The organism is Streptomyces sp. MP131-18 (assembly GCF_001984575.1).
GTDB lineage: Bacteria > Actinomycetota > Actinomycetes > Streptomycetales > Streptomycetaceae > Streptomyces > Streptomyces johnsoniae.
Genome location: NZ_LZNS01000001.1, coordinates 6,864,793 through 6,918,133 on the forward strand (window position 1 = coordinate 6,864,793; position 53,341 = coordinate 6,918,133).

61 protein-coding genes and 3 pseudogenes (3 of these 64 only partly in view) are annotated in these 53,341 nt (G+C 73.1%); 29 read left to right on the forward strand and 35 right to left on the reverse strand.

Going from position 1 to position 53,341, the window contains the following annotated elements:
* Positions 1-777, forward strand: the 3' portion of a protein-coding gene (locus tag STBA_RS30685; protein WP_077062302.1) for a biotin-dependent carboxyltransferase family protein. The gene continues 96 nt to the left of window position 1, outside the view; the window shows 777 of its 873 coding nt (coding positions 97-873); its start codon lies off the left edge, out of view; its stop codon occupies positions 775-777.
* A 61-nt stretch (positions 778-838) separates the two neighbouring features.
* Positions 839-2,491 carry an FAD-binding dehydrogenase gene (locus STBA_RS30690; protein ID WP_077062303.1) on the forward strand — a complete coding sequence of 551 codons (1,653 nt, stop codon included), beginning with the start codon at positions 839-841 and terminating at the stop codon, positions 2,489-2,491.
* 11 nt (positions 2,492-2,502) lie between these two features.
* Here STBA_RS30690 and STBA_RS30695 read toward each other — a convergent pair whose 3' ends face one another.
* Genes STBA_RS30695 through gvpO form a run of 10 tightly spaced genes read right to left on the reverse strand, consistent with a single transcriptional unit; the run spans position 2,503 to position 7,318 of the window.
* Positions 2,503-2,784, reverse strand: a complete 282-nt coding sequence (locus tag STBA_RS30695) for a gas vesicle protein K (protein ID WP_077062304.1) — start codon at positions 2,782-2,784, stop codon at positions 2,503-2,505.
* On the reverse strand, positions 2,781-2,990 hold the full coding sequence (locus STBA_RS30700) for a gas vesicle protein (RefSeq protein ID WP_077062305.1): 210 nt from the start codon (positions 2,988-2,990) through the stop codon (positions 2,781-2,783). The genes STBA_RS30695 and STBA_RS30700 overlap by 4 nt, the downstream gene beginning before the upstream one ends.
* On the reverse strand, positions 2,987-3,820 hold the full coding sequence (locus STBA_RS30705; protein ID WP_077062306.1) for a GvpL/GvpF family gas vesicle protein: 834 nt from the start codon (positions 3,818-3,820) through the stop codon (positions 2,987-2,989). Before STBA_RS30705 ends, STBA_RS30700 begins: the two co-directional genes overlap by 4 nt.
* Positions 3,817-4,143: a gas vesicle protein gene (locus STBA_RS30710; protein WP_107485289.1), complete on the reverse strand. Its 327-nt coding sequence runs from the start codon at positions 4,141-4,143 to the stop codon at positions 3,817-3,819. Before STBA_RS30710 ends, STBA_RS30705 begins: the two co-directional genes overlap by 4 nt.
* Positions 4,144-4,154: 11 nt before the next feature.
* On the reverse strand, positions 4,155-5,054 hold the full coding sequence (locus tag STBA_RS30715; RefSeq protein ID WP_079252242.1) for an SRPBCC family protein: 900 nt from the start codon (positions 5,052-5,054) through the stop codon (positions 4,155-4,157).
* Positions 5,047-5,523: a hypothetical protein gene (locus tag STBA_RS30720; protein ID WP_143659588.1), complete on the reverse strand. Its 477-nt coding sequence runs from the start codon at positions 5,521-5,523 to the stop codon at positions 5,047-5,049. The genes STBA_RS30715 and STBA_RS30720 overlap by 8 nt, the downstream gene beginning before the upstream one ends.
* Complete coding sequence (locus tag STBA_RS30725) at positions 5,520-5,768, reverse strand: gas vesicle protein GvpG (RefSeq protein WP_077062310.1); 249 nt, start codon at positions 5,766-5,768, stop codon at positions 5,520-5,522. The genes STBA_RS30720 and STBA_RS30725 overlap by 4 nt, the downstream gene beginning before the upstream one ends.
* Complete coding sequence (locus STBA_RS30730) at positions 5,768-6,508, reverse strand: GvpL/GvpF family gas vesicle protein (RefSeq protein ID WP_077062311.1); 741 nt, start codon at positions 6,506-6,508, stop codon at positions 5,768-5,770. Before STBA_RS30730 ends, STBA_RS30725 begins: the two co-directional genes overlap by 1 nt.
* On the reverse strand, positions 6,505-6,966 hold the full coding sequence (gene gvpJ / locus STBA_RS30735) for a gas vesicle protein GvpJ (protein ID WP_077062312.1): 462 nt from the start codon (positions 6,964-6,966) through the stop codon (positions 6,505-6,507). Before gvpJ ends, STBA_RS30730 begins: the two co-directional genes overlap by 4 nt.
* A gap of 49 nt (positions 6,967-7,015) precedes the next feature.
* On the reverse strand, positions 7,016-7,318 hold the full coding sequence (gene gvpO, locus STBA_RS30740) for a gas vesicle protein GvpO (protein WP_079252243.1): 303 nt from the start codon (positions 7,316-7,318) through the stop codon (positions 7,016-7,018).
* Between the two features lie 88 nt (positions 7,319-7,406).
* Here gvpO and STBA_RS30745 point away from each other — a divergent pair, with 88 nt between their 5' ends.
* The 3 genes from STBA_RS30745 to STBA_RS30755 all read left to right on the forward strand — a co-directional run bounded on the left by STBA_RS30745 (position 7,407) and on the right by STBA_RS30755 (position 10,274).
* Positions 7,407-8,534 (forward strand): DUF2330 domain-containing protein, encoded by a 1,128-nt coding sequence (locus STBA_RS30745; protein WP_077062313.1) that lies wholly within the window; start codon positions 7,407-7,409, stop codon positions 8,532-8,534.
* A gap of 104 nt (positions 8,535-8,638) precedes the next feature.
* Positions 8,639-9,388 carry an SDR family oxidoreductase gene (locus STBA_RS30750; protein WP_077062314.1) on the forward strand — a complete coding sequence of 250 codons (750 nt, stop codon included), beginning with the start codon at positions 8,639-8,641 and terminating at the stop codon, positions 9,386-9,388.
* Between the two features lie 79 nt (positions 9,389-9,467).
* Positions 9,468-10,274 carry a class I SAM-dependent methyltransferase gene (locus STBA_RS30755; RefSeq protein WP_077062315.1) on the forward strand — a complete coding sequence of 269 codons (807 nt, stop codon included), beginning with the start codon at positions 9,468-9,470 and terminating at the stop codon, positions 10,272-10,274.
* A 1-nt stretch (position 10,275) separates the two neighbouring features.
* Here the strand turns inward: STBA_RS30755 and STBA_RS30760 are convergent, their stop codons facing one another.
* Together STBA_RS30760 and STBA_RS30765 are read right to left on the reverse strand one after the other, a co-directional pair.
* Positions 10,276-11,943, reverse strand: a complete 1,668-nt coding sequence (locus tag STBA_RS30760; RefSeq protein ID WP_079252507.1) for a BCCT family transporter — start codon at positions 11,941-11,943, stop codon at positions 10,276-10,278.
* A 290-nt stretch (positions 11,944-12,233) separates the two neighbouring features.
* The gene (locus tag STBA_RS30765; protein ID WP_077062317.1) at positions 12,234-12,674 is read right to left on the reverse strand and encodes a MarR family transcriptional regulator; all 441 of its coding nucleotides are present in this window, start codon (positions 12,672-12,674) and stop codon (positions 12,234-12,236) included.
* 96 nt (positions 12,675-12,770) lie between these two features.
* Between STBA_RS30765 and STBA_RS30770 the strand changes: the two genes are divergently transcribed.
* From STBA_RS30770 to urtE, 6 genes are all read left to right on the forward strand, one after another.
* Positions 12,771-13,886, forward strand: a complete 1,116-nt coding sequence (locus STBA_RS30770) for a substrate-binding domain-containing protein (RefSeq protein WP_077062318.1) — start codon at positions 12,771-12,773, stop codon at positions 13,884-13,886.
* Between the two features lie 141 nt (positions 13,887-14,027).
* Positions 14,028-15,293 (forward strand): urea ABC transporter substrate-binding protein, encoded by a 1,266-nt coding sequence (gene urtA, locus STBA_RS30775; protein WP_077062319.1) that lies wholly within the window; start codon positions 14,028-14,030, stop codon positions 15,291-15,293.
* A complete protein-coding gene (gene urtB, locus STBA_RS30780) occupies positions 15,290-16,186 on the forward strand; it encodes an urea ABC transporter permease subunit UrtB (protein ID WP_077062320.1) in 897 nt (298 codons plus the stop codon). Before urtA ends, urtB begins: the two co-directional genes overlap by 4 nt.
* The gene (urtC, locus tag STBA_RS30785) at positions 16,183-17,247 is read left to right on the forward strand and encodes an urea ABC transporter permease subunit UrtC (RefSeq protein ID WP_077062321.1); all 1,065 of its coding nucleotides are present in this window, start codon (positions 16,183-16,185) and stop codon (positions 17,245-17,247) included. Before urtB ends, urtC begins: the two co-directional genes overlap by 4 nt.
* A complete protein-coding gene (gene urtD / locus STBA_RS30790; RefSeq protein WP_077062322.1) occupies positions 17,244-18,014 on the forward strand; it encodes an urea ABC transporter ATP-binding protein UrtD in 771 nt (256 codons plus the stop codon). Before urtC ends, urtD begins: the two co-directional genes overlap by 4 nt.
* Positions 18,014-18,706: an urea ABC transporter ATP-binding subunit UrtE gene (gene urtE, locus STBA_RS30795; RefSeq protein ID WP_077062323.1), complete on the forward strand. Its 693-nt coding sequence runs from the start codon at positions 18,014-18,016 to the stop codon at positions 18,704-18,706. The genes urtD and urtE overlap by 1 nt, the downstream gene beginning before the upstream one ends.
* Positions 18,707-18,753: 47 nt before the next feature.
* Here the strand turns inward: urtE and STBA_RS30800 are convergent, their stop codons facing one another.
* Together STBA_RS30800 and STBA_RS30805 are read right to left on the reverse strand one after the other, a co-directional pair.
* On the reverse strand, positions 18,754-20,514 hold the full coding sequence (locus tag STBA_RS30800; protein ID WP_253195122.1) for a VanW family protein: 1,761 nt from the start codon (positions 20,512-20,514) through the stop codon (positions 18,754-18,756).
* A gap of 168 nt (positions 20,515-20,682) precedes the next feature.
* On the reverse strand, positions 20,683-21,147 hold the full coding sequence (locus tag STBA_RS30805) for an ATP-binding protein (protein ID WP_253195124.1): 465 nt from the start codon (positions 21,145-21,147) through the stop codon (positions 20,683-20,685).
* A gap of 208 nt (positions 21,148-21,355) precedes the next feature.
* Between STBA_RS30805 and STBA_RS30810 the strand changes: the two genes are divergently transcribed.
* The 3 genes from STBA_RS30810 to wrbA all read left to right on the forward strand — a co-directional run bounded on the left by STBA_RS30810 (position 21,356) and on the right by wrbA (position 23,261).
* Entirely contained in the window at positions 21,356-22,213 is an 858-nt protein-coding gene (locus tag STBA_RS30810; protein ID WP_077062324.1) for a helix-turn-helix transcriptional regulator, read from the forward strand.
* A gap of 37 nt (positions 22,214-22,250) precedes the next feature.
* Entirely contained in the window at positions 22,251-22,487 is a 237-nt protein-coding gene (locus tag STBA_RS30815) for a DUF397 domain-containing protein (RefSeq protein ID WP_077062325.1), read from the forward strand.
* Between the two features lie 159 nt (positions 22,488-22,646).
* On the forward strand, positions 22,647-23,261 hold the full coding sequence (gene wrbA, locus STBA_RS30820) for an NAD(P)H:quinone oxidoreductase (RefSeq protein ID WP_077062326.1): 615 nt from the start codon (positions 22,647-22,649) through the stop codon (positions 23,259-23,261).
* Between the two features lie 141 nt (positions 23,262-23,402).
* On the opposite strand, the gene STBA_RS30825 is transcribed toward wrbA, so the two are convergent.
* The 3 genes from STBA_RS30825 to STBA_RS30835 form a co-directional block, all read right to left on the reverse strand.
* Positions 23,403-24,920 (reverse strand): MDR family MFS transporter, encoded by a 1,518-nt coding sequence (locus STBA_RS30825; protein ID WP_077063729.1) that lies wholly within the window; start codon positions 24,918-24,920, stop codon positions 23,403-23,405.
* A gap of 162 nt (positions 24,921-25,082) precedes the next feature.
* On the reverse strand, positions 25,083-26,561 hold the full coding sequence (locus tag STBA_RS30830) for a cation:proton antiporter (RefSeq protein WP_077062327.1): 1,479 nt from the start codon (positions 26,559-26,561) through the stop codon (positions 25,083-25,085).
* A gap of 3 nt (positions 26,562-26,564) precedes the next feature.
* Entirely contained in the window at positions 26,565-26,792 is a 228-nt protein-coding gene (locus STBA_RS30835) for a potassium transporter TrkA (RefSeq protein ID WP_077062328.1), read from the reverse strand.
* A gap of 165 nt (positions 26,793-26,957) precedes the next feature.
* Here STBA_RS30835 and STBA_RS30840 point away from each other — a divergent pair, with 165 nt between their 5' ends.
* Both STBA_RS30840 and STBA_RS30845 read left to right on the forward strand, forming a co-directional pair.
* Positions 26,958-29,684, forward strand: a complete 2,727-nt coding sequence (locus tag STBA_RS30840) for an alpha/beta fold hydrolase (RefSeq protein WP_077062329.1) — start codon at positions 26,958-26,960, stop codon at positions 29,682-29,684.
* Complete coding sequence (locus STBA_RS30845; RefSeq protein ID WP_077062330.1) at positions 29,684-30,535, forward strand: ABC transporter permease; 852 nt, start codon at positions 29,684-29,686, stop codon at positions 30,533-30,535. The genes STBA_RS30840 and STBA_RS30845 overlap by 1 nt, the downstream gene beginning before the upstream one ends.
* Positions 30,536-30,564: 29 nt before the next feature.
* Here the strand turns inward: STBA_RS30845 and STBA_RS30850 are convergent, their stop codons facing one another.
* The 7 genes and pseudogenes from STBA_RS30850 to pip all read right to left on the reverse strand — a co-directional run bounded on the left by STBA_RS30850 (position 30,565) and on the right by pip (position 36,188).
* Positions 30,565-30,939 (reverse strand): VOC family protein, encoded by a 375-nt coding sequence (locus STBA_RS30850; RefSeq protein ID WP_079252245.1) that lies wholly within the window; start codon positions 30,937-30,939, stop codon positions 30,565-30,567.
* Between the two features lie 79 nt (positions 30,940-31,018).
* Positions 31,019-31,399 carry a VOC family protein gene (locus STBA_RS30855; RefSeq protein WP_077062331.1) on the reverse strand — a complete coding sequence of 127 codons (381 nt, stop codon included), beginning with the start codon at positions 31,397-31,399 and terminating at the stop codon, positions 31,019-31,021.
* An 81-nt stretch (positions 31,400-31,480) separates the two neighbouring features.
* Positions 31,481-32,677 carry a glycosyltransferase family 4 protein gene (locus STBA_RS30860; RefSeq protein ID WP_077062332.1) on the reverse strand — a complete coding sequence of 399 codons (1,197 nt, stop codon included), beginning with the start codon at positions 32,675-32,677 and terminating at the stop codon, positions 31,481-31,483.
* The gene (locus tag STBA_RS38110) at positions 32,674-33,117 is read right to left on the reverse strand and encodes a hypothetical protein (protein WP_077062333.1); all 444 of its coding nucleotides are present in this window, start codon (positions 33,115-33,117) and stop codon (positions 32,674-32,676) included. Before STBA_RS38110 ends, STBA_RS30860 begins: the two co-directional genes overlap by 4 nt.
* Complete coding sequence (locus STBA_RS30870) at positions 33,114-34,055, reverse strand: sulfotransferase (RefSeq protein ID WP_077062334.1); 942 nt, start codon at positions 34,053-34,055, stop codon at positions 33,114-33,116. The genes STBA_RS38110 and STBA_RS30870 overlap by 4 nt, the downstream gene beginning before the upstream one ends.
* A 312-nt stretch (positions 34,056-34,367) precedes the next feature.
* Positions 34,368-35,132 (reverse strand): annotated as a pseudogene (locus STBA_RS30875) (sporulation protein); the annotation flags it as partial.
* 96 nt (positions 35,133-35,228) lie between these two features.
* On the reverse strand, positions 35,229-36,188 hold the full coding sequence (gene pip, locus STBA_RS30880) for a prolyl aminopeptidase (protein WP_077062336.1): 960 nt from the start codon (positions 36,186-36,188) through the stop codon (positions 35,229-35,231).
* 70 nt (positions 36,189-36,258) lie between these two features.
* Here pip and STBA_RS30885 point away from each other — a divergent pair, with 70 nt between their 5' ends.
* The 5 genes from STBA_RS30885 to STBA_RS30905 all read left to right on the forward strand — a co-directional run bounded on the left by STBA_RS30885 (position 36,259) and on the right by STBA_RS30905 (position 38,919).
* A complete protein-coding gene (locus tag STBA_RS30885; RefSeq protein ID WP_077062337.1) occupies positions 36,259-36,756 on the forward strand; it encodes a MarR family winged helix-turn-helix transcriptional regulator in 498 nt (165 codons plus the stop codon).
* On the forward strand, positions 36,753-37,130 hold the full coding sequence (locus STBA_RS30890; RefSeq protein WP_077062338.1) for a hypothetical protein: 378 nt from the start codon (positions 36,753-36,755) through the stop codon (positions 37,128-37,130). Before STBA_RS30885 ends, STBA_RS30890 begins: the two co-directional genes overlap by 4 nt.
* 94 nt (positions 37,131-37,224) lie before the next feature.
* The gene (locus tag STBA_RS30895) at positions 37,225-37,881 is read left to right on the forward strand and encodes a DUF3105 domain-containing protein (protein WP_077062339.1); all 657 of its coding nucleotides are present in this window, start codon (positions 37,225-37,227) and stop codon (positions 37,879-37,881) included.
* Between the two features lie 53 nt (positions 37,882-37,934).
* Entirely contained in the window at positions 37,935-38,483 is a 549-nt protein-coding gene (locus STBA_RS30900) for a DUF305 domain-containing protein (RefSeq protein WP_253195303.1), read from the forward strand.
* A 124-nt stretch (positions 38,484-38,607) separates the two neighbouring features.
* Positions 38,608-38,919, forward strand: coding sequence for a GNAT family N-acetyltransferase (locus tag STBA_RS30905; protein ID WP_077062341.1), 312 nt, complete (start codon positions 38,608-38,610; stop codon positions 38,917-38,919).
* A gap of 20 nt (positions 38,920-38,939) precedes the next feature.
* On the opposite strand, the gene STBA_RS30910 is transcribed toward STBA_RS30905, so the two are convergent.
* Positions 38,940-39,314, reverse strand: coding sequence for an RNA-binding S4 domain-containing protein (locus STBA_RS30910; RefSeq protein WP_077062342.1), 375 nt, complete (start codon positions 39,312-39,314; stop codon positions 38,940-38,942).
* Positions 39,315-39,429: 115 nt separating this feature from the next.
* Positions 39,430-39,575: pseudogene (locus STBA_RS39105) on the reverse strand (2-hydroxycyclohexanecarboxyl-CoA dehydrogenase); the annotation flags it as partial.
* A 208-nt stretch (positions 39,576-39,783) separates the two neighbouring features.
* On the opposite strand from STBA_RS39105, the gene STBA_RS30915 reads away from it, so the two are divergent.
* Entirely contained in the window at positions 39,784-40,182 is a 399-nt protein-coding gene (locus STBA_RS30915) for a hypothetical protein (RefSeq protein WP_143659589.1), read from the forward strand.
* Positions 40,183-40,201: 19 nt separating this feature from the next.
* Here STBA_RS30915 and STBA_RS30920 read toward each other — a convergent pair whose 3' ends face one another.
* Positions 40,202-40,969, reverse strand: coding sequence for a hypothetical protein (locus STBA_RS30920; protein WP_366510910.1), 768 nt, complete (start codon positions 40,967-40,969; stop codon positions 40,202-40,204).
* A gap of 148 nt (positions 40,970-41,117) precedes the next feature.
* Positions 41,118-41,237, reverse strand: a pseudogene (locus tag STBA_RS30925) (DUF664 domain-containing protein); the annotation flags it as partial.
* A gap of 388 nt (positions 41,238-41,625) precedes the next feature.
* Here STBA_RS30925 and STBA_RS30935 point away from each other — a divergent pair.
* Positions 41,626-42,315 carry a hypothetical protein gene (locus STBA_RS30935; protein ID WP_143659590.1) on the forward strand — a complete coding sequence of 230 codons (690 nt, stop codon included), beginning with the start codon at positions 41,626-41,628 and terminating at the stop codon, positions 42,313-42,315.
* A gap of 248 nt (positions 42,316-42,563) precedes the next feature.
* On the opposite strand, the gene STBA_RS30940 is transcribed toward STBA_RS30935, so the two are convergent.
* Entirely contained in the window at positions 42,564-43,163 is a 600-nt protein-coding gene (locus tag STBA_RS30940; RefSeq protein ID WP_253195126.1) for a GrpB family protein, read from the reverse strand.
* Positions 43,164-43,223: 60 nt separating this feature from the next.
* On the opposite strand from STBA_RS30940, the gene STBA_RS39110 reads away from it, so the two are divergent.
* A complete protein-coding gene (locus STBA_RS39110) occupies positions 43,224-43,982 on the forward strand; it encodes a hypothetical protein (RefSeq protein WP_253195128.1) in 759 nt (252 codons plus the stop codon).
* Here the strand turns inward: STBA_RS39110 and STBA_RS30950 are convergent.
* Positions 43,939-45,372: an NAD(P)/FAD-dependent oxidoreductase gene (locus STBA_RS30950; protein ID WP_077062346.1), complete on the reverse strand. Its 1,434-nt coding sequence runs from the start codon at positions 45,370-45,372 to the stop codon at positions 43,939-43,941. The two genes, STBA_RS39110 and STBA_RS30950, sit on opposite strands and share 44 nt — an antisense overlap.
* A 169-nt stretch (positions 45,373-45,541) precedes the next feature.
* On the opposite strand from STBA_RS30950, the gene STBA_RS30955 reads away from it, so the two are divergent.
* Positions 45,542-45,826 carry a hypothetical protein gene (locus STBA_RS30955; protein WP_143659591.1) on the forward strand — a complete coding sequence of 95 codons (285 nt, stop codon included), beginning with the start codon at positions 45,542-45,544 and terminating at the stop codon, positions 45,824-45,826.
* A gap of 6 nt (positions 45,827-45,832) precedes the next feature.
* Here STBA_RS30955 and STBA_RS30960 read toward each other — a convergent pair whose 3' ends face one another.
* Positions 45,833-46,450, reverse strand: coding sequence for a TetR/AcrR family transcriptional regulator (locus tag STBA_RS30960; RefSeq protein WP_077062348.1), 618 nt, complete (start codon positions 46,448-46,450; stop codon positions 45,833-45,835).
* Between the two features lie 84 nt (positions 46,451-46,534).
* Here STBA_RS30960 and STBA_RS30965 point away from each other — a divergent pair, with 84 nt between their 5' ends.
* Both STBA_RS30965 and STBA_RS30970 read left to right on the forward strand, forming a co-directional pair.
* Complete coding sequence (locus STBA_RS30965; protein WP_107485290.1) at positions 46,535-47,221, forward strand: cysteine hydrolase; 687 nt, start codon at positions 46,535-46,537, stop codon at positions 47,219-47,221.
* Between the two features lie 28 nt (positions 47,222-47,249).
* Entirely contained in the window at positions 47,250-47,954 is a 705-nt protein-coding gene (locus STBA_RS30970) for a UdgX family uracil-DNA binding protein (RefSeq protein WP_077062349.1), read from the forward strand.
* Positions 47,955-47,973: 19 nt separating this feature from the next.
* Here the strand turns inward: STBA_RS30970 and STBA_RS30975 are convergent, their stop codons facing one another.
* From STBA_RS30975 to STBA_RS30985, 3 genes are all read right to left on the reverse strand, one after another.
* On the reverse strand, positions 47,974-48,270 hold the full coding sequence (locus STBA_RS30975) for a hypothetical protein (RefSeq protein WP_077062350.1): 297 nt from the start codon (positions 48,268-48,270) through the stop codon (positions 47,974-47,976).
* A 93-nt stretch (positions 48,271-48,363) separates the two neighbouring features.
* Positions 48,364-49,413 (reverse strand): LacI family DNA-binding transcriptional regulator, encoded by a 1,050-nt coding sequence (locus STBA_RS30980; RefSeq protein WP_077062351.1) that lies wholly within the window; start codon positions 49,411-49,413, stop codon positions 48,364-48,366.
* A gap of 138 nt (positions 49,414-49,551) precedes the next feature.
* Positions 49,552-50,634, reverse strand: a complete 1,083-nt coding sequence (locus STBA_RS30985) for a glycosyl hydrolase (RefSeq protein WP_079252248.1) — start codon at positions 50,632-50,634, stop codon at positions 49,552-49,554.
* Positions 50,635-50,991: 357 nt separating this feature from the next.
* On the opposite strand from STBA_RS30985, the gene STBA_RS30990 reads away from it, so the two are divergent.
* Complete coding sequence (locus STBA_RS30990) at positions 50,992-51,903, forward strand: arginase family protein (protein WP_077062352.1); 912 nt, start codon at positions 50,992-50,994, stop codon at positions 51,901-51,903.
* Between the two features lies 1 nt (position 51,904).
* Positions 51,905-53,341, forward strand: partial view of a hypothetical protein gene (locus STBA_RS30995; protein ID WP_077062353.1) — the 5' portion only. It continues 27 nt past the right edge of the window; the window shows 1,437 of its 1,464 coding nt (coding positions 1-1,437); the start codon lies at positions 51,905-51,907; its stop codon lies off the right edge, out of view.
* Positions 53,335-53,341: the 3' end of a PucR family transcriptional regulator gene (locus STBA_RS31000; protein ID WP_077062354.1), read on the reverse strand. It continues 1,496 nt past the right edge of the window; the window shows 7 of its 1,503 coding nt (coding positions 1,497-1,503); its start codon lies beyond the right edge, outside the window; it ends in the stop codon at positions 53,335-53,337. The two genes, STBA_RS30995 and STBA_RS31000, sit on opposite strands and share 34 nt — an antisense overlap.

Genomic DNA, 53,341 nt, shown 5'->3' on the forward strand with positions numbered 1-53,341 from the left:
GCCGGTGCCCTCGACCTGCCCGCGCACCTGCTGGCCAACCGTCTCGTCGGCAACCCGCCACACGCCGCGACCCTGGAGACGACGCTCACCGGGTGCGCCGTCCGCCCGCACGGCGCCGTGACCGCGGCCGTCACCGGCGCCCCCTGCGGCGTCACCGTGGACGGCCGCCCGGCGCCCTGGGGCGCCGCCTTCCGCGTGCCCGCGGGCGCCGTCCTCGACATCGGCCGCGCGGCCCGCGGCGTGCGCAGCTACCTGGCCCTGGGGGGCGGCGTCGCCGCGGAACGGGTGCTGGGCAGCCGTTCCGCCGACCTGCTCTCCGGGCTCGGCCCCGCGCCGCTGGCCGAGGGGGCGATCCTGCCCATCGGCGCCCCGGTGGCCCCGCCGCCGCCCGCCGACGCGGTGCCGCAGCCGGGCCCGCCGAAGGAGCTGGTGCTGCGCCTGCGGCCGGGGCCGCGCGACGACTGGTTCGCGCCGGCCGCCCTGACCGCCCTGGCGGCCGGCCGCTACCGGGTGGCCTCCGCGAGCAACCGGATCGGGCTGCGCACCGAGGGCCCGCCGCTGAGCCGCATCCGGCGGGCGGAACTGCCCAGCGAGGGACTGGTACTCGGGGCCGTGCAGGTCCCGCCCGACGGCCGCCCCGTCGTCTTCCTCGCCGACCACCCCACCACCGGCGGCTATCCGGTGATCGGCGTCGTGCCGGAACGGGACCTCGCCGCCGCCGCGCAGGCCGTGCCCGGCACCCCGCTGCGGTTCCTGCCGCTGCGCCGCGCCCGTTGACGTGCGCCCCGGCGCGGCCGAGGATCTTCACCACCCATCCGCGTTCAGGGAGGCCAGGACCATGGCGTACGACGCCGACGTCATCGTGATCGGAGCCGGCCTCGCCGGCCTGGCCGCCGCCGCCGAACTGGCCGATGCCGGGCGCCGGGTCATCCTGTTGGAGCAGGAGCCGGAAGCCTCCCTCGGCGGGCAGGCCCACTGGTCCTTCGGCGGTCTCTTCCTCGTCGGCTCGCCCGAGCAACGGCGGCTGCGTATCCGGGACAGCCGCGACCTGGCCTGGCAGGACTGGCTGGGCACCGCGGGCTTCGACCGTCCAGAGGACGACTGGGCGCGCCGGTGGGCCGAGGCGTACGTGGACTTCGCGGCGGGGGAGAAGCGCTCCTGGCTGCGCGGTCAGGGCCTGCGCTTCTTCCCGGTCGTCGGGTGGGCCGAGCGCGGCGGCCACGACGCGGCGGGGCACGGCAACTCGGTGCCGCGCTTCCACATCACCTGGGGAACGGGCCCTGGCGTCGTCGAGCCGTTCGAGCGCAGGGTCCGCGCCGCCGCCGAACGCGGCCTGGTCGACCTGCGTTTCCGGCACCGCGTGACCGGTCTCGCCCGCAGCGCGGGCGCGCTCGACACCGTCACCGGCGAAGTGCTCGCCCCGAGCGCGGCCCGCCGCGGCACCGCGAGCAACCGCCAGGTCAGCGGCGCGTTCGAACTGCGGGCCCAGGCGGTCGTGGTCACCTCAGGCGGCATCGGCGGCAATCACGACCTGGTCCGCGCGCACTGGCCGCGGCGGCTCGGGACCCCGCCCGCGCACCTGCTCAGCGGCGTGCCCGCGCACGTCGACGGCCTGCTGCTCGGCGTCGCGGAACGGGCCGGCGGGCGCCTGGTCAACGGGGACCGGATGTGGCACTACACGGAGGGCATCACCAACTGGAACCCGATCTGGTCGGCGCACGGCATCCGCATCCTGCCGGGCCCCTCGTCCCTGTGGCTCGACGCCACGGGCCGCCGTCTGCCCGTGCCGCTGTTCCCCGGCTTCGACACCCTCGGCACGCTGGAGCACATCACGCGCTCCGGCCACGAGTACACCTGGTTCGTACTCACCCAGAAGATCATCGAGAAGGAGTTCGCGCTCTCCGGCTCGGAGCAGAATCCGGACCTGACCGGCCGCAGCGTCCGCGACGTGCTCGGCCGGGCCCGCGCGGGGGCGCCCGCGCCGGTGCGGGCGTTCATGGAACACGGACCCGACTTCGTCGTGGAACGCGACCTCGACGCCCTCGTGCGCGGGATGAACGCGCTGACCGGCGACGACCTGATCGAGGCGGGCGCCCTGCGCCGCCTCGTCGAGGCCCGTGACCGGGAGCTGGGCAACCGGTTCACCAAGGACCTCCAGATCACCGCGCTGCGGGGCGCTCGCGGCTACCTCGGCGACCGGCTGATCCGCGTCGCCGCGCCGCACCGCATGCTCGACCCGGCGGCCGGGCCGCTGATCGCCGTCCGGCTGCACGTCCTGACCCGCAAGACGCTCGGCGGGCTCCAGACCGACCTGTCCGCGCGCGTCCTCACCCCGGAGGGCGAGCCGCTGCCGGGCCTGTACGCGGCCGGGGAGGCCGCCGGGTTCGGGGGCGGCGGCATGCACGGCTACCGTTCGCTCGAAGGCACGTTCCTCGGGGGCTGCCTCTTCTCCGGCCGCACCGCGGGGCGGGCCGCCGCCCGCGCCCTGTGATGCGGCTTAGCTCAGCGCGGCAGCAGCGGGCCGAGGGGGCCCAGGTCGAGGTTGAGGTCCTCGGGTGCGAGGTCGTGCTGGGCGCACAGCTGATCCATCCGCTCCGACAGGAGCATCAGCGTCAGCCCGATCCGCTCCTCCTGCCGCTCGTCGAGGTCGCCGTGCTCGACCCGGCGCAGCGCTTGGCGCTCCATCAGCTGGCGCAGCAGTTCGATGACGGTGAGCACCAGCCGCATCAGGTCACGTTCCACGGTGTCGCGGTCCATCTCGATCCGCGCTTCTCGTGCGTTCATATGTCCTCTTCCGTGCCGTCCGTGGCCGCCAGGGCCGTCTGTCCGGCGGCCGGTGCGACGGAACTGACCAGCGCCCGCAGGTCGATGCGCACCAGGTCCACGTCGGCGATCCGCAGCGTCAGGTTGCCCGTGAGCACCACACCGCCCGCGAGCAGCCGGTCGAGCAGGTCGACCAGCGCGATCTCGCGCGTTGCAAGTTCGTTCACGTCGCGTTCTCCCGGGCCGGCTCCGGGGCCGAGTCCGGGTCCGGAGCCAGATCGTTCACCTGCGCGAACGAGTACGGCGCCCAGGGCCCGGTCAGGTTGAGCCGCGGGCCGCACAGCTGCCCGGCCAGCCGCCCGACCAGGGCGCAGAACTCCTGTTCGCGCTCCTGCGGTACGAGGTAGGCGCCGTTCAGCAGGTTGCGGCCGGACTCGCCGGACAGCCGCGGGTCCTGGGGGCGGTGCAGGCGGGACTGCTCGGCGACGGCGTCGAGGTCCAGGTGCACCGCCCGTGCGGTCTCCTCCGCGCGCCGCCACGCCTCGTCGTCCGTTGTGCGGCGCCGGGCGCGCTGCCGCAGGTAGTCGCGGCCGGTGGCGGGCGCCGTCTCGGTGCGCTCCGGCGCGTCGGCGAACACCTTCACGCCCCATTCGGCGCGGCCCGCCAGCCGGCTGATCGCTTCGAGGAAGCGCTCCTGGTTGGCCGACAGCAGCCGCCGCACCCCCGCGGTGTCCCGGCAGACCGTGGCGAGGCGCAGCGGCAGCACGCAGCCGGGGTCCGCCGTCAGCGCGTCGATCACACGCTGGTGGCCCCGGGCCGTCGCCTCAAGCCAGGCCAGGTCCTCCAGATGCCGCCGCAGCGGCTCCTCGGCGAAGTCCGCCGCGGGTACCGCGCCCACCACCGCCGTGAGGTCGTCGTGCGGCACCGCGCACAGCGGGGCGCCGTCCACGCCGCGCAGCCCGTCCGGCGGCGGCGGGCCCGCGGCCGGGGTGACCGCGTACACGTACCAGTAGCGCCGTTCCCCGTCGGCGAGCGTCCCCGTTCCGGTGTCTGTCATGGCGTCTCCTCCTGCCGCGTCTCCAGGGCAGCGACGCGGTCGCGCAGCCGTTCGATCTCGCGGTCGGGCTCCCGCGAGCGCGCGCCGGAGGACAGGGACGGGTCGTGCTCCCACCAGTCGATGCCCATTTCCTTCGCCTTGTCGACGGAGGCCACCAGCAGCCGGATCTTGATGGTGAGCAGCTCGATGTCGAGCAGGTTGACCCGGATGTCCCCGGCGATCACCACGCCCTTGTCCAGCACCCGTTCGAGGATGTCCGCCAGGTTGGCGCTGCCGCCGCCGGTCTCGGAGAGGGAGGGCGCGCCGCCGTACGGGCCGCGCATCGCGGGGGAGGTCATGACCGCGCGTCCTTGTCGTTCTCCTCCTCCGTCTGTGCGTCGCGCTCCTCGCGCTCCTCGGCGGCGGCCTCGTCGTGGCCGACGGCCACTTCGCCGTGGTCGATCTCGCCGCGCCAGTCGCCGGTGGCCTCGCCGCGCAGCATCAGGAACCTGCGGAAGTTCTTCAGGTCCAGCCGGGCCCTGCGGCCCTGGGCCCGCCACAGCGCGCCGGTCCGCTCCATCAGGCCCTTGGGGTAGTACTCGATGACCAGCAGCACGCGCGTCAGCGTCTCGCCGAGCCGGTGGAAGGTGACGACGCCCTTCGTGGTGCCCTTGCCGCCCTCCGAGGTCCAGGCGATCCGCTCGTCCGGCACCTGCTCGGTGATGTGGGCCTGCCAGCTCCGCTTCGCGAACGCCACCTTGGCCCGCCAGTTCGTGGTCGTGTCGTCGACCTGGTCGACGCTCTGCACGCCCTTGGCGAAGCCGGAGAACTCCTGGAACTGCGTCCACTGGTCGTACGCCTCGCGCACCGGAACGCCGACGTCGATGTCCTCCACGACCGTCAGGAACTTGCCGCTGCTGCCGTTCTTGCCGCCATCCTTGCCGCCGTTCTTGCTGCCCAGGTGCGGCAGGTGCGGTTTGGGCACCGTGGAGACGACCTTGTCCTTCAGTCCGGTGGCGCCCGCCTCGACGGCCGCGCGCACCGGGCCCTTGCCCTCGGCGGTCTTCTTGCCCGTCGTCATCGCGAGTTTCACGGCTCCCGTGCTCCTGCCCTCTGCTATGTCGGTCAGCTTGGCCGTCGCCCGGCCGAGGCCGTGGCTGGTCCTGACGAGCAGCCGCTCGGCCTGGGCCGTCGCGAAGGCCGCGGCCTCCTGCTTCACGCGGTCACCGGGACTGGGTTTCGCCGTGTCAGTCATCCTTCTCGCCTCCGCCCGACCGCTTGGCCTGCGTGCTCTTCGCGGGCTGCTTGGCGGCCCGCTTCGCCGGCGCGGCCGACGTGGCGGACTTGGCCTTTCCCGCCGAGCCGCCTGCCGAGCCACCCGCCGCCCGGCCGGTCTTCGCCCCGGCTCCGCTCGCGGTCTTCTTCGCGGTGTCCGCGGCCTTGCCACCGGTATCCGCGGCCTGCGAGGCCGCGCCGTTCAGCTGCTCCTGCACCGCCTCGGTCCTGCCGTGCAGGCCGTCGGCCAGGTTGTCCAGCGGGCCGGCGACGAGCGAACGCGCGGTCCCGCGCAGCTGGTCGCCCGCCCGGAGCAGTCTGGGGTTAGTCAAGTCGACTTTTCTGGCCACCGCGATTCCGCCGAGCGCCAGTGCCAGCTTGGCCTTCTTCGTCCGGCCGAGCACGTAACCCGTGGTCACGGCAAGGCCCAGTGCCATTCTGTTCGTCAACGTGTCATCCAATCGTGAGTGGGCTGGAGGCGGTCGAGCAGTTCGTCCTCCCGCCGATCGAACTCCGCCTCGTCGATCGCGCCGTTGATCAGGTCCTCCTCCAGGGCCGCCAGCTCCCGCTGCACCACCGCCGGGTCGTAGAACGTGCGTTCCGCCTCCGCCACGACCTGCCCCAGTACCCAGCCCGCGCCGCGGGCCGGGGCGAGGGGCAGCATCAGCAGCTCCCGCAGCAGCCCGAAGGCCATCAGGCGACCTCGGCCGGTTCGGTCCGCACGAAGCTGTACGGGGGGAGCGGCCCGCTGACCCGCAGGTCGAGCTGCGGGCTCGCCTCCCGCAGCTCCTCGACGGCCGCGAGGAAGCCGGCGGCCTCGTCGCGCCCCACCAGGTAGGAGACGTTGACCACCCGGCCCGTGCCCTCGGGGCCCGGCAGGCTCGCGCCCGCGTGCGGGGCGAGTGCCTCCTCGACGGTGCGCGCGTCCTCGGCCTCCCGGTCCCGCACCGCCTCGGCCACCAGCCGGCCGAGCCGCAGCCTGTCCTGGTAGGTGGCGTCGCCGCCGGTCCTGGTGGTCTCGTTCAGCCGCCGGATCTCGGGGCTCTCGTCGAGGACGCGCCGCAGCACGACGTTCTCGTGGTGCATGGCCTTGACGTTGTACTCGACGCGGTCCGCCACGTGGTCCAGCTGCTCGCGGTACAGCTCGGCGTGGTCGGCCAGGGCCGAACGGACCGCCGCGTCGTCGGGCGACACGCTGCCGAACCGCAGCGGCAGCACCGCGCCGCCCGCCGCGGCCACCGTCAGCACCCGCTGGTGGGCGAACAGATCGCGCCGCTTGGGGCGCAGCCCCGGCGGGCAGTCACTGACGATGGCGGTCATGCCCGCGGAGCGCAGCACGCGCACCGGGCGCGGCGGGTCGCCCACGCCGGCCAGCCCGTCTGGGAGGAGGCGCGGCGTACCGGCCCGCGCGATGCCGTATACGTAGGTGGTCATTCCGCGTCCTTTTCCCGCCGGGACGACGTGCTCGAACGGCGGGTGCGGCGCGGCTCCTTCTCGGCCTCCTCGCCCTCGCTCTCGCCGTCCTTGCCCTGCCGGAACGCGTCGGAGATGGTCTCTGCGGCGCCCGCCAGGGCGCCCTTGGTCTTGCCGCGTGCCCCCGATTCGGTCACGGACCCGACCAGTTCTGGCACGCCCGGGTCCTTCTTCGGCCCGGCCTCCAGGTCGAGCCGGTTGCACGCCTCGGCGAAGCGCAGGTAGGTGTCGACGCTCGCCACCACGACCCGGACGTCCACCTTCAGAATCTCGATCCCGACCAGCGAGACCCGGACGAACGCGTCGATCACCAGCCCGCGGTCGAGGATGAGTTCCAGCACGTCGTAGAGGGTGCCGGAGCCGCCGCCCCCACCGGCTCGGTTCGCCGTCGGCTGTGTTGTCGCGACTGCTGTGGTCATGCTGTGGGCCTCCTGCCCGGCCTTGCCGGCCTCGTCGTCGCTCCGACCGCTACCGCTGGTCGGAGCGCCCTCGTTCGTAGCGCCGCACGCGCCGGTAGCCGGTGACCTCGCCGTCCGGGCCGACCGCGACCTCGTAGGTCGCCATCAGACTCATCGTGTCCGGGACCCGGGACAGTTCGAGGACCTCGGCGTCGAGCACCCAGCCGTCGCCCGAACGTTCCAGCCTGGTCACCGCTTCCGGGCGCAGACCGGTCAGCTCGGCGAACTCGGCGCCCGCCGTGCGCATGACGTCGAGCACCGGACGAGGGCCGTCGTCATCGCGTCTCTCTGCTTGCGTGTTCTTCTCTGCCATGGCTCGTGCCGGGTTCCTTGGGGAACAGGCGCCAAACGTGCCTGTCCGAAAGGAACCGGTGTGTACCGCGAGCCCGTCCATGCAGACGATGAGCACTGGAAGAAATGCGGCCACGACCGTTCTGCTCCTGCTCCTGGCCCAGTTGGCGGCGGTCGCCTGGCCCGCGTACGCGTGCGGCTGCGGCGGCATGGTGACCGACCCGGAGACGCCGGTCACCGTCGAACAGGAGACGTCGGCGGTCAGCTGGGACGGCACGACGCAGCGGATCGTGATGAGTCTGACGGTGGGCGGCGAGGCGAGCGAGGCGGCGTGGATCATGCCGGTGCCGAGCCGCGCCGAGGTCGAACTCGGCGACCGGGAACTGTTCGACGACCTGCGCGCCGCCATCCGGCCGGTGCGCGAGACCCGCCACTACTTCTGGCCGCGCGAGGGCGACTGGCCGCTCGGCTCGGACGAGATGTGGAACGGTGCCGGGGGCGGCGCGCCGCAGGACCGCGGCGCGGGCGTGGACGTCATCGGCCGCGACCGGCTCGGCCCGTTCGACGTCGCACGCCTGGCCGCCACCGACCCGGCGGCGCTGGACGCGTGGCTCGGTGAGAACGGCTTCGACCTGCCGGACCGGCTCGCGGACGAACTGGCCCCGTACGTCGAGCAGCAGTGGGAGTACGTCGCCATCCGGCTGGCGCCCGAGGAGGCGGGCGGGGAGACGCCCGCCGTGCTCGGCGGCACCCTGGACCCCATCAGCCTCACGTTCGCCTCCGACGAACTCGTCTACCCGATGCGGCTCTCCCGCGCGGCGACGACGGAACAGTCCCTGCGGCTGTACGTCCTGGCCGAGGGCCGGATGGAGCCGGCGGACACCATCGGCGGCGAGGAGCCCGCCATCGCGTTCGCCGCGCCGCTGACCGTGGCCGAACAGCCGGCGGGCCCGCTGCGCGACCTCGCGGCGGGCCCGGCGTTCCTGACCGTGCTGGACCAGGAGTTCCCGCGGCCCGAGCTGATCGACGGCGACCACGTGCTGCGCCGCACGGCCGAGGACACCGAGTACCGGCCCGTGATCTACGAGGACCGGCTGCTCACCTGGGGCGGCGTCCCGGCGTGGATCGTGACCACGGGCGGCACGGCCCCGGCCGCCGTGCTCGCGTTCCTCCTCGTCCGACGGGCGCGCCGCCGCCGGGTGTACGCCCGCCCGTACGTCCCGCACCCCGGCGCCTGACGAGCGCGCGGGGGCAGTGCGCCGTCCGTTTCCCGCCAGCGCGGCCAGGTGCCGCTCGCCTTCACTGAGGGCGTTCGCACCACCGAGCAGGAGGAGAGACCGACATGACCGTGCAGAGCGGACTCGGCGGCAAGGCGGCGCTGGTCACCGGCGGCAGCCGAGGGATCGGCGCCGCCGTCGCCCTGCGGCTGGCGCGCGAGGGCGCCGACGTCGCCATCACCTACGTCAAGAACGAGGAGGCCGCCCACGAGGTGGTGGCGAAGATCGAGGCGGCCGGGGTCCGCGGTGTGGCGCTGCGCGCCGACGTCGCCGACGCGGCGGCCGTCACCGGCGCCGTCGAGCGGACCGCGGATGCGTTCGGGCGGCTCGACGTGCTGGTCAACAACGCGGGCCTCGGCGTGCTCGCCCCGGTCGGCGACCTGACGACGGCCGACCTGGACCGGGTGCTCGCGGTCAACGTGCGGGCCGTCTTCCTGGCCTCCCGGGCCGCGGCGGCGCGCCTGGCGCGCGGCGGCCGGATCGTGTCCGTCGGCAGCGCGCTGACCCGGTACGCGGGCGGCCCCGGCGGCACGCTGTACGGCATGAGCAAGGCCGCGCTGACCGGGCTGACCAAGGTGCTGGCGCGCGAGGTCGGCGACCGCGGCATCACGGTCAACGTCGTGAGCCCGGGGCCGGTCGACACCGACATGAACCCGGCGGACGGCCCGTTCGCCGAGCCGCAGCGGGCGGCGACCGCCCTCGGCAGGTTCGGCGGCGCCGAGGAGGTGGCGGCCATGGTCGCCTACCTGGCGAGCGACGAGGCGGCGTACGTGACGGGCGCCGAACTCGTCATCGACGGCGGCCACTCGGCCTGACCCGGGCGGGCACCCGGCGGGCACCCGAGCGGGCGGAAATCCGCTTGCGGCGCGTACCCGCCGTTCGTACGGTCGCCCCATGACCGAGGGCTGGCTGCGCCACAACCGCGAGAACTGGGACGACCGGGTGGGGGTGCACGCCGCGAGCGAGTTCTACGACCTGCCGGCCTTCCGGGCCGGCGAGGACCATCTGCGGCTGTTCGAGCCGGACGAGCTGGGCGAGGTGGCCGGGCGAAGCCTGCTGCACCTTCAGTGCCACATGGGCCAGGACACGCTCTCCTGGGCGCGCCGCGGGGCCCGCGTCACCGGCCTCGACTTCTCGGCCGAGGCGGTGCGCACCGCCTCGGCCCTGGCGGCCGACATCGGCCTCGCCGACCGCGCCAGGTTCGTCGTGGCCGACGTGTACGAGGCGGAGGCGGCGCTGGGCGGGGAGCGGTTCGACGTCGTCTACACCGGCCTCGGGGCTCTGGTGTGGCTGCCCGACCTGCCGCGCTGGGCCCGGGTCGTCGCCTCGCTCCTCGCCGAGGGCGGCGTGCTGTACCTGGTGGAGTTCCACCCGTTCACGGAGCTGCTCGGCGAGGACGGCAAGGCCGTCGAGCGGGACTACTTCGACCGGGCGGGCGAGACGTTCGACTTCGCGCACACCTACACCGACGGTCCGCCGCTGTCGCGGACGGTGCAGGTGCAGTGGCACCACCCGCTCGGTGACATTGTGACCGCGCTGGCCGGGGCGGGCCTGCGGATCGACTTCCTGCACGAGCACGACCACACGATGTGGCCGCGCTTCCCGGCCCTTCAGCGGGCAGGCGCCCGCGAGTACCGGTACCCGGCGGGCGAGCCGCGCGTTCCGCTGATGTTCTCGGTGCGCGCGACCCGCCCCGCCTGAGCTACTTCCCGGCCGATTCGGGCGGCGAGCCCGGACTGACCTTTATGTCGACTCCGTCCTCGGTCCCGTTGGAGCCGGGGCCGATGCGCAGCTCGAAGTCGCCGTTGTACTGCTCGTGCCCGGCGATGACGGCCATCTCCACGGCCTCCTCGCCGCGCTCGCCGCGCAGGATGAGCGGGTCGCGGCGCAGGTCGCGCATCAGCGCGGCGCAGAGCCCGATCATCACCAGGGTGAACGGCACGGCGGCCAGGATCGTCAGGTTTTGCAGACCGTCGAGTGCCGTCGAGTCGCCCTCGTCCGAATCGCCGCTGATCAGCAGCATGATGGCGGCGACGGCACCGGTGAGCACGCCCCAGAAGATGACGAGGACGCGGCTCGGCTCCAGGGCACCGCGCTGGGACAGCGTGCCCATGACGATGGACGCGGCGTCGGCGCCGGAGACGAAGAAGATACCGACGAGGATCATCACCAGAATCGCGGTGATGCTCGCGATCGGGAACTCGCTGAGCGTCGTGAACAGCTGCGCCTCGGGCGTCGCCTCCGCGGAGATGTTCGCGCCGTTCTGCTCCTCCCGCATGCCGGCGCCGCCGAAGATGGCGAACCACACAAGGCTGACCGTGCTGGGCACGAGGATCACGCCGCCGACGAACTGCCGGATGGTCCTGCCCCGGCTGATGCGGGCGATGAACATGCCGACGAACGGCGTCCAGGAGATCCACCACGCCCAGTAGAAGACCGTCCAGCCGGACAGCCAGCCCGCGATGCCCTCGCCGCCGCTCGCCTCGGTGCGCGCGGCCATGTCGGGCAGGTCGGACAGGAAGGTGCCGACCGAGGTCGGGACCAGGTCCAGGATCAGCACGGTGGGGCCGACGAGGAGCACGAACAGGGCGAGCAGCGCGGCCAGCACCATGTTGATGTTGGACAGCCACTGGATGCCCTTGGCGATGCCGGAGACGGCCGACAGCACGAAGGCCATGGTCAGCGCGGCGATGATCATGACGAGCATCCCGTTGCCGACGTCGGACATCCAGTCCAGGTGCTCTATACCGCTGCCGATCTGGAGCGCGCCGAGTCCCAGGGACGCGGCGGAGCCGAAGAGGGTCGCGATGATCGCCAGGATGTCGATGGCGCGGCCGACGCCGCCGTTGGCGTGCCGCTCACCGATGAGCGGTGTGAACACCGCGCTGATCGTCTGCCTGCGCTTGCGCCGGAAGGTGCTGTAGGCGATGGCCATGCCCACCACCGCGTAGATCGCCCAGGGGTGCAGCGTCCAGTGGAAGAGGGAGGTGGCCATGGCCGTGGCCATGGAATCTCCCTCGTTCGCCGGGGAGGTCCCCGGCGGGGGGCTGACGAAGTGGGTCAGCGGCTCGTTCACGCCGAAGAACATCAGGCCGATGCCCATGCCGGCGCTGAACATCATGGCGATCCAGGAGACCGTCTTGAACTCCGGCTTCTCGCCCTCTTTGCCCAGCGTGATCCGGCCGTACCTGCTGACCGCGATCCACAGGGCGAAGACGACGAATCCGGAGGCGACGAGTACGAAGCCCCAGCCCGCGTGATGGATGACGCTCTCCAGTATGTCGCCGGAGACGTCCGCGAGTGACTGCGACGACGCGGCACCCCAGACGACGAACGCCAGCGTCACCACTGCCGCGATCCCGAACACCACGGGGTCCGTCTGTGGTCCGCCGAGGAACGTCCGTCTGGTGCCGCCCGCCGTGGTCGGGCCTCCCTTGTCGCCTGGCACGCGTATCAATCCTTCCCTTCAACATGTAGCGGATGGGCGGCCCGCGGGGGGCCGCCCTGTGCTGCGCGGGCGGCTACCCCGATTTCCGTGATGCATGCGAAAAAAACTCACCACTCAACGACGAAAGAGCCCAACGTGAGCGAGGAGATTCATACCGTAGCCGTTCCGAAGGGCAAAACACCCGGCACCCCATGAAAAGGGAAGCGGTGCGTTCAAGCGGTGAAGTCCACCGGGGCGGGGGCCGCGGGCCCTTCCAGGCCCGCCGCGAGCCGGCGCAGCAGCACCGCGAGCAGCTCGTCGTCACCGCTGCCAGGCAGCAACTCCCAGAGGCCGCGCACCCGTTCGTCCAGGTGCCGCCACCGCTCCGCGCCGCGCGGCGTCAGGTGGGCGAGGATGCGGCGGCGGTCGAGCGGGTCGACGCGCCGGTGCACCATGCCGTCGTCGACGAGCTGGTCGACGAGCCGGGTCAGGGTGGGCGGCGGAAGCAGCACGCAGTCGGCTATCGCCGTCATCCCGTGTCCCTCGCCGTCGGCGAGCAGCGACATCACCCGCCACGCCTCGACGGAGCACCCCGCCTCGTCCAGCACCCCCCGCAGCCGCCGAACGGCCAGCCGCTCGGCCCGGGTCAGCAGGTCCACGAGATCAACGGGCATGGGGCCATCGTACGGCCGGTGCGCGGGGCGGGGCCCGTGCGTCTCGTTGTGCGGTCCAGGGGCGCGTGCGCCCCCGCAAGCCGCCATCATGGGCCGGTGACGCGCACGGACCGCCCCGCGCCGCTGAGCCCCGACCCCGAGGTGCTCGGCGTCGCCCTGGTCGTGCCCCGGCAGGGGCCGGCCGGGATCTTCGGGCCGGCCTGCGAGCTGTGTGCGCGGCTGGCCGCCGACGAGGTCAACGCGGCCGGCGGCGTGCTCGGGCGTGAGCTGCGGCTGGTGACCGTGGACGGCGGGGCGCCGCCGCGGCAGGTGGCGGCCGAGGTGGAGCACTTGGTCGCGGCGGGCATCGTGCACGGTGTCACCGGCTGGCACATCTCCTCGGTCCGGCAGGCGGTCGCCCCGCGCATCGCCCGGCACGTGCCCTACGTGTATACGGCGCTCTACGAGGGCGGGGAGGATTCCGAGGGCGTCTACCTCACCAGCGAGACGCCGGACGGCCAGCTCCGCCCGGCGATGCGGCTGCTGGCGGCGGAGCGGCGGGTCCGCCGCTGGTACGTCGTCGGCAACGACTACATCTGGCCGCGCCGCACCGCCCGCGCCGCGCACGCCTATGCGCGCGAGAGCGGCGGGCGGATCTGTGGCGAGAGCTATCTGCCGCTGGGCACCGACGACTTCGCCGCGGCGCTGGCCCACATCGAACGGCAGGCCGCGGAGGCGGTGCTGATGCTGCTCGTGGGCAGCGACGCCGTCCGCTTCAACCGGGCGTTCGCCGCCGCCGGGCTGGACCGGCAGTGCCTGCGCCTGAGCACGCTGATGGACGAGAACATGCTGCTGGCCAGCGGCGCCGACGCGACCCGCGGACTCAGCGCCACGGCCGGGTTCTTCGGCGCCCTCGCCACCGCCGACACCCTCGACTTCCACGGCCGTTACGCGGCCAGGTTCGGCCCCGAAGCGCCCGCCCCGAGTGCGCTGGGGGAGTCCTGCTACGAGGGCGTGCTGCTGCTGGCCGCACTGATCACCAGGGCGGGCTCCTGGGCCGTGCCGGCGATCGAGGGCACGGTCGGCGACGTCGCGTGGGAAGGGGCCCGCGGGCTGCTGCGCCTGAACGGGCGTCACGCGCGCCAGCGGATCTACCTCGCCGAGGCGGACGGGCTCGATTTCGCGGTGACGGCGGACCTCGACGGCTGGAGCGGGCCACCCGAACGGCCGTGATACTTCCGAACGGAAGTATTAATGGCAAGGAAATCCCGGGGAAACAGCCCCCTTTGAAGCTGTGGCGTGCCCATGCCGGGCGGCGCGGCCCGGCTCCCCACCCCGCATTCCCCGTCCCGCGAGGGAACAAGGAGGACGGACATGCCCAAAGCCCGGGGACACCGCCTGCTCACGACCGTACTGGCCCTGCTGACCGCCGTGGTGATGACGGCCTGCGGGGCCAGGACAGGGGAGGACACGCCCGCCGGCCGCGTCGCGGAAGTCGACACGTCGGCCGACACCATCAAGGTCGGCCTGCTCAACTCCCTCTCCGGCACCATGGCCATCAGCGAGGTCACCGTCCGCGACGCGCTGCTGCTCGCCATCGACGAGATCAACGCGGCCGGCGGCGTGCTCGGCAGGCAGATCGAGCCCGTCAGCGAGGACGGCGCCTCGGACTGGCCCACGTTCGCGGAAAAGGCGGAGAAACTGATCCGGCAGGACCGGGTCGCCGCCGTGTTCGGCTGCTGGACCTCGGCCAGCCGCAAGGCCGTACTGCCCGTCTTCGAACGCAACGGCTCGCTGCTGTTCTATCCCGTGCAGTACGAGGGACTCGAACAGTCGCCCAGCATCTTCTACACCGGCGCCACCACCAACCAGCAGATCGTCCCCGCCCTGGACTACCTCCGCGAGGAGGAAGGCGTCGAATCGCTCTACCTCGTCGGCAGCGACTACGTCTTCCCGCGCACGGCCAACCGCATCATCAAGGCGTACGCCGAGGAGCACGGCATCGAGATCGCCGGCGAGGACTACGCGCCGCTCGGCTCCACCGAGTTCGCCACGATCGCCAACAAGGTGCAGGCGGCGGGCGCCGACGCGGTGTTCAACACCCTCAACGGCGACAGCAACGTCTCGTTCTTCCGCGAGTACCAGGCGCTCGGCCTCACCGCGGAGAGCATGCCCGTGCTGTCCGTGTCCATCGCAGAGGAAGAGGTCCGCAGCATCGGCGCACAGACCCTCGCGGGCCAGCTGACCTCCTGGAACTACTACCAGACCACCCCGAGCGCGGCCAACGAGCGCTTCGTCGCCGCCTACCAGGCCGAGTACGGCGAGGACCGGCCGACGTCCGACCCCATGGAGGCCGCCTACACCTCCGTCCACCTCTGGGCCGCGATGGTGGAGGAGGCCGGCTCCTTCGAGGTGGCGGACGTCCGCGCCGCCGCCGACGGCATCACCTTCGACGCCCCCGAGGGCACCGTCACCGTCGACGGCGAGACGCAGCACCTCCACAAGACCAACCGGATCGGCCGCATCGGTGCCGACGGCCTCATCACCGAGGTGTGGAGCTCGAAGACGCCCATCAGGCCCGACCCGTACCTGCGCGCGTACGAGTGGGCGCGGGGCCTGGCCGCGGGGGACCGCTCGTGAGCATCATCCTCACCCAGTCGTTCACCGGCATCAGCATCGGCGCGGTGCTGCTGCTCATCGCGCTCGGCCTGTCCCTGACCTTCGGGCAGATGGGCGTGATCAACATGGCGCACGGCGAGTTCATCATGGCCGGCGCCTACACCGTGTACCTCCTCCAGGGCCCGCTCTCCTCCGCGGGCATGTCCCTGCTGGTGGCGCTGCCCACCGCGTTCCTCGTGGCCGGCGCCATGGGCGTACTCCTCGAATGGCTCCTCATCCGCCGCCTCTACGCCAGACCGCTGGACACCCTGCTGGTCACCTGGGGCGTCTCCCTGATGCTCCAGCAACTGGCCCGCGACCTGTTCGGTGCGCCCAACGTCCACACCGAGATCCCCGGCTGGCTCTCCGGCCGCGTCACCGTCATCGGCGGTGACGACCCCCTGACCCTCACCCATGCCCGGCTGTTCATCCTCGCGCTGGCCCTGGCCGCCGTCGTGGCCCTGACCCTGGCGCTCCGGCTGACCCCGCTCGGGCGCCGCATCAGGGCCGTCGTGCAGCACCGCGACCTGGCCGAGGCGTCCGGGATCGCCACCGCGCGCGTGGACCGCATCACCTTCTTCATCGGCTCGGGCCTGGCCGGCCTGGCCGGAGTCGCCCTCACCCTCGTCGGCCCCATCGGCCCGACAATGGGCACCAACGTCATCATCGACGCGTTCCTCGTGGTCGTCGTCGGCGGCATCGGCCAGCTGCGCGGCGCGGTGATCGCGGCGTTCGCCCTCGGCGTCCTCCAGGCGGTGATGGAGTACTCCACCACCGTGAGCGTCGCCCGCGTCACCGTGCTCATCGCCATCGTCGCCTTCCTGCAATGGCGCCCCCAAGGCATCTACACCCTGCGCACCCGGAGCCTGGCATGACCGACTTCCTCCACCGCCGGCGCGCGCCCGCCGGCTACGCCCTGGCCGCGGTGCTGCTGTTCGCCCTCGCGCCGCTGCTGCTGTCCGACTTCCGCCTCGGGCAGTTCGCCCGCTACCTGTGCATCGCCATCGTCGCCGTCGGCATCGCGCTGGCCTGGGGCCGCGGCGGCATGCTCGTCCTCGGCCAGGGCCTGTTCTTCGGCGTGGGCGGCTACGCCATGGCCATGCACATGAAGCTGGCCGACGCGGGCCCAGGCGGGCTGCCCGACTTCATGCTCCTGTACGGCACCGCCGACGCCCTGCCGTGGTGGTGGGAGCCCTTCCGCTCGCCCGCCGTGGCGCTCGCCGCCGTACTGCTGCTGCCGATGGGACTCGCCGCGGTCATCGGGTGGTTCGTCTTCCGCCGCCGCGTGCGCGGCGCCTACTTCGCCATCCTCAGCCAGGCACTCGCCGCCGCGTTCGCCATCCTCCTCATCGGCCAGCAGGCCACCACGGGCGGCAGCAACGGGCTGACCGACTTCCAGGGGTTCTTCGGCTACTCGCTGCTCGACCCCGTCAACCGCCGCACCGTCTACTTCGTCATCGCCGCGACCCTGCTGGCGCTGATGCTGCTGACCCGGCAGATCTTCCACAGCAGGTACGGCGAACTGCTCGTCGCCGTGCGGGACGCGGAGGAACGCGTCCGCTTCCTCGGCTACGACCCCGCGCTGGTCAAGCTCGCCGCCTACGTCGCGTCGGCGGGCATGGCGGGCGTGGCGGGCGCGCTGTTCGTGCCCGCCGTCGGCATCATCTCCCCGGCACTCATCGGCATCGTGCCGTCCATCCAGTTCGTCATCGGCGCGGCCATCGGCGGGCGCGCCAGCGTCGTCGGCGTCGTCCTGGGCGCCATCGCGGTGGCCTGGGCGCAGACGGTGCTCTCCGAGGAGTTCCCCTCCGCCTGGACCTACTTCCAGGGCGGTCTGTTCGTCGTGGTGATCGCCTTCCTGCCCGGCGGCATCGCCTCCCTGTGGCAGCTCGCCACACGGCGCCGGGCCCGTACCGAGGCGGTGACGGCCGCATGACCACGGCCCCCCTGAACGACCTGGAGATCAGCGGCCTGCGCGTCACGTTCGACGGTTTCACCGCCGTGGACGGCGTGAGCCTGCGCGTCGGACCCGGCGACCTGCGCTTCCTCATCGGGCCCAACGGCGCGGGCAAGACCACCCTCGTCGACGCCGTCACCGGACTGGCCCCGGCCACCGGCTCGGTGCGCTTCGGCCCCGAGGAACTCCTCGGCCGCCCCGTGCACCGCATCGCGCGGCTCGGCATCGGCCGCACCTTCCAGACCGCCACCGTCTTCGAGCAGCTCACCGTGCTCCAGAACCTGGACATCGCCGCGGGCGCGGGCCGCGGCCCGCACACCCTGCTGCGGCGCCGCCGCGGCATCCCCGATGAGGTCGCCCGCGCCCTGGACGCCGTCGGCCTCACCGCCGTGCGCGACCGCCCGGCGGGCACGCTCGCGCACGGCCAGAAACAGTGGCTGGAGATCGGCATGCTGCTCGTGCAGGACGTCCAGCTCATGCTGCTGGACGAGCCGGTGGCCGGGATGAGCCACGAGGAACGGGAGCACACCGGGCAGTTGCTGCGCCGCATCGGACGGGACCGCACCATCGTCGTCATCGAGCACGACATGGACTTCATGCGGACCTTCGCCACCAGCGTCACCGTGCTCCACGCCGGCCGGGTGCTCAGCGAGGGAACGGTCGCCGAGGTGCGGGCCGACCCGCGGGTGCAGGAGGTCTACCTCGGCGAGACGGCCGCCCCCGCGGGTGCGGAGGTGGAGGCGTGATGCTGGAGATCACCGGCCTGGTCGCCGGCTACGACCGCAGCACCGTGCTGCACGGCGTCACCCTTGCCGTTCCCGAGGACGGGGTGGCCACCGTCCTCGGCCATAACGGCGCGGGCAAGTCGACCCTGCTGCGGGCGGCCCTCGGGCTCATCAGGCCCCGTGCCGGCACCGTTCTTCTCGACGGGCAGGACGTCACGCGGCTGCCCGCCCACCAGCGCGTCAGGCGCGGCATGGCCTACGTGCCGCAGGGGCAGCAGAGCTTCCCCCAGCTGACCGCCATGGAGAACCTGCGCCTCGTCGCCGACGGCCTCAGGGACGGCCGGGCGGCGCTCGACGAGGCCCTCGACCTGTTCCCCGCGCTGCGGGCCGCGGGCGGGCGCAGGGCCGGGCTGCTGTCCGGCGGCCAGCGGCAGCAACTCGCCATCGCCCGCGCCCTGATCACCCGCCCGGGACTGCTGCTGCTCGACGAGCCCACCGAGGGCATCCAGCCCTCGGTCGTCGCCGAGATCCAGCGGACCGTTCTGGAGCTGAGCGGGCGCGGCGGCCTCTCGGTGCTGCTGGTGGAGCAGCACGTCGGCTTCGCCCTGCGGGCCGCGGAGCGGTACTACGTGCTCCAGGCCGGCCGCGTCACCTCCGCAGGCAGCGGCGACGCGCAGGCGGAGACCGCCGTGCGGCGGGCGCTGAGCGTGTGAACCCGCCCCTGGCCGGTCCGCGGCGGCCGCGGACCGGCCAGGGGACGTCAGTCCGCCGCGGGGCAGGTGACCTCGTCGCGCGGCACGTAGGTGGTGCGGAACGTCTCCCGCCCGGCTTCCTGCCCGCCCTCGACGAACACCCGGTCCACGGCCACGTCGAAGCCTTCGAGCGGCGGCTGCGGAACGCAGTCCTCGCCCTCGCCCTCCCGGCGTTCCGGCTGCGTGACGTTCTCCCGCGGCCCGGCCTCCGCCAGGACCTCGTCGTACCGCTTGGTGCCGAGGAAGGTGATGGTCACCGAGGTGTCCGTGGCGCTCGCCAGGATGTAGATGGCGTGCCCCGAGTCGTTCAGGAAGCGCAGGTCGAGGCTGCCCCAGGCGACCGTGGCCTCCCGCCCCTCGGGGTAGCGCTCGATGTAGAAGGAGTGCGCGCCGTACTCCACGGGGTCCACCCCGGCGAAGAACACCGCGTTGAACATGGTGGTGGCCACCGCCGAGACGCCGCCGCCCTGCGCGCGTTCGTACTGGTCGTCGAGGATGATGACGCCCTCGACGAAGCCGTTCTCCTCGGTGCGTTCGCCGACCGTGTCGTTGAAGCTCCAGGTGTCCCCGGCCGGCACCAGCGAGCCGTTGATCAGCTCGGCGGCCCGGCCGATGTTCGTCGTCCGGTACGCCGCCGGCTCGAAGCCGACGGTGAAGGACGACATCTCCTCCACGATGCCGAGCTCACGGTAGTTGTCCGCGCTCAGCTCCGGCTCGACCTGCTCGGTCGGCAGCGCGTCCGTGCGCGCGGCCTCGCCGCGGCCCGGCAGCAGCGGGAGCACCGTGTCGCCGAGGCCGTCCGTCACGACCCGGGTGCCGGGGGCGCCGCCCTCGGCCACCACCTCGCCGCCGGTCAGCCGCAGCGTCGCGTCGGTGGGGGCGACGGCCGCGCGGGCGAACGGCTCGGCCAGCCGCTCGTCGTCCGCGAGTGCCTCGCCGTCCAGCGCGGGGGAAAGGCGGCCGGCGCCGTCCGCGTTCATGGTCAGGTGGTCGCCGATGACCTCCGGCGGCAGCTCGATCCTGGCGCCGCCCGCGTTCAGCACGACAGGCCCCGACATCGCCGGCTCGGCGAACTCCTCGACGGCGCGCGCCACCTCCTCCGCGTCCGTGACCGGCTGGGCCGCCGTCACCGGCAGCCGCAGCGGACCGGCGGCGTCCGGATCATCGCCGTGCGGCAGGAAACCGTCCCGCAGCATGCCGAGCGACTCCGCCACGTCCAGCGAGGACCCGGCCCGCGCCCGCGTGACGCGCACCGCGCCATCCTCGAAGGCGACCGCGCCTTCCTGCACGGTCGTGTCGGACTCCTCGGCCAGCGCGGTCAGCGCGGCACGCCCCGCCTCCTCGTCCTGCCGCACGACCGGGTCGATCTCCCCGCCCCCGGTGCCGAAGAGGCGGCCGAGCAGGCCCGGCCGACTCGCGCGGTCCACCGTCGCCGCCGGGTCGAACGTGAGACCCGCCACCGCCGGGTTCAGCTCGTGGGGCTCGTCGTCCTCCTCGCCGATCAGCACCTCGACGGGCGCGGCGGCGGGCGCGGCCAGCTCAGCCGCCAGCCGTTCGCGCGCGTCGTCCGGCGAGAGCCCGCCGATGTCGACGCCGCGGACGGTGGTGCCGGGGGCTATCTCGCCGCCGAGCGCGAGCGAGCCGACGAGGAAGAGGCCGCCGATGCCGACGGCAAGGCCGCCACCGAGCAGCACGAAGCGCGGTATGCGGGGCGGGTGGGGCCCGGGAACGTGGGGCGGGTGGGGCGGGGGTGGCGGTATGACGGCCACAGAACTCCCTCGGGGCGTCGCGCGGGGCGGCGGCAGGACGCGAGGAAGCCTAGCAATGCGCACCCGGCACCAGGAATGGCGCGGTACGCGGGCGGAAGCGGCAAAAGCGACAGAAGGCGTGAGGTGGGCGGCTGGTCCGGCCCGTGGCCGTGACCGTTGCCGCGATCGTCAGGGCCGTATCTCGGCCCACACCGTGCAGCCCGTGGCGCGGTCCGGTGCGATGACGCCCCAGCGGGCGGCCAACGCGTCGAGGAGCAGCAGGCCGCGGCCGTGCTCCGCGTCCGCGCTCGCGGCGTCGGGGGCGCGCTTGTCGAGGCCCGGGCCCTCGTCCGCGACCTCGATGCGCAGCCGCAACAGACCGGTGGCCTCAAGCCGGCAATGCACAACGTCACTGTCCGTGTGCAGAATGGCATTGGTGAACAGCTCGGAGACGACCAGCTGTGCCGTGTCGCACACCGTTTCCGGCAGCCCCCAGTGGCCGGCCCGCAGGGCGACCCGGCTGCGGGCGGCGGCCACGGAGGCCGCCAGTGCAGGCAGTTCGAAGCGCTCGCCGCGTCGGCCCGCATGCGCGCCGACCGGAGCAGGGAGCGGCCGGGGGCGGGGGAGCGGCGTCGTGCCGTGAAGTGGGGACACGGTCCTGGTCGCCTTCCGTGGTACCGAAGCCATCGTGAGCCGGGTCACCTGTTAACTATGCGCATCCATGTGCGCATTGCGCAAGCGGAGTTCTGCGATTTGCAGAAAGCGAAGAGATGTCTGTCGATGCCACTACCCGGTGTGGCAAACTTCTTCCGTACCTTCTTCCGTACATGGTGGAGACGAAGTCGGCGCTGTAGGAGGCGACGTGGCAGAGGCACGGTCGGGGCCGACCGTGGGACAGATCGTCCTCGGGCTGCGCCTGAGAGATCTGCGGGAGCGGGCCGGTTGCTCGTTCGCCGACGCCGCCGCGGCGCTCAGCGTCAACACCACCACCGTACGGCGCATGGAGAAGGCGGAGGTCGGCCTCAAGCCGCTCTACGTCAAGGCGCTGCTGGAGCGCTACGACGTTCCGCCCGCCGAGGGGGAATCGTTCCTGCGGTTGGTGGAGGAGGCGAACCAGCCGGGCTGGTGGCACCGCTTCCGCGATGTCCTGCCCGACTGGTTCAGCCTCTACGTGAGCCTGGAGGGCGAGGCCAGTCTGATCCGTGCCTACGAACCGCACTGTATCCCCGGTCTGTTGCAGACCGAGGACTACGCACGCGTCCTGCTGCGGACCGGCTTCCCGAACGCCCCTCAGAAGGAGGTCGAGCGCCGGGTCGCGCTGCGCATGGAGCGTCAGGATTTGCTCTCCCGGTCGCGGGCCCCGCTGCTGTGGGCCGTGGTCGAGGAGCAGGTGCTGCGCCGCCGTGTCGGAGAGCCCTCCGTCATGCGCGGGCAGATCGACCGGCTGATCGAGGCGACGGCGTTGCCGAACGTCACGTTGCAGATCATGCCGTTCAGTGCCGGTCCGCATCCCGGCATGTTCGGGCCGTTCCAGCTGTTCCGGTTCGAGATCCCGGAACTGCCCGACATCATCTACGCGGAGAGCTTGACCGGCGCGGTCTACCTCGACGAGCGGCCCGACACCGTGGCCTACCTCGAGGTGCTGGACCGCTTGGGTGCGCAGGCCGCACCGGTTCACGACACCGAGGCGATTCTCGGTGCAATTCGCAAGGAGCTCTGACCGGATGACTGACGACAAGCGTCAACCGACTCACCCGATGGGACATATATACAACGGCATGCCCGCTGGTGAGCTGGGGAACGAGGGCTGGCGCAAGCCGTGGAGCGGCCCGAACGGCGGCAACTGCGTGGAAGCGCTGAAGCTGGCCGACGGCCGGGTGGCCCTGCGGCAGTCCACCGACCCCGAGGGCCCGGCACTGATCTACACGGTGCACGAGATCAAGACATTCATCAGCGGAGCCAAGCGCGGAGAGGCGGACTTCCTGTTCGCCTGACGGGCGGGGCGACCCCGGCCCGGCCCTTGGAGCAGTTCTCGGCCGCGGAGCAGCGCAGCAGCGCAGCTCGGCGGCCTTTTCGGTGTCCGGGTGGAGGAGCGGGCGCGGTTCAGTTTAAGGTTCAACGGTGAACCGGACCGACCCCGAGAAAGGTCATCCATGAGCACACCCGTCAAGCTCGCCATCATCTACTACTCGGCGACCGGCTCGAGCGCCGCCCTCGCGAAGGAGATCGGCGAGACCGCGGAGAAGGCCGGCGCCGAGGTGCGGCTGCTGAAGGTCACCGAGCTGGCCCCGGCCGAGGCCATCGCGAGCAATGAGGCGTGGGCCGCGCACGCGGCGGCGAGCGCCGGGACCCCGGAGGCGACGCCGGCGGACGTGGAGTGGGCGGACGCCGTGATCTTCGGCACGCCGACCCGGTTCGGCAACGTCTCCTCGCAGCTCAAGCAGTTCCTCGACCAGCTCGGCGGGCTGTGGGGCCAGGGCAAGCTGGCCGACAAGGTCTACAGCGGCTTCGTCACCACGGCCACGCGGCACGGCGGGCAGGAGTCCACGCTGCTGGCGCTGTACAACTCCGTGCACCACTTCGGCGGCATCCTCGTCGCCCCGGGCTACACGGACCCCGTCAAGTTTGTGGACGGCAATCCGTACGGCACCTCACACGTCGACGCCCAGGGCAGCCTCCCGGTCGACGAGGACGCGCTCGCCGCGGCCCGGGTGCAGGCCGCCCGCGTCGTCAAGGTGGCCGCCGCGCTGAAGGCCGCGGGCGCCTGACGTTCCGACCCCGACTCCGGCCCCGGCGGCGCCCCCCGGCCGCCGGGGCCGGGCCTTCTCGAACGGTCGGCCCGGTCGGCCCGGCGCCCGGTCGGCCCGGCGCCCGGTCGGCCCGGCGCCCGGACGGCCCGGCCGGCAGCGTCAGGCCGAGCCGCCGCCGGTGGTGGTCTTGAGCGCCGTCTCCTTTATGAAGAGGGTGAGCAGCAGCGCGATCAGGGCGCAGGGCGCCGCGAACAGGAAGATGTCGGCGACCCCGTGCCCGTAGGCACTCTCGACCGCGGTGCGCAGCGGCCCGGGCAGCCGGTCCAGGTCGGGGATGGCGCCGCTGCCCGTTGCGCCCGAGGCGGCCTCGGCCTGGGGCCCGCCGAGCCGGGCCAGGCTGTCCTCGGCGTAGCCGGCGACGCGGCTGGCGAGCAGGGCGCCGAGCGCGGAGACGCCGATTGCGCCGCCGAAGGAGCGGAAGAAGGCGACCACGGAACTGGCGGCGCCCAGGTCCTTCGGCTCGACCTGGTTCTGCGTGGCGAGCACCAGGTTCTGCATCATCATGCCGATGCCGAGGCCCATCAGCGCCATGAACGAGGCGACCTGCCAGTACGGGGTGTCGTAGCGCATCGTGCTCAGCAGTCCCATGCCCGCCGTGACCAGCACCCCACCGCTGACCAGCCAGCACTTCCAGCGTCCCGTGCGCGTGATGAACTGCCCCGAGACGGTGGAGGAGACGAAGAGCCCGGCGATCATGGGGATCGTCATGACCCCGGACATGGTGGCGGACTGGTTCCGTGCCAGCTGGAAGAACTGGCTGAAGAAGACGGTGCCGCTGAACATCGCGATGCCGACGAAGAGGGACGCGACGGATGTGAGGGCGATGGTCTTGTCGCGGAAGAGGCGCAGCGGAATGATCGGGTCGCTCGCCCTGGTCTCGACCACCAGGAACAGCGCGCCCAGCAGGAGCGAGCCGCCGACCATCGCGGCCGTCTGCCAGGACGCCCAGTCGTAGCGGTCGCCCGCCAGCGTCACCCATATCAGCAGCAGTGAGACCGCGGCGCTGACCAGGGCCGCGCCCGCCCAGTCGATCCGCACCTCGCGCCGCACGACGGGCAGCCGCAGCGTCCGCTGGAGGACCAGCAGCGCGGCTATGGCGAACGGGACGCCTATGTAGAAGCACCAGCGCCAGCCGAGCCAGGGGGTGTCGGTGATGATGCCGCCGATGAGCGGGCCGCTGACGGTGGCCACGGCGAACGTGGCGCCGAGGTAGCCGCTGTACCGGCCGCGTTCGCGCGGCGAGATCATGGCGGCCAGGATGACCTGCGAGAGGCCGACGAGCCCGCCGACTCCGAGCCCCTGAACGACGCGGACGGCGATCAGCATGGCCGGGCTCTGCGAGAGTCCGGCGACGACGGAGCCGCCGACGTAGATGACCAGCGCCGTCTGGATCAGCAGCTTCTTGCTGAACAGGTCGGCAAGCTTGCCCCACAGCGGCATCGAAGCGGTCATCGCCAGCAGGGTCGCGGTGACGACCCAGGTGTAGGCGGACTGTCCGCCGCCGAGGTCCCCGATGATCTGCGGCAGGGCGTTGGTGACGATCGTCGAGGAGAGGATCGCGGTGAACATGCCGAGGAGGAGCCCGGAGAGGGCCCTCATGATCTCCGGGTGCGTCATCGGCGCCGCTTCCGCGGGCGCGGTCTGCGGCGGTACGGTCTCGGCGGGCGTCGGCGGTTGCTGGCTCTGCGTGGTCAAACGGTCTCCCTGTAGTGGCTCTCCGTTTGCGACGATACGACAAGGTGCTTAGTACACGTAACGAATTGGTGAAAGCTTTAAGCCTTATCGCTGTGCGCCCAGCGGTGCCCGTACCAGCGTCTCGTCCGGGAAGCACCAGCGCCAGTCCTCGCCCGGCTCCAGCGACTGGACGATCGGGTGCCCCGACTCCCTCGCGTGCGTGCTCGCGTGCCGGTGGGGCGAATCGTCGCAGCAGCCGACGTGCCCGCAGGTGACGCACAGCCGCAGCTCCACCCAGTCGTCGCCGAGCGCCTCGCACGCCGCGCAGACGTCCACGTCGGTCCTGGTCACCCGGATCTGGTCCAGGTGCGTGCAGGACGTGCTGATCGTCTCCTCCCGCACATACCGCCACCCCGGCCGCAGCACCCGGTCCGGCATGATCCGCGCCAGGTACCGGGAGTGCGTCGCGAGCAGCGGGCTGAGCACCGCCAGCAGCAGCACGTACAAGGCGATGAACGGGCCGATCCGCTCGTCGAGCCCCGCGCCCACCGCAAGTGTCGCCAGGATCAGCGAGAACTCGCCCCGGCCCAGCACCGTAAGACCGATGTTCGCTGCCGCCCGCTGGTTGAAGCCGAACAGCCGGGCCGTCACGATCCCCGCCGACACGTTCGCCAGCAGGGTCACGCAGATCGCCACCGCCACCGGCACCGCGACCGCGTCCATGTCCGCGATGTCGATCGTCAGGCCGAACGTGACGAAGAACACGGCCGCGAACACGTCCCGCAGCGGCAGCACCAGCCGCTCGACCCGTTCCCTGATCTCCGTCCGCGACACCACAAGTCCGATCATCAGCGCCCCGATCGCATCCGAGACGCCGACCTCCTGGGACAGCCCGGCCACCAGCACCACCAGCCCGACCGTCAGCACCGCGAGCAGCTCGTCCTCCCGGCTGCCGATCAGGGCCGCCACGGCCCGCGCCCCGTACCTGGCCACCGCGAACAGCAGGACCAGGAAGCCGAAGCTCATCGCCACGTCCTCCGCCAGCTCCGCGGGCGACTCGGCCGCCGAGAGCACCGGCGAGAGCAGCGCCAGGTAGAAGGCGAGGAACAGGTCCTCGATCACGATGATCCCCAGGATCACCGGCGTCTCCGCGTTCGTCAGCCGGTGCAGCTCGATCAGCAGCTTCGTGACGATCGCCGAGGACGAGATACCCAGCGCGCCGGCGAGCACGAGCGCCTCCGAGCCGCCCCAGCCCAGCGCGAGGCCGAGCAGCAGCCCGGACGTCACGTTCAGACCGATGTAGCAGGCCGCCGCCACGAACAGCCGCCGGCCGCCGCCCACCACCTGGTCCAGCGGGAACTCCACCCCCAGGTGGAACAGCAGCAGCACGAGACCGAGCGCCGCGAGCAGCGACAGCTCACCGGGATGATCGACCAGCACGGGCCCCGGCGTGCCGGGGCCGAAGGCGATGCCCACCAGCATGTAGCAGGGCACGGACGGCAGTCCGAAGCGGCGGGCCAGGCGCGCCAGCAGGCCCGCGAGCAGTACGGCCGAGCCAAGACCGACCAGATCGGCGTGCTCCACGCCTCACGCCTCGAAGAACGTGGCCGCGAGCACGGCGCCCACCTTGCGCGCCTGCTCCTCCGACAGCTCGATCACCGCCGTCGGGTCCGCGGAGTCGGACGCGAAGACGTAGAGGTCCCGCACCCCTCCCGACCGCATCACCACCGAGATCCGCTGATCCGCGCGGCCCAGATCGATGTCGTACCGCTTGCCGACCCCCGGCAGATCCTGAACGTGTACTCCCTGACCCATGGTGCCTCCCGAACGATTGCCACGATTGCTCCAACTCGGTGCGAACCCCCTGATTCTCCACCGTGCCGTCCGCCGCCGCGGCGACCCGGCACCGTGTCCGTGTGCCCCGGACCGATTGGGTAGCGTGGGGAGATCGTCGGCCGTCTCGAAGGGACCCCCCGGCACATGAGACTCCGCTGGCCGCGCCGTCGGCCCCGCGGGCGCGGGCGCCTGATCGCCGGTGCCGCCGCCCTGGTCCTCCTCGCCGGCGCGGGCACCTGGAGCGTGCTCGCCGACGGCGGCGAACGGACCGTCAACCGCCATGACCGCGCGTTCGACCTGCCCGAGTCGCCCGGCGGCGAGGACACCGTCCGGATCGACACCTCCTACTTCACCGCGGGCCCCGCGGACGAACGGCGCCCGGCCGTGCTCCTCGGACACGGCTTCGGCGGCAGCAAGGACGACATGCGCCCCCAGGCCGAACGGCTCGCCCGCGAGGGCTACGCCGTCCTGACCTGGTCCGCCCGCGGATTCGGCGCCTCCGGCGGGCGCATCGGGCTGAACGACCCGGACGCCGAGGTCGCCGACGTCCGGCACCTCATCGACTGGCTCGCCGAACGCCCCGAGGTCGCGCTCGACGCCGAGGACGACCCCCGCGTCGGCCTCGCCGGCGCCTCCTACGGCGGCTCCATCGCCCTGCTCGCCGCCGGCCACGACTCGCGCGTGGACGCCATCGCCCCGCAGATCACCTACTGGGACCTGTCCGAAGCGCTGTTCCCCGGCGGCGTGTTCAAACGTCTGTGGGCCGGCATCCTGTTCACCACCGGGTCCACCGAGGCCGGCTACCTCGACGAGGCCGCCGAGCCCCTGCCCGATCCGGGCTGCGGCCGGTTCACCGCCGAGCTGTGCGACCTGTACGAGCGGGTCGCCGTCTCCGGCGAGCCCGATGCCGAGGCCCGGCGGCTCCTGCACGAACGCAGCCCCGCCGCCGTCGCCGACCGCATCGACGTGCCCACCCTCGTCGTCCAGGGCCAGCACGACTCGCTGTTCCCCCTCGACCACGCCGACGCCATCGCCCGCGCCGTCCAGGACAACGGTGCCCCCGTCGCCGTCGACTGGATCTGGGCCGGGCACGACGGCGGCATCTCCGAGGCCGACCGCGTCGAACGCCGCGTCACCGACTGGTTCGACCGTCACCTGAAGGGCGACACCGGCACCGACACCGGGCCCGCCTTCCGCGCCACCCGCGTCACCGGCTTCGACTCCACCGACGGCGCCACGCTGCTGCGCGGCGCCACCGGGGAGACCTACCCCGGCCTGACCGCCGCCCGGGAAGCGGTCGAACTCGCCGGCGAGCCCCAGACGTTCGTCAACCCGGCCGGCGGCTCGCCGCCCGCCGTCTCCGCCATCCCCGGGCTCGGCGCCCTCAGCGAGGCGACCGCCCTGGGCTTCGGTGTCTCCCTCGACTTCCCGGGCCAGTTCGCCCAGTTCGAATCCGAGCCGCTGAGCGAGACGGTCCGCGTCACGGGAACGCCCACCGTACGGCTGCACATCCGCTCCGACGCGCCGTCCGCCGTGCTGTTCGCCAAGGTCTACGACATCTCGCCCGACGGCTCCCAGCAGTCCCTGCCCGCCCAGCTCGTCGCACCCCTCCGCGTCGAGAACACCGACCAGGGCCGGACGGTCGACGTGCCGCTGCCCGCCGTCGACTACCCCTTCGAGGCCGGGCACCGCATGCGTCTGGTGCTGTCCACCACCGACCTCGGCTACGCCTCGCCCGCCGAGCCCGCCACCCACACCGTCTCCCTCGCCGGCCCCGGCCTGACCGTCCCCACCGCGCCCGGCGTCACCACCGGCGGCACCGCGCTGCCCTGGTGGGCCTGGGGCCTGCCCCTCGCGGGCGCCGTCATCGCCGCCGCCCTGCTCCTCACCGGCCGCCCCTCGGCCCGCACCCCGGCCCCCGACCCGCAACTCGCCGACGTTCCGCTGCAGATCACCGACCTGTCCAAGCGCTACGCCGGGTCCGCGGACCGCTACGCCGTCCGCGACCTGTCCTTCCGGGTCGCCCGCGGCCAGGTGCTCGGGCTCCTCGGGCCCAACGGCGCAGGAAAGACGACGACGCTGCGCATGCTCATGGGCCTGATCACGCCCGACGCGGGCGACATCCGCGTCTTCGGCCACGCCATCCGGCCCGGCGCCCCGGTGCTCTCCCGCGTCGGCGCCTTCGTCGAAGGCGCCGGCTTTCTGCCCCACCTCACCGGCCGCGCCAACCTGGAGCTGTACTGGCGCGCCACCGGCCGGCCCGCCGCCGACGCGCACCTGGCCGAGGCCCTGGAGATCGCCGGTCTCGGCGGCGCCGTCGACCGCGCGGTGCGCACCTACTCGCAGGGCATGCGGCAGCGCCTGGCCATCGCCCAGGCCATGCTGGGCCTGCCGGAACTGCTCATCCTCGACGAGCCGACCAACGGGCTCGACCCGCCGCAGATCCGCGCCATGCGGGAGGTGATGACCCGTTACGCCGCGGACGGCAGGACCGTGATCGTCTCCAGCCACCTGCTCGCCGAGGTCGAGCAGACCTGCACCCACCTCGTCGTCATGGCCGAGGGCCGGCTGGTGCAGGCCGGGCCCGTGGCCGACATCGTCGGCCACGGCAGCACCCTCCTCGTCGGCACGCCCCGGCCGCTCACCGACGCGCTGATCGAGCAGGTCGCCGCCCTGCCGGGCGTGACGTCCGCCGGGCGGGCGGAAGGCGGGCTGCTGATCCGGCTCGACGCCGGGGCGAGCGAGGAGGACGACGCCGGCCGGGCCGCCGCGCTGCTGGCCGAACTGGTCAGGCTCGGCATCCCCGTGCACAGCCTGGGCCCCCACCGCCGCCTCGAAGACGCCTTCCTCACCCTCATCGGAGGTGCCTGATGACCACGGCCCTGGACGCGGCGCCCGGCTACCGCCCCCACCGCACGCTCCCGCTGCGCGTCGAGGCGGTGCGGCAGCTGCGCCGCCGCCGCACCCAGGTCGTCGCGGCGCTGCTGGTGGCGCTGCCGTTCGTCGTGGCCGCCGCCTTCGCCGTCGGCGGCGAGCCCGGCGGGGACCAGGAGAGCACCCTGCTGGACACCGCGACCGTCTCCGGCGCCAACTTCGCCGCCACCTGCCTGTTCCTGGCCACCGGCTTCCTGCTGGTGGTGCCCGTCGCCCTGTTCTGCGGCGACACCATCGCCGCCGAGGCCAACTGGTCCTCGCTGCGCTACCTGCTGGCCGCGCCCGTGCCGCGCGCCCGGCTGCTGACCGCAAAACTGGCCGTGGCGCTGCTGTTCAGCGCCGCCGCGATGGCCGTGCTGCCGCTGGTCGCCCTCGGCGTCGGCTCGGTCGCCTACGGCTGGGGCCCGCTGGTGCTGCCCACCGGCGGCTCGCTGGGTGCCGGGGATGCCGCGGCCCGCCTCGCCGTCGCCGTGGGCTACGTCTTCGTCAGCCAGCTGATCACCGCCGCCGCGGCGTTCTGGCTCTCGACGGTCACCGACGCGCCGCTCGGCGCGGTCGGCGGCGCCATCGGCCTCACCATCGTCGGCAGCATCCTCGATGCGATCACCGCGCTCGGCTCCTGGCGCGAATTCCTGCCGGCACACTGGCAGTTCGCCTGGGCGGACGCACTTCAGCCGGACCCGGAGTGGGGCGGCATGATCCGCGGCTCGGCCGTCTCGGTGGCCTTCGCGCTCGTCCTGTTCGCCCTCGCCTACCGCGGCTTCCGCACCAAGGACATCGTCTCCTGAACGGCCCCGCGCCCCGGAGAACGCGCCGGCTACCGGGGGCGTGGCGCGAAAATCCGGAACGTGTTGCCCTCCGGGTCCCGGAACACGACCCAGCGGACACCGTCCTGCTCATTGTCACTGACCCGCTCCGCGCCCAGTGCCTCCACCCGGTCGGCCTGCTCCGCCCAGTCGTCACCCCCGCCCAGATCGAGCATCAGGCGGTTGTCGCCGACGGCAAGCTCACCGGTCGGCTGGTGGAACATCCAGGTCGGGCCGTCCCCCTCGAAGCCGATCATCGCGAACGCCTGAGTCGCCCCCTCGTCGACCGACCGCATCAGCACATCCGCCCAGAACCCCGCCAACGCCGCCGCGTCACGGCAGTCGAAGGAGTACATGCCCACCTTCATGCTGTCCCGCGAGCCCATGTCCGTCTCCCTTCCATCAGACTGTTACTCGCAAGACGAGACTTGCCGCACAGCCGGAACTCATCGGGACCGATGCGCGTCAGAGCGGGGCGAGGCGGGCCTTGAGCAGGCAGAACTCATTGCCTTCCGGGTCGGCCAGGACATGCCACTGCTCGTCCCCTGTCTGGCCGATGTCGGCCGGGCGCGCACCGAGGGCCAGCAGGCGTCTCAGCTCGGCGTCCTGGTCGCGGTCGGTGGCGTTGACGTCGATGTGCAGCCGGGACTTCCCCTTCTCCGGCTCGTCCCTGCGGCTGAGGATGATCGTCGGCTGCGGACCGCCGAACCCTTCGCGAGGCCCGATCTCCAGCGTGCCGTCGTCCTCGCGGTCGAGCACGACGAAATCCAGAACCTCGCACCAGAACCGGGCCAGCACCTCGGGGTCGCGGCAACCGAGCACGAGCTCACTGATACGACATGCCATGACAAAAACCTGCTCTCTGGGCTCCCGGCAGTGATAACAACCCAGGGACCGTACCGGACGAGGCGAGCACGGGCGAAGCCATTACAGGCCCCGGTGGGCGCGGCGCTCCGCGAGCAGGTCGTCGAACAGCTCCGTCCACTGCCCGCGGATCGCCTCGGGGGAGTACCGTTCCACGGTGCCGAGCGCCGCGTCGCCCATCCGTGCGCGCAGGCCCTCGTCGCCCATCAGCCGCCGCATCCCCTCGGCCAGCGCGGGCACGTCGCCCGGCGGCAGCAGCAGGCCCTCCTTGCCGTCGCTGATGACGTCCGCCGGGCCCGTCGGGCAGTCGTAGCTCACCACGGGCAGGCCGTGCGACATCGCCTCGATCAGCACCATCGGCAGCCCCTCGTACCGCGAACTGAGCACGTACATCGACGCCTTGGCCATCTCCTCGTCCAACTGGTCGGTGCGGCCCATCAGGAGGACGTGGTTGTAGAGGTGGTGCTGGTCGATCAGCGCGCGCAGCTGGTCGTGCCGGTCGCCGGTGCCGTAGATGCGCAGCTGCCAGTCGGGGAACTCATCGATCAGCTGCGCGAACGCCTCGATCAGCAGGTCGAAGCCCTTCTGCGGCCGGAGCCTGCCGGCCGCGAGCGCGATGTGCGAGGCGCACGTCGACGGCTTCTGCCGCAGGGAGTGCACCGCGTTGGGAATGCGGGTCACCCGCGTCCCCGGCGCCATGCGCAGGTAGTCCTCCCGGTCCCTGGACGTCAGCACGGCGACGGCGTCGAGCCGCGGGTAGCAGCGGATGATCGCCGCGCGCAGGTCCTCCTTGTGCGTGCCGAGATTGACGTGTTCCTGAGCGACGCGGATCACACCGCCCGTCGCGTACTCGGCGGCGAGAATGTTCAGCGCGGGGCGGGTGGTGACCACGATGCCGTCGCGCAGCTCCGACAGGTAGTGGATCACCGCGAGTTCGATCTGCCGGTTGATGGCTTTGTGGCCCGGCTCGCTGAACGGGATGTGCCGCGGGGGCCTGAACGCGAGCCGGGCGGTGCGCCTGGCCCGGTACCGGCCGAGCACCCCGCGCGCGTGCGGCGCGCGGGCGCCGGGCCGCAGGTCGGCCAGGGTGCGCAGCCGCACGCGCGAGTCGACGGCGAAGTGCGGCTTGTCCCGGCGCCGCAGCACGCTGACCAGCTCCACGTCGTGGCCCGCCGCGGCCATCGCGTTCGCCTGGGTGATCACGGTCCGGATGGTGCCGCCCATGCCGTACGCGTGCAGCAGCAGGTAACGGATCTTCATGGTGCCGGTGTCACCTCGACCGAGAGGTTGTCCTTGATGGTGTAGTACGGCTTCACCAGCGCCGTGCCGTCGCCGGAGGCGACGGACTGCCCGGGAAAAACCATGATCTTCTTCTTGCCCTCGATGTCGTCCAGCACCCGCCCCACCCGCAGCCGTTCGCGCGCACCCGAGGCCGGCTCCTGCGAGAAGTACAGGTCCCAGCACGCGGGCAGGGCGACGCCCTCGGGCGCGAGATCGGCCGCGGGCAGGGAGACGTCGAACGCCGGTCCGTCGAGCGGCGCCGGGTAGCGCAGCACGTGCTCCGGCACGTCCCGCAGCACCAGCAGCAGCGTCCAGGGCGCCGCCGCGCTCCCGACCGGGTCGTGACCGTGCAACGCGCCGACGAGGCGCAGTCGTCCGTCGCGTGGCCAGACCTGCGCGAGTTCCGCGTGGGCCCTCATGCCGTCCGCCGCCCCGCGGTGGCGTCGCCCGCCGGATAGCCCCAGGCGGCGCAGATCGGGTGCAGGGGAGCGGGAACGTCGCCGGGCGCGGGGAGCGGGCGGCCGTCCTGCACGCTGCCGCTGCGGATTTTTTCTTTCCAGTCGCCGAGGCCCTTGACCGGTTCGCTCGAATTGTGGTCGCCGTAGTCGAGCAGCTGCGGCTCCCAGGGCACGTCGAGGAAGGCGCAGATGCCCTTCAGCGCGGAGGCCGGGTCCTCCGTCAGCTCCTCGTAGCGGACGGTGTGCCCGGTCAGGTGGTCCCTGGCCCGCTCCACGGCGTTCATGAAGCGGAGCGAGTCGAGGACCGCGTGCTCGGGGCTGCGCCTGACCGGGTCCGCCTCGTGCCACGACCTGGCGATGGACGCCGGGTGGCGGAGCAGGAAGACGAATCTGGCGTCCGGCCAGCAGGCGGCGATGCGTTCGTGGACGAACGCGTTGCCCGGCGTCTTCTCCACCAGGAAGGTTTTTCCCGACTTCACCAGCTCGCGGTGCAGCAGCCGGTCCCACAGCAGGTGTTCCGCGTCGCCGCGGCCAAGTCCGAGCGCGGCGAGGGATTTTTCGGCGAGCCCGGTGGCGAAGTGCACTTCGAGCCGGCGGAAGTGCAGTTCGTGCGGGGCGTGCAGCTGGGAGTGCCCGTTGAGCATCATCCGCAGCAGCGTCGATCCGGAACGCACCGGCGCGATGATGAACACCGGGCGGCGCAGCAGCCGGTCGGCGCCGGAGGCGGCGGGCCGTCGGTAGGCAGGGGCCCCGGCCCGCGGCTTGCGCGGGGGGACACGCCCCGGCGCGCGGGCAGGGGCGGAGCCGGCGCGCTGCCCGGCGTGGCCCCTGGGCACGCGGCGCACCTGAAATCCGGTCGCGGAACCGAGCGCGGCGTTGAGTTTCCTGAGCAATGTCATGGCCTACGAGGCTAAACACCAACCCGGGCCCGGACAACGGATGTCGACGCCTACGCGTTCATACACCAGAAATACTGCGAGCGGTAATTCCGTACCCGCCAAGCGGGTTGTTTCCCTTGTGGCGCTTGGGCTCCTGTGTGACGCGTGCGGCGCCCGGCCGTCATAAGGGACGCGCGAATTGCACACGAAGGAGTGATGGCCCGGGAGTTTCGACCCGGGACGTTGGACCTCCCCCGGACCGGAGCCCGGGGGAGGCCAGGAGGCGGCCAGGAGGCCGGGGGCCGGGAGGTCCGGGCCGGGTCAGCGGTGGCGCTGGGCGAGCTGCTGCACCCACCCGTCCACCTGCGCGGTCCAGTTGACGCCCGCCGCGTCGGCGTGGCCGACGACGTGGCGGTTGAGCGCGTCACCGCCGCCGGAGAACAGGCCGCCCCGCTTGTCCGCCTCCAGTACGATCTCCACGCCGCCCGGCGAGCCGAGGAACGTCAGCTCGATCTCCCGGATGGCGTGCGCGTACTGGCCGGGCGGGGTCAGCTCGATCTCCTGGTAGAACGGCAGCGTCTGCCCGGTGCCGCCGATGCGGCCCAGCTCCAGGTCGGCCGACTTGAAGCCGAAGCCGAGTTGCGCGAACGCGTCCAGGACGGCCTGCTGCACCGGCATCGGCCGCACCAGCAGCGGGTCCAGGTCGCCCTGGTCCAGGGCGCCGGCCACCGCCAGCTCGGTGCGCACGCCCAGGGATACGCCGATCTGGCGGCCGTACACCTCGTTCACCGGCGTCTCCCAGGGCACGCCGACGGAGAAGGGGATGGCGAACCTGGCACCCTCGGTCAGCTTGAATCCGCCGCCGACGACCTCGCGGTGGAAGATCACCGTGCCCTGGGTCTCCACGTCCTCGGCCTCGGACTCCACCCGCGCCACGAAGTCGAGGGTGACCTGCGTGATCTCCGTGTCCATGGTGCCGCCCTCCACCAGCACCTGACCCGCCAGTGCGGTGCCCGGCACGACGGCCCCGCCGTTCAGCACCGTGTCCACCGAAGGACCGCCCACTCCCAATGCGCCGAGAAGCTTCTTGAACACCATCCCGGTCCCCTCCCTCTCATTCGCTGCTCGTCCGTGTCGGCGCCTCCCCCGGACTCCGTCCGGGGGGACCCCTCATGGGGCCGCGGCGTTCCCACGCTACCGGTGCGTCTGCGCGGCGAACCGGTCGGTGGCCGCAACGAGCGCGCGGGCCAGCCCGGGGCCGCGGCCGTGGCCCGAGTCGCCCACCATCGTCAGCTCGCTGCCCGGCCAGGCGTGCGCCAACTCCCAGGGCGTGCCCAGCAGGTTCCCCGGGTCGAGCACCCCCTGCACGAGCGCGCCGGGCACGCCGGACAGTTCACCGGCCCGGCGCAGCACCTCGCCCTCGGGCAGCCAGGAGCCGTGGCTCCAGTAGTGGGTGACGATGCGGGTGAACGCCATCCTGAAGTCGGGCGCGGCATAACGGGAGTTGGGGCCGTCCGAGCCCACGTCGAACGCTTCCTCCCAGTCGCACCAGTCCCGCGCGGCCCGCTCCCGAACGGCCGGGTCCCCGGCGCGCAGCAGCCGCGCGTAGGCGGTCGGCAGGTCGCCGTCGCGGTCGGCGGCGGGCACGCCGGACAGGAAGCGTTCCCAGGCCGCGGGGAAGTAGTGGCCGAGGCCGCGGGTGAGCAGGTCGGTCTCCGCCCGCCGGCCGGTGGCCAGGCCGGAGAGCACCATCGCGGAGACCCGGTCCGGCCGGCGCAGGGCGTGGAGCAGCCCGAGCACGCACCCCCAGGAGCCGCCGAACACCAGCCACCGGTCGATGCCGAGGTGATCGCGCAGCAGGTCCATATCGTCCAGCAGGCGGTCGGTGGTGTTGGTGCCGAGGCCGGTCGCCGGGTCGGCCGCGTGCGGGGTGCTGCGTCCGCAGCCGCGCTGGTCGAACAGCACCAGCCGGTAAGCCGCCGGGTCGAAGTACCGGCGCGCGCCCGGCGTGCAGCCGGAGCCCGGCCCGCCGTGCACGACGACGGCGGGGATGCCGTCGGGGTTGCCGCAGGTCTCCCAGTACATGCGGTGGCCCTCGCCGACGTCCAGCATCCCGTGGGCGTACGGCTCGATCTCCGGGTGCAGCGCGCTCATCGTTCCTCTTCTCTCCGGCTCCGCCTGTTATCACAGCGCTCATACAACAGCGCTGTGATATTACCGGGGCATGGCCTCCTCCTACGCCGCCTCCGGCCTCGGCACCCGGCTGCGCCACCTCCTCGACCAACTGGAGTCCGACGTCGCGACGCTCTACCCCGCGCTCGGCCTCGACGACTACCGGCCCCGCTTCACGCCCGTCGTGCGCGCCCTCGTCGCCCTCGGCCCCCGCTCGATCCGCGACCTCGCCGCCGCCATCGGCGTGACGCACTCGGCGGCCAGCCAGACCGTGGCCCAGATGAGCCGCCGCGGGCTCGTCACGCTCGAAGTCGGCAGCGACGCCCGGCAGCGCGTCGTTCACCTCACGGAACGGGCCCGCGCGCTGCTGCCCGCCCTGGACGCGGAGTGGGCCGCGGTGGAGGCCGCACGCGCGGACCTGGAAGCCGAACTGCCCTACCCGCTCGGCGAACTGCTGACCGCACTGGAAGCCGCCCTGGAGCGGCGGCCGTTCCGTGCACGCATCGCCGCTGCGTCCGCAGGGGCTCATGAGTACGATGACGGGCGATGATACGAACACACAGGGGTCCGGTCGGCGCCACGCGGCGTACCGCCGTGTCCGCCTGTGTACTCGCCGTCGTCGCCCTGCTGTGCGCCATCGGGCTGTGCACGCCCTCCGCGGCCCACGGCGGCGGAGGAGAGGGGCCGCGGCTCCACACGAGCATCGAGCCGGACATGGACTACGAGGAGCCGGGGAGCAGCTGCCACGGCGGCCCCGGCACGCCGGCCGACCCGGTGCCCCCGCCGCCCGTCCCGCTCCACGTGCCCGCCCCCGACCCGGTCCCGCGTGCCGCACTCGGCTGCGCCGCGCCGGGCCCGGCCGGCCCCGTACACGACGCCGCGCCGTCCGTGGACCTGCACCGCCTCCAGATCCAGCGCACCTAGGGCGGGAACGTGACGCCGCCCCACCGGGCCGCGCGCCGGCCGTGCGTGCCCGTGCACCACACCCCCCGTTCCCTCTCTCGCCGAGGACGTTGCCATGGCTGCCAAGAAGAACAAGAAGAGCGCCGCTGTCGGGCGCCGCGAGAAGATCGAGGAGGCCCGCCGCAGGGAGCGGGCCCGCGATCGCCGCAATCGCCTGCTGACCATCGCCGCGAGTGTCGCCATCGTCGTCGCCCTGGTCATCGGCGGCATTTTCATCGTCTCCTCCTCCGAGGACGACGACGGCGACAACACCGCCCAGCCAGGCGAACCGGCGGACATCACCGGTGTGGAGACCTGGGCGGACCTCGCCCGCGACCACGTCGAGGGCGAGGTCGACTACCCGATGAACCCGCCGGCCGGCGGCGAGCACTCCCAGGTGTGGATGAACTGCGACGCGGACGTCTACGAGGACGAAATACCGAACGAGAACGCGGTGCACTCGCTCGAACACGGCGCCGTGTGGGTCACCTACAACGACACCGCCGCGGAAGCCGACCTGGAGACCCTCGGCGAGCGCGTCTCGTCCACCTCCTACTCCCTGATGAGTCCCGTGGCGGACCAGGAGTCGCCGATCACGCTCACCGCGTGGGGCGCGCAGCTGCAGCTGGACACCGCCGACGACCCGCGGGTCGCCGAGTTCTTCGACTCCTACGTGCAGGGCCCCCAGACCCCCGAGCCCGGGGCCGCGTGCACGGGCGGAATGTCGCAGTGACCGGCCGCCGGGCCCTGGTGGCGGCCAGCGGCCTCACCGGCCTGGTCGCCGCGGTGCTCATCGCCGTGTCGGCGTTCGTGCCCACCGCCGAGGACGAGCCGGGGGAGGACTCCGCGGACGTCGGCTTCGCCCGCGACATGGCCGTTCACCACCAGCAGGCCGTCGAGATGTCGTTCATCGTCCGCGACCGCACCGACGACGAGGAAGTGCGGCTGCTCGCCTACGACATCATCAACACCCAGGCCAACCAACGCGGCATGATGCTCGGCTGGCTGGAGAACTGGGGGGCGAGCAAGAGCACGAACACCCCCATGGTCTGGATGCCGGGGCACGAGGGCGGCGGCCACGGCGGCGGCGGGCCCATGCCCGGTATGGCCACCGACGAGGAACTGGACGCGCTGCGCGAGGCCGAGGGCCGCGACGCCGAGGTCCAGTACCTGGAGCTGATGACCGTGCACCACCGCGGGGGCGTGGACATGGCCGCGGCCGCCGTGGCGCAGGCCGACACCGACGAGATCACGCGCCTCGCGGCCGGCATGGTCGAGGCGCAGGAGTCCGAGATCTCCCTGATGGCGGACATGCTGGAGGAACGCGGCGCCTGAGACGTGTCAAAACGCCGCGCGCGGAAACTCGGGTACCGCCCGATGCCGCCGGCCCGGGACCGCGTTACCCGGCTCCGGGCCGGCCGGCTTCCACGCGGGGCACGCAGGCACGCGAGGAGCGCCCATGAGCAGCACCACGGCCACGGTCCGCGACAATACGGACGCCTCCCGCTTCGAGGCGTGGCTCGACGGCGAACGGGCCGGCTTCGCCGACTACCTGCGCACCGGCGACCTCGCGGTGTACCCGCACACGGAGGTGGCCGAGGGCTACGAGGGCCGCGGCGTCGGCAGCAGCCTGGCCAGAACGGCGCTCGACGACGCGCGGAGCCGCGGGCTCCGGGTGCTCGCGCCCTGCCCGTTCATCTCCGGCTGGCTGGAGCGGCACCCCGAGTACCACGACCTCGCCTACCGCAGCGGCAGCCGCGTCACGGACTGACACCGCCGGGACGCGCGGCGCTACCGCCCCCGCAGCCGCTCCATCTCGCGGCGGTCGCGTTTGGTGGGCCGCCCCGTGCCCCGGTCGCGCACCGGCAGCGCCGCCGTAACCTCGCGGGGCGGCGGCGGAGGGCTGTTGTCCACGAAGCACTCGGCGGCGACGGCCGCGCCCACCCGCTTGCGCAGCAGCCGCGACACCACGACGAGCCGCTCCCGGTCCGGCTGCCGCACCCGCACCTCGTCGCCGGTCCGCACCGGGTGCGCGGGCTTGACCCGCTCGCCGTTCACCCGCACGTGCCCGGCCCGGCACGCCGCGCCTGCCGCGGACCGGGTCTTGGCCAGCCGGACCGCCCAGATCCACGCATCGACCCGCACGCTCGTCGCGTCCTCACCCATGCCTTCGACTCTAGCTCTCCCCGCCCCTGCCCGGCCCGTTCCGCCCGGTGCGGAAGGGGTCTCCCAACTCCAACTCCACCGCGCCGGCCGTCCAGGCCCTGGACGCGGGCGGCAGGCCCGCGGCGCGAATCGTGGCCGCCACCGCCTCCAGAGGTTCCGGCGTGCGCCCGACGAGATGCACGCGCGCCCCTTCCCGCGCGAAAGCCCGCGCGAAAGCCCGCGCCATGGCACCGCGCCGATGGCGCCCCCGCCCCCGTACACGACCGCGTCCTGCCTTCGAGCAGCACGAAGGTCACCTCCTGTGGTCCGGATACCTGTACCTGGTCGGACCGGCGGCCCGCCCGGAACTCATCGCCGGTCCGGCACCGGCCCGCCGGGCAGACGACCGCGGGCGGGGGGCGAGCCCGCGAGGGGCGGGGCGCCCGTGGTCTGAGAGAGTGTCCGGCAACACCACGGCTGGAGAGACCAAGTGACCACTTCAACAAGGATGTTGAGCGCCACGACGCTGGTCGTTCTGCTGAGTGTCACCGCCTGCGGCGCCGAGGACTCCGCGCCACCGGACGGCGACGGCCCCCGGCCCGTCCGCACCCGGGAGGACACCCCGCCCGCCCCGGAACCGGAGTCCGAGCTGACCGAGCCGTCCCCCAGGGAAGACCTGACCACCCCCCTGCCACCGCCGGAGCCGACACCGCAGAGCCCCGACCCCACGCAGACAGCGCCCCCGGCGGCGGAGACGCCCCCGCCCCCGGAACCGCCCGCCGAGCCGACCGAGCCCCAACTGCACCCCGAGGACTGCGAGATCGGCGACGCGATCTGGGACGACTACCTGCGGCAGCTGTGCGAGGAGTACATGACCGGCGCCGGGTAGGCCCGCGTTCCATCCCGTCTCAGGGCCGCAGGAACTCCAGGTCGATGCCCCAGGAGTCGAGGACCCCGCCGTGCCCGCCGGCGCGGGCCGCGCGTTCGACGTCCGCGAACAGGCCGCGCTGCACGGCCGGATCGCCGTCGGCGAGGATGCGGCGCAGCCGCGGCAGCAGCCGTTCCGCCGCCCAGCCGCGCCCCAGCGGCCGGCGCGACAGCTCCCACTCCAGGAACTTGTTGTACGGCCGGACCCGGCCGTGCAGCGCGAACAGCACCTCCAGCGCGAACGGAACGCTCTCCGCCGCGTCGAAGTGCGCCAGCGCGCCCCGGCCGTCGCGGTGACTCTTCAGGGACCGGTAGATCTGGTTGGTGTACGCGTCGAGGTAGCCGGCCGCCTGCTCCGCCGCCTCCGCCGCCGTCAGCGTCCGCTTCCGGTCGAGGATGTCCGCGATGCCCCCGCCGAGGCGGTCGGCCAGCACCCGCGCGTGCACGTACGCGTAACGGGACCAGCTCTGCGGGTCGCCGGGCAGCCCGCGCGTGCGGAACTCGGCGAGCTTCAGGACCACCAGGTCCAGATGGTCCGACCGGTAACCGTCCAACGCGTCGAAGGCGGACGGCCCTTCGTCGCCGGTGACGACGTGCACGTCGAAGTCGGAGTGCACGGTCGGCATGCCGTCATGGGCCCGTGAGCCGGACAGGACCACCCCGAGGACGGTCGGATCGGCCTCGGCACGCGTAAGGAACGCGGCCAGGGTGGTTTCGGCGTCGGCGCCGGGCATGAGGTGGTACTCCACGGTGAAAACTCCACGTCGATGTGTCCGCGGCCCGGCGGGCCGCGGATGCCTGATCCGTGTCGACGTCCGTGGCCGCACGACGCGGCCACCGGGGGGTTCACCTCACGCCGCGGACGCTACCCGTCACCGCCCGCGCCACGGAAGCGAATTAGACGCCCACCGCTCCGTCGATGCCCTCGCGCAGCAGGTCGGCGTGCCCGTTGTGCCGTGCGTACTCGTGGATCAGGTGCGGCATCACCAGCCGCAGCGACACCGTTTCGCCGGTCCGGCCCGCTGCTCGGCCTGGCCGAACGCTCGTGGGAGCCGATCGGCAACGGCCGCTCCGCCCCCTCGGGGCAGAATGAAGGTGACGATTCGATGAACCGCAGGGCCTTGGTCCGCGGCGCCTTGGCCACCGGGTTGGCGGCGCCCGTCGGTACCGCGCTGTCCGCCGCGCGCCAGGGACTCGACTCGGCCCTGGAGGACCGCGGCGCAGCGGACCTCACCCACTGGGAGGAGACCGTGGAGCGCCGCGCCCATGGGTACGACGGACGTTCGCCCGCCGACCTGCTCCCGGACCTCGGCGCCGACTCCCGGAAGTGTCCGCCTTGCTGGCCGCATCGCGCACGGTTGCCGCTCGTACCCGGCTGTGCCGAATCGCCGCGCACATGGCGGGCATGACCGCGATCGTGCTCCACGACATGGGGGCGCACCGGGAAAGCACCCGCTGGTTCCATACCGCGGGCCGTGCCGCGGCGGAGAGCGGGGACCGCGACCTGCACGCCTGGGTGCTCGGCCGTGAGGCGATGGTGTCCCTCAACTTCGGGGCCGCGGCGGTCGCCGGACAGATCACCGAGCGGGCGCGCGCGGTGGCCGCCGGACGGGCCACCGCGGCCACCGCGCTGGTCACCGTCGTGGCGGCCCGTGCACACGCGGCTCGTGGTGACCGAGCGGCGGCGCCGAGCGCCATCGACGAGGCCGAAGGGCTCCTGAGCCGTTTGCCCTCCGACCAGGCCGCCGACACGTGGCTCGGTTATCCGGAGCAGAAGCACCACGTCCATCTTTCGCAGGCACTCACCCTCCTCGGCGAGACCCGGCGTGCGTACGCGTCACAGGACCGCGCCCTGCAACTGTCCCGGCGGCCCAGCGTGATGACGCGCAGCCTGATCGCTCTGGACCGGGCGGCCTGCCTTGCACACAACGGTGAACGAGGCGAGGCCGCCCGTATCGCGGGCCGTGCCTACGGCGAACTGCCCGCCGCACACCGGCAGGGCCTCACCCGTGCTCGTGCCCGGTCGGTGTATGAGGCGGTCAGTGGAAACCCCGATGCCCAGCTGTTGCGGGAGGCGCCGGAGGCCGCCGCCTGACGGCAGATCGGACATTCTTTTTCTTGATGGGCCGTCAGCAGGCCGGCGGGTGGGTGGTGAAGCGGGTGGTCGGGCCTTTGGGGGGTTCGGGGTGGAGGCCGGATTTTTTCAGGATGCGGAGGGACGCCGCGTTCGCCGTCTCCGCCTCGGCGCGGACCTCATCGGGCGTCCACGGCCGTAGGACGAGACGGTCCGTGGTCAGGCGGGGGGAGGGGAAGAAGGGGGCCGGCCTCAGTAGCAACGCGCGGTCAGGGCGTCCCGTCGCCGGTCCGCGCGAGAATGGCCTCCACCACCTCGGACTTGGCGTCCGCATAGTGCTGCATGTACGTCCACTCGCGCTGCGCGAGGTGCCGTTTGGTCGCGGCGTACAGCTCGCGGTCCCCCGCGTGTGCCCGCAGCCGGTCGCGGAAGCGCAGCATCCGGCCGGCCTCCGCACAAGCCTCGGGCAGCACATGCAGGTTGACCGCCCCGGCGGCGGGCGCCGGGTCCTGCTTGCGCAGGACGCGGTGCTCGTACCACTCCGGCTCCCGCACGGCCAGCCGGTAGCCGACGGCCGTGAGCGGGGGCACGTAGGCGGCCTCGCCGGCGGGGTCGGGTACGAGCAGCAGCATGTCGATGACCGGCTTGGCGGGGAGCCCGGGCACCGAGGTCGACCCGACGTGCTCCAGGCGCCGCACCAGCCCGTTCAGCCGCTGCCCGACCAGCGCGGCTTCCCGCTCGTACACCGTCGGCCACGCCGGGTCGTAGTCGGCGATGCCGACGCGGCCGTCGACCCGCGAGGGCTCCCCGACGCTCGCCGCCTCGATCTCCGCGTCCGTCATCGGCGTGCGCCGCCTGTCCTCGCCCATGCGCCGACCTCCCTTTCCGTGCCCGATCGCCCGCCGAGGGTACCGGCCTACGCTGGGCGCATGCTCCGATGGGACGCGTCAGGCCGGCCGGGTCTGCGGATCGAGACCGCGGACGGCGGCAGGCTGCTGGTGCGCCAGGGCCCGAGGCCCCTGCTGTTCGGCCGCGTCGATCCGCACAACTACGGCGTGTCGCTGTTCCGTTGCCCCGGCTACGTCTCGCCGCTGCCGCCGGTGCGGGCGGCCGTGATGCGACGGAAGCCCGACTGGGCGCACGTGTTCCGCACCCGGCTGGCCGCGGCGGGGAACGGACCGCTGCACGCGGGCCGCTGGCTGCTCGACGGGGCCGGGCTGCCGCCCTACTGCTGGCGCGGCGACCTCGTCACGGACTGGCCGGCCGCCCAACTCGACTGGTTCGACGGCTGGCACGGCATCGTTCCGCTGCGCCCGTTGGGCGGCCCGGACGAGGGCCGGGTCAAGGCGTATCGCAAGCACGCGCGGGAGGGGACGCTCGCGCCGGTGCTGCTGTGGTGGGTCAGCGGCCTCGACGGCCACCTGCTGCTCGACGGCCACGACCGCGCTGTCGCCGCCCTGGCCGAGGGCGCCGACCCGCCCTGCCTGGTCCTGGCACTCGGCCTCGACGACGGGCGCCGGCGCGAACGGCCGGCGCACCTCGCCGCGGCGTGCGCGGCGGTGCCGCGCGAGCGCGGCAGGACCCGCGCCTGGCCGGTCGCGGGCGGGCCCGCCGCCTGGGAGGCGGCGCGGGCCGCCGCCGGGATCAGCCCCGGAACGTTTCGAGCAGCCGGAGCCACACCTCGCTGACCGTGGGGAACGCCGGGACCGCGTGCCACAGGCGGTCCACCGGCACTTCGCCCGCGACGGCGATCGTTGCCGCGTGCAGCAGTTCGCCCGCCTGCGGCCCGGCGAAGGTGACGCCGAGCAGATGCCCCCGGTCCAGGTCGACCACCATCCGGGCGCGGCCCCGGTAGCCGTCGGCGAACAGGGACGCGCCCGCCACGTTCCCCAGTTCGTAATCCACCACGCGGGTGCGGCGCCCCGCGCGCTCCGCCTCGGCCGCGGTCAGCCCGACCGACGCCACCTCGGGCTCGGTGAACACCACCTGGGTCACGGCGGCCGCGTCGGCCGTCGCCGCGTGCGGTCCCCACGCCGTGCCGTCGACCGGCTCGCCCGTGGCGCGGGCGGCGATCACGGCTCCCGCGACGCGGGCCTGGTACTTGCCCTGGTGCGTCAGCAGCGCCCGTCCGTTCGCGTCGCCCACGCAGTACAGCCAGCCGTCCGGCACGCCCCGCACCCGCAGCGCGTCGTCCACCTCCAGCCACGAGCCGGGCTCCAGGCCGACGGACCCGAGGCCCAGATCGTCCGTCAGCGGCCTGCGGCCGGTGGCGAACAGCACCTCGTCGGCCTCGATCCGCCCGCCGTCGTCCAGCGACACCGTCACCGGGCCAGAGCCGCCGGGCCGGGCGAGGGCCGTGACGGACGTGCCGGAACGGATCGTCACTCCCCGTTCCGCAAGACCTTCCGCGACCAACTCCCCGGCGAACGGCTCCATCCGCGGCAGCACCCGGTCCCCGCGCATCAGCAGCGTGACCTCGGACCCGAGCGCCGCCCAGGCGGCCGCCATCTCCGCGCCGACCACGCCGCCGCCGACGACGGCCAGCCGGCCCGGCGCCTCCTTGGCGGCGGTCGCCTCCCGGCTGGTCCACGGCCTGGCCTCCGCGACGCCCGGGAGGCCGGGGAGCTTCGCCGCGCTGCCGGGCGCCACGGCGACGGCGTGCCGGGCCGTCAACTGCCGCACGCTGCCGTCGGATGCCTCGACCGTGACCCGGCGCGGCCCGTCCAGGCGCCCGTGGCCGCGGATCAGGTCGATGCCGGCCGATTCCAGCCAGGACACCTGGCCGTCGTCGTGCCAGTCGGACACGAAGGCGTCGCGCCTGGCCAGGACCGCCGCCACGTCGAGGGGCCCGCGCACCGCCTCCTTGGCGCCGCCGACCGCGCGGGCCGCGCCGAGCGCCGCCGACGGGCGCAGCAGTGCCTTGCTGGGAATGCACGCCCAGTAGGAGCATTCGCCGCCGACCAGGTGCGCCTCGACGATGGCGGTGGACAGGCCGGCGGCGCTGGTCCGGTCGGCCACGTTCTCGCCGGTGGGCCCGGCGCCGATGACGATGACGTCGTACTCGTTGGTGTCGTTCATTCGGATTGCTCCTCGAAGGATCGCGGACCGTCGGCATGGCTCGGGCCCACCGTAGGCACGGTCGGCCGCGGCTGTCCGGCGTCGGCCCGGTCGGCGTGCCATCACATTTTCTCCACATGAGACGCAAAGGCATGGTGTGGAGGGGCGTGGGGGCAGTAACGTCGTCGTCATGGCCGGGAGGGCGAGGGGGTGGAACGTGGCGGGGGATGGCGAGAAGCGCTCGTCGGGCGTGGTAACGGCGCTGGGCGCGGCATTCATTGGCGGGAGCGCGGCGGTGGTCGCGGCGTTCATCGGCGGGGCGTTCTCGGCCCCGGGCGACGAGGAGGGCGGCGGTCCCGCACCGGCGCCGTCCCAGCAGGCGGAGGTGACGGCGGAGCCGTCTCCCTCACCCACCCCGACGGCGTTATCCGGACAGGTGCCGTCCGACGGCTCCTACAGCGTGAGCTTCCACTAGCTTCCACTAGGCCGGGGTGCGGACGAACGTCCGGTGCAGCAGGAGGGCCAGCCCTTCGCCGAACGTCTCGGCCGTCCACCGGCGTTCGGTGAGCAGGGTCTCCACCATGTCGGAGGAGATCAGCGACATCAGCATGTCCCGTGCCGTCTCGGGAGTCCACGGCGGCGCGAGCCGCCGCTCCCGGGCCAGCCACTCGGCGAGCCGCGTGCAGTGGGCGAGTTGGGAAGCGGCGGCTCGCTCCATGTGCCGGGCGGCGTCGGGGTCCCGCCGTCCGACTCGCCTGATGGCCCGGTCGACGGCCAGGACCCGGGGGTGATAGCGCGCGAGGTGTGCGGCCCACTCCGCCATCGCGGCCTCCGCGTCCGGGGCGGCCCAGACCTGTTCCATCGAGGCGTGCAGCCCTTCCTCGTCCGCCACATGGTCGAACAGCGCGGCCATCAGCTCGGTGCGGGACGCGAAGTGGAGGTAGGCGCCGCGCCGGGAGATCCCGACGCGTTCGGCGACCTCGGCCATCGTCAGCGCTTCGAGCCCCTGCTCCTCCAGCAGGCTCCTCGCGGCCGTCAGCAGCGCCGCGCGGGTGCGTCGGCTCCTGGCGTTCCGCGGTGTGCGGATGGGGCGGCTCATGGCGCTCAGCCTTGCACACAACTGCGCATGCTGTGTACTTTCCAGGAAGTGCACATGCTGTGCAGTTCGGCGAGAGGGGCGGACATGATCATCGAGGCACGGCCGGGGCCGCTCACAGCGGACCCGCAGCGGATGGCGGTCGTGGTGGTCGACATGCAGAACGACTTCGGGGCCGAGGGCGGCGGAGTGCACGCCGGGGGAGGGGACATCTCGGTGGTGCGGGCCGCCGTCGCGCCCACCGCCGCGGCGCTGGACGCCGCCCGCCGGGCGGGCATCCGCGTCATCTACCTCAAGCACGGCTATGCGCCCGACCTGTCCGACATGGGCCCGCGGGACTCGAAGAACTGGCTGGTGCACGCCACCCACGTCGGACAGGAGACCGCCGCGCCCGACGGCAGCACCGGCCGCATCCTGGTGCGCGGCACCTGGAACACCCGGATTCTGGCCGAACTGACGCCCCGGGACGGCGACCTCGTCATCGGGAAGACCCGGTTCAGCGGCTTCCACGGCACCGGCTTGGACGCGACGCTGCGCGGGCTCGGCGTCGACACGCTGATCGTCACCGGCTGCACCACGAGCGTCTGCGTGGAGTCGACGGTCAGGGACGCGATGTTCCTCGACTACCGGCCGGTGGTGCTGGCCGACTGCACCGGCGAGCCGCAGGGGCGGGAGCACCACGAGTCCACGCTCGTCCTGGTCGAGCGGGTCTTCGGCTGGGTCGCCTACTCCGCCGCGTTCCGCCGCGCCGTGGACGCGCCGATGCCCGGATAGGACGCGCGGCGGCGGGTACTCGCCGCGCATGGCGCAGCGAACGAGCCGTGGAACGGAACGGCGGCCACCGCGCGAGCGGAGCGGGCCGGACGCCTACGACGCCGGGCCCTACCTCCCGGACGGCGAGGCGGGACTGCCCGCCCTGCGGCGGGCCGCCGCAGGCTGCGAGGGCTGCCCGCTGCACGCGGACGCCACGCGGACGGTCTTCGGGGCGGGTGCCCCGCGGGCCCGGGTGATGCTGGTGGGCGAGGAGCCGGGCGATCAGGAGGACCGGCGCGGGGAGCCGTTCGTCGGACCCGCCGGGCGGCTGCTGACGCGCGCGGTCGAGGAGGCCGGGCTCGACCCGGACCAGACCTACGTCACCAACGCCGTCAAGCACTTCAAGTTCGCGCGCGCAGGCTCCGGCAAGCGGCGCATCCACAAGCCGCCCAGCCTGCGGGAGTTGACGGCCTGCAAGCCGTGGCTGCGCGCGGAACTGCGCGAGGTCGGCCCCGAGGTCGTCGTGGCGCTCGGCGCCTCGGCGGGCAAGGCTTTGCGCGGTTCGTCCTTCCGCGTGACGAAGGAACGCGGCGTTCCGCTGCCGCTGGAACTTCCCGGCGGTGAAGGTGTGCTGGTGGCGACGATCCACCCGTCCGCGGTGCTGCGGGCCGGCGAGGACCGCGACGCGGTCTACGGAGGGCTGGTCGCCGACCTGCGCGTGGCGGCGGAGACGCTGGGCGCGGGCGGCCCCTGAACGGCCCCGGCCGCAGCGCTCAGTGCCCGTTCTCCGGCTCGATGCCGTCGGCCAGGGTGAAACGCATCGAGCAGATGTCCACTGCCGTCACGTGAACCGTGCGGCCCCACCGTTCGCCCAGCTCGCGGCCGACGGCAAGCAGCCGCGCCCGTTCGGCCGGCGTGTAAGCGGGGAACGTGGCCCACCCCTGGCGCGCGACCTGTTCGCCGATGTGGACGAGGAACGCGGCGCGGCACCGCCGTTCCTCCTCCTCCGTCAGCGGAACGGGGTCCTGCGGCCCGGGTACTTCGCGCACGCCATACAGATCGCGGACCACGAGAACTCCTCCGGTGAGGGCCGGCCGCCACCTCCGGCGGCCTTCCGGGCATCCTTTCAGGCGAACCGCGCCCCGGGACACGTACCGGAGCGTTCACGTCGAGGCGCGGACGACCAGGGAGGTCGGCAGCGGGGCGCGGCGCCGGGTGCTGCCGCGGGCGGCCATCTCCGCGAGCAGCAGTTCCGTGACCGCGCGGCCCACCGCGGCCAGCGGCCGGCGCACCGTGGTCAGCGGAGGCTCGGTGTGGCGGGCGACGATCAGGTCGCCGAAGCCGACGAGCGCGACATCGTCCGGCACCCGCAGCCCCTGGCGGCGCAACTCCGCCAGCGCGCCCGCCGCCATCACGTCCGTGGCGGCGAACACCGCGTCCAGGTCCGGGTGCCGCGCCAGCAGGGCGCGCGTGGCGAGCCGCCCGCCCGCCTCGGTGAAGTCGGCGGCGGCGACCAGCGAGTCGTCCGCCGAGCGCCCGGCGGCGCGCAGGGCCGCCCGCCAGCCGCCGAGACGGGCCGCGGCCACGTCCAGGTCCTGAGGGCCTGTGATCGTGCCGATCGCCGTGCGGCCCCGCGCGAGCAGGTGCCGCACCGCCTCGGCGGCACCGCCCGCGTCGTCGGCGTGCACGTGGGGCAGCGGTTCGCGGGCGGAGCGCCGCCCGGCCAGCGCGACGGGCAGGCCGAGGCGTTCGAGCAGGCCGGGCAGCGGATCGTTCCCGGCCACCGGGACCAGCACCACGCCGTCGACCCGCCGGGCCGTCAGGAGCTCGCGCAGCCGCTCCCGTTCGGCCCGGTCGCGCACCAGGAACACCAGCAGCTGGAGCGGTGTCCCGGCGAGGCCGTCGCTGACGCCGCGGACCAGCTCGGAGAAGTACGGCTCGCCGCCCGGCCGGTGCCCGGGCTCGGACACCACCAGGGCGATGGCGTCCGCCCGGCTGGTGACGAGGCTGCGGGCCACCGAGTTGGGCACGAAGTCCAGCTCGGCGATAGCCGCGAGGACCGCGGCCCTGGCCGCCTCGCTGACCCGCGGGGACCCGTTCAGCACGCGCGACACGGTGGTCCTGCCCACGCCCGCCCGCTCGGCCACCGTCAGAATCGTGGGCCGCCCGGCGGGGGCCGCGGCCCGCGGGGCGTGCTCGCCGTGCGGCGTCACCAGGAACGACCCTCCTCCCGCGCACCGGCCGCCCGTGCTCGCCGCGGCCCGTGGGAAGGGTTCCCGCCGCGGCGCCCGCCGATGCCGCCGGGCGGGCGCCGCCCGGGATGCTCTTGCGGATGTCAGCCGTCGAGGCCGTCAGCCGTCGAGGCCGAACTGGCCCTGGCTCAGGCTGCGCTCGTCCTCATACGTCGCACGGATGCGTTCCGGGGTGTTGAAAGCGGGGTCCCTCAGATGTTCGGACCACACCATGAAGTAGGTCCACTCCGGCTGCGCCGCCAGCTCGGCGGGGCCGGGGATACGGCCCACCTCGGCGAGCGCGAGCGGCTTGTCACCGGCGAGGCCGCGCAGCGCGTCGTAGTAGGCGGTGGGCGGGAAGTGGTTCATCCAGGCGTCGAGGCTGACGACGTCCACGTAGGCGTCGCCCGGGTAGTATTCGGCGACCTGCCCCGCGCCGCCCTGGACGTCCTTGACGTTCCACACCCAGATCAGGTTGTCCAGCGCCCGGGTGCCCGCCAGGTGGTCGTGCGTGATGCGGTAGAGCGCGCTGCTGCCGTCCGGGCCCGGCCTGCCGCCCCACCAGGCCCACGCCTCGTTCATCTCGTGCAGCGGGCGGAACAGTACCGGGACCCCGGCGTCCGCGAGCTGCCGCAGGTAGGGCACCGCCTCGTCGAGCCGGGCCAGCCACGCCCGGTTCAGCGCGGTGCCCTCGGTGATCAGCTCCTGCCACTGGGCGTCGGACAGGCGGTCCATGACGCCGGTTCCGGCGTCCCAGCCGCAGGACGAGCCGCGGGTCGGGGGGCAGACGTGCCAGGTGAGCGTCGTGAGCGAGCCGTTGGTCCACTCGGTCACGGCCTGGTCGGTCATCGTCTGCCGGTTCTCGACGTCGGCCTGCGCGAAGAGGAAGTCGCCGCCCCACAGGCCGGGGTAGCGGCCGGTGGTCTCGTGGACCTGCGCGGTGTACTGCGAGGGCCAGGAGTTGGGCTCCTTGTTGTGCTGGCCGGTGACGGTCGCGCTGCCGCCGATGCGGTCGAGGAAGGCCAGCACGTCCCCCGGGGTCGCGGGGGCGAACGCCGGGCGGGCCTGGGGCGCGGCGCCCGCCGCGGCGGGCGCGGCCGTCACCGGCACCGCCGCGAGCAGCGCGGTCACGGCCAGGGCGGTGCGCAGCCGCGGGGCGCGGCGCGCGGGGCGTGGGGGGAACGGGGGGCGAAGTCGTCGCATGAGCGACCCTCCAGTCGGACGACGGTGTCGGTGGGGGGCCTGCGCGCGGGCCGGTGCGAGGACCGTAAGGGTGCGCCATGTTCGCGTCAATGGTACGGACCTAAATTCGCTGAACCGGTTTAGTTGTCCGGTCGCGCCACCTCGTGGAAACGCGGAAGTAACCAGAAGCCAACGTGGGCCGACGGGCCGGTGAGCATGCGTCGGCACCGGCGTCACCCTGCGGTTTTCCCGGCCGGGCGCGCCCCGCTGGCCCACCGGGCCAGCCGCGCCCGTCCGCGTTCGACATCCGGGCGATAGGTGGACCGCCCCGCCGCCCGCACGATGTGCGCCAGCCCACTCGCCGTTCACAGGAGCCACATGTCCACCACCGGAACCGATCGCCGCTACACCCTGCTCGGGGCCCCGTTCGACGGCGCCGCCACGCTGGGCTGGCCGGGCAGCCGCTACGCCCCGGCGCGCATCCGGCAGGCGATGAGCTGGATACTCCAGCGCCGCGAGAACGGACAGATCTACTGCCTCGACCACGCGGCGCTGCACCCGTTCCCCGAGGACCTGCTGACCGACGGCGGCGACGTGCACACCGTGGCCCACGACCTGGAGGCCACCCTCGGCGCCGCAGCCGACGGCGTCCGCGACACGCTCGCCGGCGGACGGCTTCCGGTCCTCCTCGGCGGCGACGACTCCTTGCTCTTCCCGGCCGCCCGCGGTCTTGCCGAGTCGGGCGCGGGCAGCGTCGCGGTCATCCACCTCGACGCCCACCTCGACCTGCTCGACCGCAGCGAGCAGCAGGGCGCGCACAGCCACAGCTCCGGCATGCGCCGCGCCTCGGAACTGCCGGCCGTCGACGTCTCCGCCAGCGTGCAGCTGGCCTCGCGCCACTTCAACTTCCCCTCCTCGCTCGCCTACCGCGCCGACCGCGGGCTGCGCAACATCCCCGCCGCCGAGATCCACCGGCGCGGCGCCGACCCGGTCGCCGACGACGTGATCGCGCACGTCTCCGGCGCCGACCGGGTGCTGCTCGCGTTCGACATCGACTGCATCGATCCGGCGCACGCCCCGGGCGCGGGCGCGCACGAGCCCGGCGGGCTGACGTCGTTCCAGGCCATCTCGCTCGTCCAGCGGCTGGCGCCGCACGTGGATGCCATGGTGTTGACCGAGGTCAACCCGCTCACCGACCTGCACGACCAGACCGCCAACCTCGCCGCCTATCTCGTGGCCCACTTCGTGGTGCACGGTGGCGTGACCGGCTCGAATGCCGAGGAATCCTGATATGGCAGACAAACTCGTCATCCTGCTGTACCTGGCGGTCATGATCCTCGCCGGCTACTACGGCATGCGCCGCAGCCGCACCTCGGAGGACTTCGCGATCGCGGGGCGCCGGCTCGGGCCGTTCATGTACACCTCGGCCATGAGCACGGTCGTCCTCGGTGCCGCCTCGACGGTCGGCGGGGTCAGCCTCGGCTGGCAGTACGGCGTCTCCGGCATGGCGCTGGTGCTCGCCCTGGCCCTCGGCATCGCCGCGATCGGCTTCTTCTTCGCGGGCAAGCTGTTCCGCAGCGGCGTCTACACCGTGCCGGACGCGCTCGGCCGTCGCTTCGGCGGCTCCTCCCGCGTCATGAGCTCCGCCATCGTCGTCTTCTACACCCTGATGGTCGGCGTCGGCCAGATCATCGGCATCGGCAGCGTCCTGACCGTGGTCTTCGACGTCACGCCGACCACGGCCGCGTTCATCGGCTGGGCGACGATCATGATTTACAGCGTCGCCGGCGGCATGTGGTCGATCACGCTCACGGACGTCGTGCAGTTCCTCGTCAAGACCGTGGGCATCTTCTGCCTCCTGCTGCCCCTGGCCGTCCACGAGGCGGGCGGCTTCGGCACAATGCGCGAGGAGCTGCCGGACGACTTCTTCTCGCCCACCGGCATCGGAATCGGCACCATCGGCGCCTACTTCCTGCTGTTCTTCTTCGGGTTCATGATCGATCAGGGGAACTGGCAGCGCCTGCTGACCGCGCGCTCCGAGCGCGTGGCCCGCTGGGGCGCCGTGGCCTCCGGCGGCTACTGCGCGCTGTACGGGCTCGCCGGGGCCCTCATCGGCGCGGCCAGCCGCGCCCTGCTGCCCAACCTCGACAACCCGGACGACGCCTACGCCTCCGTCGCCTCGCTCGTGCTGCCCGTCGGCCTGTTCGGCCTCGTCATCGCCGCCGCGCTCGCCGCCTCGATGTCCACGGCCAGCGGCCTGCTGATCGGCGCCTCCACCGTGCTGACCAACGACGTGCTGCGCCCGCTGGGCGGTGCCCGCCTGGCGAGCGTACGGGCCAACAGGATCGCCCTGTTCGCCGTCGGTCTCGTCGCCCTGGCGTTCTCCTTCGCGCTGGACTCCGTCGTCGGCGCGGTCACCGTCGCCGCCGACGTGCTGGCGGCGGCCCTGCTGGTGCCCGTGGTGGGCGCGATGTTCTGGAAGCGGTCCACGACCGCGGGCGCCATCGCCGGGGTCCTGGCCGGGACAGCGGCCTGCGTGCTGTTCATGATGGTGTCCGGCCTGTACGCGAACGAGCCGGTGGCCTACGGCATGCTCGCCTGCCTGGTCGCCTTCGTCGGCGTCAGCCTCGCCACCCGCCCCGACCCGGGGACGGGAGACCTCGACTTCGAGGACCTGCCCGAACTGCCCGCCGCCGGGGAGCCGGCCCCGGCGCCGGCCGCTCAGGGA

Coding starts and splice junctions, on each gene's coding strand:
- STBA_RS30815 (WP_077062325.1), top strand. CDS start 22,251: ATGGGACATATATACAACGGCATGCCCGCTGGTGAGCTGGGGAACGAG.
- STBA_RS30730 (WP_077062311.1), bottom strand. CDS start 6,508: ATGACCACCTACGTATACGGCATCGCGCGGGCCGGTACGCCGCGCCTC.
- STBA_RS30725 (WP_077062310.1), bottom strand. CDS start 5,768: ATGGCCTTCGGGCTGCTGCGGGAGCTGCTGATGCTGCCCCTCGCCCCG.
- STBA_RS30970 (WP_077062349.1), top strand. CDS start 47,250: ATGGCGCAGCGAACGAGCCGTGGAACGGAACGGCGGCCACCGCGCGAG.
- STBA_RS30955 (WP_143659591.1), top strand. CDS start 45,542: ATGGCCGGGAGGGCGAGGGGGTGGAACGTGGCGGGGGATGGCGAGAAG.
- STBA_RS30885 (WP_077062337.1), top strand. CDS start 36,259: ATGGCCTCCTCCTACGCCGCCTCCGGCCTCGGCACCCGGCTGCGCCAC.
- STBA_RS30985 (WP_079252248.1), bottom strand. CDS start 50,634: ATGCGACGACTTCGCCCCCCGTTCCCCCCACGCCCCGCGCGCCGCGCC.
- STBA_RS30850 (WP_079252245.1), bottom strand. CDS start 30,939: ATGGGCTCGCGGGACAGCATGAAGGTGGGCATGTACTCCTTCGACTGC.
- STBA_RS30715 (WP_079252242.1), bottom strand. CDS start 5,054: ATGACTGACACGGCGAAACCCAGTCCCGGTGACCGCGTGAAGCAGGAG.
- urtC (WP_077062321.1), top strand. CDS start 16,183: ATGACCGACTTCCTCCACCGCCGGCGCGCGCCCGCCGGCTACGCCCTG.
- STBA_RS30710 (WP_107485289.1), bottom strand. CDS start 4,143: ATGCGCGGCCCGTACGGCGGCGCGCCCTCCCTCTCCGAGACCGGCGGC.
- STBA_RS30755 (WP_077062315.1), top strand. CDS start 9,468: ATGACCGAGGGCTGGCTGCGCCACAACCGCGAGAACTGGGACGACCGG.
- STBA_RS30870 (WP_077062334.1), bottom strand. CDS start 34,055: ATGACATTGCTCAGGAAACTCAACGCCGCGCTCGGTTCCGCGACCGGA.
- STBA_RS30840 (WP_077062329.1), top strand. CDS start 26,958: ATGAGACTCCGCTGGCCGCGCCGTCGGCCCCGCGGGCGCGGGCGCCTG.
- STBA_RS30960 (WP_077062348.1), bottom strand. CDS start 46,450: ATGAGCCGCCCCATCCGCACACCGCGGAACGCCAGGAGCCGACGCACC.
- STBA_RS30845 (WP_077062330.1), top strand. CDS start 29,684: ATGACCACGGCCCTGGACGCGGCGCCCGGCTACCGCCCCCACCGCACG.
- pip (WP_077062336.1), bottom strand. CDS start 36,188: ATGAGCGCGCTGCACCCGGAGATCGAGCCGTACGCCCACGGGATGCTG.
- STBA_RS30905 (WP_077062341.1), top strand. CDS start 38,608: ATGAGCAGCACCACGGCCACGGTCCGCGACAATACGGACGCCTCCCGC.
- urtD (WP_077062322.1), top strand. CDS start 17,244: ATGACCACGGCCCCCCTGAACGACCTGGAGATCAGCGGCCTGCGCGTC.
- STBA_RS38110 (WP_077062333.1), bottom strand. CDS start 33,117: ATGAGGGCCCACGCGGAACTCGCGCAGGTCTGGCCACGCGACGGACGA.
- STBA_RS30895 (WP_077062339.1), top strand. CDS start 37,225: ATGGCTGCCAAGAAGAACAAGAAGAGCGCCGCTGTCGGGCGCCGCGAG.
- STBA_RS39110 (WP_253195128.1), top strand. CDS start 43,224: ATGCTCCGATGGGACGCGTCAGGCCGGCCGGGTCTGCGGATCGAGACC.
- STBA_RS30990 (WP_077062352.1), top strand. CDS start 50,992: ATGTCCACCACCGGAACCGATCGCCGCTACACCCTGCTCGGGGCCCCG.
- STBA_RS30860 (WP_077062332.1), bottom strand. CDS start 32,677: ATGAAGATCCGTTACCTGCTGCTGCACGCGTACGGCATGGGCGGCACC.
- STBA_RS30690 (WP_077062303.1), top strand. CDS start 839: ATGGCGTACGACGCCGACGTCATCGTGATCGGAGCCGGCCTCGCCGGC.
- STBA_RS30745 (WP_077062313.1), top strand. CDS start 7,407: ATGAGCACTGGAAGAAATGCGGCCACGACCGTTCTGCTCCTGCTCCTG.
- STBA_RS30765 (WP_077062317.1), bottom strand. CDS start 12,674: ATGCCCGTTGATCTCGTGGACCTGCTGACCCGGGCCGAGCGGCTGGCC.
- gvpJ (WP_077062312.1), bottom strand. CDS start 6,966: ATGACCACAGCAGTCGCGACAACACAGCCGACGGCGAACCGAGCCGGT.
- STBA_RS30940 (WP_253195126.1), bottom strand. CDS start 43,163: ATGGGCGAGGACAGGCGGCGCACGCCGATGACGGACGCGGAGATCGAG.
- STBA_RS30825 (WP_077063729.1), bottom strand. CDS start 24,920: ATGACGCACCCGGAGATCATGAGGGCCCTCTCCGGGCTCCTCCTCGGC.
- STBA_RS30705 (WP_077062306.1), bottom strand. CDS start 3,820: ATGACAGACACCGGAACGGGGACGCTCGCCGACGGGGAACGGCGCTAC.
- gvpO (WP_079252243.1), bottom strand. CDS start 7,318: ATGGCAGAGAAGAACACGCAAGCAGAGAGACGCGATGACGACGGCCCT.
- STBA_RS30890 (WP_077062338.1), top strand. CDS start 36,753: ATGATACGAACACACAGGGGTCCGGTCGGCGCCACGCGGCGTACCGCC.
- urtA (WP_077062319.1), top strand. CDS start 14,028: ATGCCCAAAGCCCGGGGACACCGCCTGCTCACGACCGTACTGGCCCTG.
- STBA_RS30855 (WP_077062331.1), bottom strand. CDS start 31,399: ATGGCATGTCGTATCAGTGAGCTCGTGCTCGGTTGCCGCGACCCCGAG.
- wrbA (WP_077062326.1), top strand. CDS start 22,647: ATGAGCACACCCGTCAAGCTCGCCATCATCTACTACTCGGCGACCGGC.
- STBA_RS30835 (WP_077062328.1), bottom strand. CDS start 26,792: ATGGGTCAGGGAGTACACGTTCAGGATCTGCCGGGGGTCGGCAAGCGG.
- STBA_RS30910 (WP_077062342.1), bottom strand. CDS start 39,314: ATGGGTGAGGACGCGACGAGCGTGCGGGTCGATGCGTGGATCTGGGCG.
- STBA_RS30935 (WP_143659590.1), top strand. CDS start 41,626: ATGACCGCGATCGTGCTCCACGACATGGGGGCGCACCGGGAAAGCACC.
- STBA_RS30950 (WP_077062346.1), bottom strand. CDS start 45,372: ATGAACGACACCAACGAGTACGACGTCATCGTCATCGGCGCCGGGCCC.
- STBA_RS30965 (WP_107485290.1), top strand. CDS start 46,535: ATGATCATCGAGGCACGGCCGGGGCCGCTCACAGCGGACCCGCAGCGG.
- STBA_RS30750 (WP_077062314.1), top strand. CDS start 8,639: ATGACCGTGCAGAGCGGACTCGGCGGCAAGGCGGCGCTGGTCACCGGC.
- STBA_RS30695 (WP_077062304.1), bottom strand. CDS start 2,784: ATGAACGCACGAGAAGCGCGGATCGAGATGGACCGCGACACCGTGGAA.
- urtE (WP_077062323.1), top strand. CDS start 18,014: ATGCTGGAGATCACCGGCCTGGTCGCCGGCTACGACCGCAGCACCGTG.